The organism is Nocardia sp. BSTN01, from assembly GCF_015354405.1.
Classification (GTDB): domain Bacteria; phylum Actinomycetota; class Actinomycetes; order Mycobacteriales; family Mycobacteriaceae; genus Nocardia.
On record NZ_JADKYP010000055.1, the window covers coordinates 1 to 42,440 of the forward strand.

The window sequence follows — 42,440 nt, forward strand, 5'->3', positions numbered from 1 at the left end:
GCGATGTCGGTGGCCTTGGCACCACGGGCACGCATGGCGGTGAACGCCTCGTGACCCGGGGTGTCGATGAAGGTGATCAGGCGCTCTTCGTCGTTGACGTTGGTGAGGACCTGGTAGGCGCCGATGTGCTGGGTGATACCGCCGGCCTCGCCCTCGCGGACGTTGGTCTTGCGGATCGTGTCCAGCAGTCGGGTCTTACCGTGGTCGACGTGACCCATGACGGTCACGACCGGCGGGCGGACCTGCAGGTCCTCCTCGTCGCCCTCGTCCTCGCCGTAGCTGAGGTCGAAGCTCTCCAGCAGCTCGCGGTCCTCGTCCTCGGGCGAGACCACGTGCACGACGTAGTTCATCTCGCCGCCGAGCAGCTCGAAGATCTCGTCGTTGACCGACTGGGTCGCGGTGACCATCTCGCCGAGGTTGAACAGCACCTGCACCAGCGAGGCCGGGTTGGCGTTGATCTTCTCGGCGAAGTCCGACAGCGACGCGCCGCGGGCGAGACGGATGATCTCGCCGTTGCCGCGCGGCAGCCGCACACCACCGACCGACGGTGCCTGCATGTTCTCGTATTCGGCGCGTTTCGCCCGCTTCGACTTGCGGCCCTTGCGGGGGGCGCCACCGGGACGGCCGAAGGCACCCGCGGCACCGCCGCGACCGCCGCCACCACCCGGACGACCACCGCCGCCACCGGGACGACCGCGGAAACCGCCGGCCACGGGCGCACCCGCGCCACCGCCGCCGCCGGCACCACCGCCACCGCGGTAGTTACCGCCGCCGCCGCCACCACCGGGACGACCGCCGCCGCCACCCGGCGCACCGCCGGGACGACCCGGGCGACCCGCCGACGGGCCCGGACGGGCCGCACGAGCGGGCATCGCACCCGGGTTCGGGCGGGGCGGCATCGAGCCGGGAGACGGACGCGGGCCACCGGGACGGGGACCGCCCTGACCGGCCGGCGGACGCGGCGCGCCCTGACCCGGGCCCGGACGCGGACCACCCTGGCCGGGACGCGGACCGCCCTGACCCGGACGCGGCGCACCCTGACCGGGCCCCGGACGCGGGCCGGGAGCCGGACGCGGCGCCGGGCGCTCGGGGGCCGACGAGAAGGGGTTGTTGCCCACCCGCGGGGTCTTCGGACCGGGCTTGGGGCCGGGCGCCGCCGGACGCGGCGCGCCCTGCTGCCCACCCGGAGTGCGCGGCTGGCCGGGACGCGGCGCGCCCTGGGCCGGACGGGCACCGGGCTGCTGCGCCGGAGCCGACGGGGCGGACGCCGAGGGCGCCGGGCTCGCCGAGGCCGCCGGAGCGGCCGGCTTCGGACCCGGCCGGACGGCCGGTCCGGGCTTCACCGCATCGGGACGCGCTGCCGCCGCGGGGGTTTCGGCCGCGGGGGCCGAATCGGCCTGGGCCGCAGCCGGCGCCGGACGGGGACCGGGACGCGGACCCGGGGTCGCGCCGCCGGCCGGCTTGGCGGCCGGACGTGCCTGGGCGGGACCGGGTTTCGCGGAGGATTTCGCGGAGCCGTTGGACGGGGCGGACTTCGCCGCGAACGACTCCCGGAGCCGACGCGCGACGGGTGCCTCCACCGTCGACGACGCCGACTTCACGAACTCGCCCTGCTCCTTGAGCGTTGCGAGTAGTTCTTTGCTCGTGACACCGAGTTCTTTAGCCAACTCGTGCACGCGGGCCTTGCCTGCCACTGCTCTCCTCACTGAGAGGTCGAGCGCGACAGTCTCTTGCTCCCCGTTCAGGGGTCAGGACGCCCGCACGACCTCGGGTTATCTTCGATGGCCGTTCATCGTTGGTACTTCACGGTGTGCTCATGAGTGCTCGTGCCTGTTCTCGACGTAGTGCTCCAGGGCTGAGATATCCAGTTTTCCGGACACTCGTAGCGCTCTGCCGAACGCTCGGCGCCGCTCTGCCATGCTCAGACAAGCCGAAACGGGGTGCAACCAGGCACCCCTCCCGGGAAGTCTGCGCCGCGGATCGGGAACGATCGCGACGACGGCGTCCCTGTCGGGAGCGCTGCCGGGCGATTGCGCCACGACCCGCAACAGATCGGCGGCCAGCTCGCGTTTCCGGCATCCGACACAGGTCCGGACCGGGCCGGGAGTTCGGGTTCTCACCCGAGCACCGACCTGGGCGGAAAGTGCGGATACCGAAGACTCGCGCTGAGCCTGTGTCCACTGTACCGCTGCCATGTCCCGATCTCCGCATCCAGCCCCTGGTTGACTTCCGCACTCGCGCCGCCGTCCCGGCGCGGCCTACCCGTGCTGGGCGTGCGGTCGCGGCGATCCGGCCACGTCGGGGGCGGCGTCGGAGCGGATATCGATGCGCCAACCGGTCAATCGCGCGGCCAACCGGGCGTTCTGACCTTCCTTGCCGATCGCCAGCGACAGCTGGAAATCGGGGACCACGACCCGGGCGGCACGGGCCTCCGGATCGACGATCGTGACCGAGACAACCTTCGACGGACTCAGCGCATTCCCGACGAAGGCGGCCGGATCCTCGGCCCAGTCGATGATGTCGATCTTCTCGCCCGCCAGCTCGCTCATCACGTTGCGCACGCGCTGCCCCATCGGGCCGATACACGCGCCCTTGGCGTTCACGCCGGGCACGGTGGAGCGCACCGCGATCTTGGAGCGGTGGCCGGCCTCGCGGGCCACGGCGACGATCTCCACCGACCCGTCGGCGATCTCGGGCACCTCGAGCGCGAACAGCCGGCGTACCAGATTCGGGTGCGTGCGCGACAGCGTGATCTGCGGGCCGCGCGCGCCGCGGGAGACGCCGTAGACGTAGCACTTGATGCGGTCGCCGTGCTCGTAGGTCTCGCCGGGGACCTGCTCGGCCGGCGGGATCACTCCCTCGGCGCCGTTGGCCTCGCTGCCGATGCGCACCACGACGGTGCCGCGGGCGTTCATCCGGGCGTCGCGCTGGACGACGCCTCCGACGATATCGCCCTCGTGCGTCGAGAACTCACCGAAGGATTTCTCGTTCTCGGCGTCGCGCAGCCGCTGCAGCACCACTTGGCGCGCGGTGGTGGCGGCGATGCGGCCGAAGCCCTCGGGAGTGTCGTCCCATTCGGAGACGACGTTGCCGTCGGCGTCGGTCTCGGTGGCCATCACGCGCACCACGCCGGTCTTCTGATTGATGTCGATGCGTGCGTTGGGCTCGTGGCCCTCGGTGTGCCGATAGGCGGTCAGCAGAGCCGACTCGATCGCGGAGAGCACTGTCTCCATCGAGATTCCCTTATCGGCGACGATCGCACGCAGGGCTTCGATTTCGATGTTCATTCCACGATCCCTTCGGTCGGCGCAACTACTGAGTGTTCTTCCCCGGCGGCGGGTGCGGCCGGATCGACGGCCTGATCGGCGGCGCCCGGTTCCGGGCGGCCCGTGGCCACGCCCCCGGCGAGTTCCATCTCCGCCGGACCGGGCGGTGAGAACTCCACCTGGACGACCGCGGATTCGATATCGGCCAGCGGCACGCTCACCCGGTGGGGCGCGCGTTTACCGCCGAGCACCAGGGCCACCTCGGTGTCGGTGCTCGCGCCGACCCGGGCGTCGAAGCTGGAGGGACCGTCGGGGGTCTGCGCCCCCGGCCGCATCCGCACTCGCACTTTGCGGCCGCGAGCCCGTCGCCAGTGCCGCGGGGCCGTCAGCGGGCGCTCGACACCCGGGGTGGTGACTTCCAGCAGATAGGGGGTTTCACCGACATCGGCGGCCTCGTCGAGCGCTTCGGAGATCTCGGAACTCACTTCCGCGATCGTGTCCAGATCGACGGTCTCGTCGCCGTCGACGGTCACCGTCACCCGCGCCTGCGGCCCGCCCGCGGCCGTGATGTGCACGCCCTCGAGGTCGAGCCCTCGGCGTTCGACGAGCCCAGCAACGAGCTGGCTCACCCTTTCCTCGGTCGGCATCGGCATATGGGGCGGCTCCTGGTTCAGTTGTGACGCGGTATTGGTCCTGGTCCGGCATGGTCGGCGCGCATGTCCCGCGGATTGTTCCGCCGGAGGTCTAGCGTAACGCGCTGCAAGAGTGTAAAGGACCAGCCAACCCTGTCGAGTCAGCCCGGGTCGGGTTCCGCTGCGCGCCCGCGGTCGGCCGGACCGCCTCGGGCGCGCCGAACGGACCGGGCGACGGATCACACCCCTTCCGGACGGGAGGATTCCTCCGCGGGGCCGGCGGGCGAGGCCGGCCTCGCACCGACGGCGGCACCCGGGCTCAGCTGGGCGGACGGAAGGCGGCCCCGGCGCGAACGGCCGCGAGCGAGGCATGCCGGCGGGCTGGGCGCGGGGGCGAAGGGTGATCACTGGCACGATGTAGGCGTGCCCAGCCGTCTCGATGTGATTCCGGTGCCGCCGGATCGGACCGTTCCCCCGCGCCTCGACCGCCGCTCGCTGTTGCGCTCGGCCGGCGGCGGCGTGGTCGCACTCGTCGCCGTGAGCGCGGTCGCGGCCTGTGCGGACGACACGCCGTCCGCACCGGATGTGCTTGTGTCGCAGGAGGAATCGGCGCGCACCGACGCGGTGTGGGCGAAGGCGGCGATCGCCGCCGCGCCGGAACACACCGCCGCGCTGACCGTCGTCGCCGCACAGCGCGCCCAGCACGCCGATGCGCTGCGCACCGAAATCGACCGCGCGACAGGCGTGTACGGCGACGGCACGAGACCGAAGTCCGCGACCCCACCCGTCGCCGAACCGCCGGCTCCCACCCCGCCGCCGACGGTCGCCGCGCTGCGGGCCCGGCTCACCGACTCCCAGCACTCCGCGGCCGAGCTGGCCACGGCCCAGACCGGATACCGCGCCGGCCTGCTCGCCTCGATCAGCGCCTGCTGCGGCGCCCACGTGGCGGTGGTGCTCTCGTGAGTACCGATCAGCAGGCACTGCTCGACGCGCTGAACGCCGAATACACCGCGGTCTACGCCTACGGCCTCATCGCGGCCTACGCGTCCCCGGAGCGGGCGAAGATCGTCGCCGAATTCACCGCGACCCACCGGGCCCGCCGCGATGCCACCGCCGACGCGCTGAAGGCGGCCGGTGCGAGCGTCCCGGCCCCCGCCGCCGCCTACACCCCGCCGTCCCCGGTCGATGATCCCATCCCCGCGGCCAAACTCGCCGTCACCGTGGAAACCGACACCGCGGTCGCCTGGCGTGCGGTCGTGGAACACTCCACCACTCCGGATCGCCGCCGCACCGGCACCGAGGCTCTCACCGAATGCGCCATCCGCCTGGCCACCTGGCAGTCGATCCTCGGCGTGAATCCCGCGACCACACCGTTCCCGGGCCAGCCCTGAGCTCGGGTGGTCCCCTCGGCGGCGGCCGGGACGCACAGATCGCGCCCGGTATCCGCGCACCACTCGTGAACCCGGAACACCGGTAGCGTGCTCCGGTATGCGGCGGATGCCGCGCGGATACGTCGAAGGGAGAACGGGAATGGCCGTGGGGATGCGACGGATCGGCGCGGCGGCGGCCGCGGGGGCGCTCGGATCGCTGCTCGCCGTGAGCGTGGCGGGCGCCGATGTCACGGGCGTGCGTGTCGACGCCGGGGCGGACGGGCTGCGAACCGGATGTTCCGCCACGCTGACCGCGACGGTCGACACCCCCGTGCCGGACGGCGGCACGGTGACGTTCATCAACAGTGGCGGGTCGATCCCGGGTAACGGCGAACCCATCGCGGGCACTCCGGTCTACCACCCCGAGAACGGCACGGTGACCATGGCGTGGACGCCGAAATACACCGGGCGGCAGAACATCACGGCACAGCAGTTCACACCGGGGAGTTACACGTCGAGCAGCTATGTCACCGTCGACGTCGTGGGCAGCGGCCTGAACACCGGCAGCTCCTGCCTTCCGCTGCCGTAGCGCGCGTCGCCGGCACCGGGACGGCGGGTGCACCCGGTCCGGACGACCGGGTGCACGCGAGTGATCAGCCGCGAATCTTCGCGAGCACGGTGTCGACGGCCGCGGCCGCCGGAATGTCCTCGGATTCCCCGCTGAAACGGTTCCGCAGTTCCACCTTGCCGTCGGCCCAGCCCCGGCCGATGACGAGAACCCAAGGCATGCCCAGCAATTCGGCATCCTTGAACTTCACGCCGGGTGAGGCGGTGCGGTCGTCGAACAGCACCTCCAGGCCCTGGGCGTCCAGACCGGCGACGACCTCCTCGGCCCCGGCGCGGGCCGCCTCGTCCTTGTTGGCGATGACGACGTGCACATCGAAGGGGGCGACCTCGGCCGGCCAGCGCAGGCCCTTCTCGTCGTGCATCTGCTCCGCGATCACCGCGACCATCCGCGAGACGCCGACCCCGTAGGACCCCTGGACGAGCCGGACCGGTTTGCCGTTCTCGCCGAGCACGTCCACCTCGAAGGCATCGGTGTACTTGTAGCCGAGCTGGAAGATGTGGGCGATCTCGATACCGCGCGCCGAGTGCAGCACACCGCGGCCGTCGGGCGAGGGGTCGCCGTCGCGGACCTCGGCGGCCTCGATCGTGCCGTCGGGGGTGAAATCGCGGCCCGCGACGAGTCCGACGACATGCTTGCCGGAGGCGTCGGCGCCGGTGATCCACGACGTGCCGGTCACCACGCGCGGGTCGACCAGATAGCGAACGCCGTTGTCGAGCAGCGCCTTCGGGCCGATGTACCCCTTCACGAGGAACGGGTTGGCGGCGAAGTCCTCGTCGGTGAGCAACTCCACCTCGGCGGGCTCGAGGCTCGCGCCGAGCCGCTTGGCGTCGACCTCGCGATCACCGGGCACGCCGATGCCGACGATCTCGGCCTTGCCGTCGGGGTGGCGCAACTTCACCATGACGTTCTTCAACGTGTCGGCGGCGGTCACCGGGCGGCCGTACTGTTCGGCGATCCCGGCGTCGTTGGCCCAGTCGACCAGGGACGCGATGGTCGGAGTGCCCGGGGTGTCGTGCACGACGGCGGCCGGCTGCCCCTCGATCGGGATCTCCGGCGGCGCGGGCGTGACCACGGCCTCCACATTGGCCGCGTATCCCGATTCGCGGCAGGTCACGTAGGTGTCCTCGCCGATCGGGCTGCTGGCCAGGAATTCCTCGGAGGCGCTGCCGCCCATCGCGCCGGAGGTGGCCGCGACGATCACGTATTCGACCCCGAGCCGGGCGAAGATGCGCTGATATGCCTGGCGGTGGGCGGCATAGCTGGCCTTCAGGCCGTCCTCGTCGAGATCGAAGGAATAGGAGTCCTTCATGACGAATTCGCGGCCGCGCAGAATTCCGGCGCGCGGCCGTTCCTCGTCGCGGTACTTGGTCTGAATCTGGTAGAGCGTGACCGGCAGATCCTTGTAGGAGTTGTATTCACCCTTGACCGTCAGGGCGAACAATTCCTCGTGGGTGGGTCCGAGCAGCATGTCGGCGCCCTTACGGTCCTGCAGGCGGAAAAGGCTGTCGCCGTATTCGGTCCAGCGATTGGTGGTTTCGTACGGCTCACGCGGCAGCAGCGCGGGCAGCGAAATCTCCTGGCCACCGATCGCGTCCATCTCCTGGCGCACCACGTCCTCGACCTTGCGCAGCACCTTCAAACCCAGCGGCAACCACGAATAGACGCCCGGCGCGATCCGGCGCACATATCCGGCGCGGACCAGAAGTTTGTGGCTGGGCACCTCGGCGTCGGCGGGATCGTCGCGCAGGGTGCGCAGGAACAGGTGCGAGAGACGGGTGATCACGGATGCACAGACTAGCCGCTGCTGCGTGGATGCCTGCAGGGCATTACCGTATCGGCTCGTGCTGGTGATTCTGCCTCCTTCCGAAACCAAGTCCGACGGCGGAACTCTCGGTCCGCTCGATCTGGATTCCCTGTGGTTACCGCAGCTCACCGCCGTGCGGGACAAGCTGATCACCGAGCTGATCGAATTGTCCGCGGACCCCGAGGCGGCGCGGGTGGCATTGGGGCTGGGGAAGGCGACCGGCGCGGGCGCGGAGGGTTTGCAGACCGCGCTCACTCGCAACGCGTCACTGCGGACCGCCGCGACCACACCCGCGCTGCGGCGCTACACCGGAGTGCTCTACGACGCACTCGACGCCGGTTCGCTGACCAAGACACAGCGCGCTCGCGCCGAGGAGCGGCTGGCGATCGGTTCGGCGCTGTTCGGTGTGGTCCGCGCCGGAGACGCGATTCCGGGATATCGGCTCTCGGGCGGTTCGAAACTGCCAGGACTGCCGACGCTGGCTTCGCTGTGGAAACCGGGGCTCGCCCCGGCATTGCGGGAAGCGACGGCGGGTCGGCTGGTCGTCGACCTGCGTTCGGGGACCTATCAGCAATTGGGGCGGTTGCCCGGCGCGGTGACCGCGACCGTACTGACCGAACGCCCGGACGGCAGCCGCACGGTGGTGAGCCATTTCAACAAACATCACAAGGGGCTGCTGGCGCGGGCCCTGGTGTCCACCCGCGCCGAACCCGGAGATATCCGGTCGCTGGCCCGGATAGCCGAAAAGGCCGGGCTGCGTGTGGAAATCGCGTCGTCGAGCGAACTGCTGGTCCTCACGTGAGTGAATTCTCGGTGACCGCCGACGTAATTCGAGCCGAATGCGACCTGCCCAACCACGGGAACATTCACCGAAAAACGCCTCGCCACCAGCACATTTCATGGCACCCGGCCCGAAACATGGCCGCACGGAACGGGTATTCCGGCTCGCTATCGTAACTTCGGCGCGGCCGGCCGACCGCTGCCGTTGGGATGCGATTGGGCGAGGAGTTCGGCGTGGGTGACGCCACCGACCGTGAAGAAAAGGCACTGCGTCAGTTGACCGATCGACTGGTCGGCCATTACGGCAGCAGCCATTCCCCGGAATTGGTACAGGAATTGGTCGGCCAGGTGCGCCGGCGCTTCGACGGCCACACGGTGCGCGATTTCGTACCGATTCTGGTGGAACGCATCGTGCGCCGCGAATTGCAGCACACCCCACCGCAGCCCCAGGCAGAGGACCACTCGCACGAGCTCGAATACGCTGCCGCACCGGTTGTTCCGGAACGGGTCTCGGCGCCCTCGATCGAGGCGGACACCTCCGGCGCGACCACCTCGGAGCCCGCGCCGCCTGCCGACCGCGCCGCATCCGCCGACAGCCGCGACGCGGGCGCCGACCAGTCGGATACCGACCGTACCGAAAGCGCTACACCGCAGCCCGATTCGGCTTCCGCTCCAGCCCCCGAGGCTCCGGTCGAGACCACGACGGACGAGGGCGAACACCTCGAATCGCCGGCGGTCTCCGCGACATCCGCCGGCGCGATCGCATCCGGCCACTCCCCTGTCGAACCGACGACACCGGAGTCCGTTGCGGCGACAACGCCGGCGAATGACGCTCCGCCGGAACCGGATCGCGAGACCGCGCCGAGCCCGGCCGCCGCGACGACGCCCGCACCGAGCCTCGTGACCACGTTGCGACAACCTCGGATCCTGGCCGTCGCGGCCGCGGTGGTCGTCGTGGTCGTCGCGCTGGTGGTGGCCTTCGGCTTCCGCGGCGGCGACAGCGCCGCCCCCGCCCCGGCTCCCGCGCTGACCACCGCGCACGGCGTGGTCGGATCGGAGAAGATGGGGTTCTTCACCGACCCGCGCGTAGTGGATGCCCTGGCCCGCAAGGGAATTCGGCTGGAAGTCGATCCGGCCGGATCGCGGCAGATCGCCACGTCGGTGAAGCTGGACGGTGACGACTTCGCCTTCCCGTCGAGCAGCCTCGCGGCCGAACGGGTTCAGCGCGAACGCGGGATCACCGCGAAATACACGCCGTTCTCTTCGCCGATGGTGGTCGCCAGTTTCCGGCCGATCGTGGATCTGCTCGCCCGGGCGGGGATCGTCCGGCAGGGGCAGGTGCCCGCGTTCGATATGCGGCGGTATCTCGATCTCACGCAGCAGGGCACGCAGTGGGATCAGCTGGAGGGCAACACCGCATATCCGGTGCGCAAGAACGTGTTGATCTCGACCACCGACCCGCGGACCTCCAATTCGGCGGCGATGTATCTGGCGGTGGCCGCCTACGTCGCCAACGACGATGCGATCGTGCAGGGCCCGGCCGCCGAGAATTTCGTCCTCTCGAAGGTGTCGCGACTGTTCACCAAACAGGGATACACCGAGAACTCCAGCGCGGGACCTTTCGGCGAATATCTCGCCGCCGGAATGGGACCCACGCCCATGGTGTGGGGATACGAATCGCAGTTCGTGGAGGCCGCCGTCGCCGGCAAGCTGCCCGCCGACGCGGTGATGCTGTACCCGTCCCCGACGGTGCTGTCCCGGCACACGCTGGTCCCGCTCACCGCCACCGGCGACCGGGTCGGACAGCTGCTGAGCACCGATCCCGAATTGCAGCGACTGGCCGCCGAGCACGGCTTCCGCACCGCCGATCCGGCCCAGTTCATCGCGGTGACCGGCGAGCACCACATTCCGGTCGCCCCGGATGTGGTCGACGTGGTCGACCCGCCGACCTACGACACCCTGGAACACCTTCTGGACGGGGTCGCGCGCTCCTACAACTGATCGAGCGCAGATCGCCGGACAGGTCGCCGGTTGCCCGGCCCGTCGCCCCGCCGTGGTAGTAATGGCCCGTGGCTACCGACGGCGTGGATCCGGATCTGGTCGAACTGGCGACCAAGGTCTTCGAGCTGGCCCGCACGGGCGAGGCCGCGGCGCTCGCGGCGTATGTCGACGCGGGCGTCCCGGTGAATCTGACCAACGACAACGGCGACACCCTGCTGATGCTGGCCGCCTACCACGGCCATCGGGCGGCCGTGACCGCGCTGCTCGAACGCGGCGCCGACCCCGATAGAGCCAACGACCGCGGCCAGACACCGGCCGCGGGAGCGGTCTTCAAGGGTGAGGACGACATTCTGAAGGCCCTGCTGGCCGCCGGGGCCGATCCGGATGCCGGCACCCCGTCGGCTCGGGAATCGGCGACCGTCTTCGGCAGAACCGAGCTGCTGGAACTGTTCGATCGCCGCTGAGTCGATCGCCCGGAAGGCGCTACACCTGCTGCGCTTCCTCCTGCGCGTGCTGAGCCTGGGCGAGCTGCTGCGGGGTGTAGCGCAGGGTGAGCACCAGCAGCCCGATGATCACGGCGCCGATCGCGCAGATGAGCAGGACGAACGTGTAACCGCTGGACAGCGCCGCGACCTCGGTGGGTGTCAGATTCGACGTCCGGTCGGTCCGTCCGCCGAGCGAGAGCGTGCGCGAGGCCGCCAGCGGCGTCAGCAGGCCGACCGCGAAGGGGGTGCCGAGGGTGAGGATCATCTGGCCGATCGCCGACAGCGGGCCCACCTCGTTCACCGGTACGCCCACCAGCAGGCACAGCGGCCCGACCACGATCACGAAACCGATCGCCATACCGACCACCGCCAGCAGCACCAGCAGGGTCGGCAGATATTCGACGGAGCGGTCCAGGGTGGAGCCGAAGAACAGCGCCCCCGCCAGGACGGCCGCGGCACCCGCGAGCAGCCAGCGCGGCCGGATCATCAACGCGGCCTTGGACGCCACGCCGGTACCGATGCCGGCGCCGATCGTGAACGGGATCGAGGCCAGACCGGCGACGAGCGGACTGTAGCCGACGACGTTCTGCAGGAACTGTGCGACGAAGTAGGTCATCGCACCGAGGACGCCGGAGCCCAGCAGCAGCGCGATGAACGTGATCGAGCGGTCGCGATCGCGGAAGAGTGTGAGCGGCAGCAGCGGATTGACGGCGGACCGTTCCGCCAGCACGAACGCCACCAGCAGCAGCAGACCGGCGATCAGCGCGCCGATGACGTACGGGCTGGTCCAGCCGAGATCGGGGCCTTCGGTCGCGCCGAACACCACCCCGACGCAGCCGAGGGTGCCGAGGAAGGCACCGCGCACGTCCAGCGGCAGCCGGTGGTGGGCCGAATCGTGCAGCTGGAAGGCCGCGCCGAGGATGATCAGGAGCCCGATCGGGACGTTGATCAGGAAGATCAGCCGCCAGTTCCATTCGGCCAGAGCGCCACCGACGACGAGACCGCCGACCGAGCCCACGCCCATCATCGATCCGAAGATGGCGATCGCCTGGTTGCGCGGCGGTCCGGGTGCGAAGGTGCTGACCACCAGCGCCATCGCCACGGGTGCGGCGATGGCGGCGCCGGTGCCCTGCAGGGCCCGCGCGCCGATCAACATGGCCTCGTTCTGCGCCAGCCCGCACAGCAGTGAGGCGAGGGTGAAGAACGAAACACCCAGCAGCAGCATCTTCTTGCGCCCGAACGAATCGCCGAGGCGGCCACCCAGCAGCATCAGCCCGCCGTAGGTGAGACCGTAGGCGGTCACCGTCCACGCACTGCCCGAACTGGTGAGGCCCAGATGACGTTGCAGGGCGGGCAGCGCCAGGATCACGACCGTGCCGTCCAGCACGACCATCAACTGCAGGCCGGACAGGACCAGGATCGGCAACCCGAAGGCCCGCTTCGTCACCGGATATTGCATCGTCGCAGCGGGGTTATCGAGCACAGTGACTCACTGTAACGGATATCGGCACCGGCCAGCCCCCTGCGTACTCGCGCTGTCCACACATCGCTCGACCGGGCTGTGCCCTGGTCCCGGACACGCACCGCGGACCTAACCGGCCCGCTCGTCGGCATCCGGCGCGCCCGCGGTGAAACCGGCGGTCGGGCCGATGACGATGATCGCCGGGGGCCGGATGCCCTCGGCGCGCACACGTTCGGCGACCGTGGACAACTCCGCGCGCACGATCCGCTGGGTGCGCAGGCTGCCTTCCTGGACGACGGTGACGGGCGTGTCGGCGGCGCGGCCACCGTCGACGAGCGCGGCGGCGAACTTCTCGATGCGTTCCACCCCCATCAGCAGCACGAGGGTGCCGCGCAGCCGGGCCAGCGCGGGCCAGTCCACCAGCGAATCCGGGTGATCGGGCGGGATGTGTCCGCTCACCACGACGAATTCGTGGGTGACGCCGCGGTGGGTCACCGGAATGCCGGCGAGGGCTGGCACCGAGATCGCGGAGGTGACGCCCGGAACCACGGTCACCGGTACCCCGGCGTCCACGCACGCCTCGAGTTCCTCGTAGCCGCGGCCGAAGACGTACGGATCGCCGCCCTTGAGCCGGACCACGAATTTGCCGGCCTTGGCACCCTCGACGAGGGCGGTGTTGATCGCCTCCTGCGCCATCGCGCGGCCGTACGGGATCTTCGCCGCGTCGACGACCTCCACGTGCGGTCCGAGTTCGGCGAGCAGTTCCGGCGGCGCCAGCCGGTCGGCGACGACCAGATCGGCGCGGGCGAGCAGGCGGCGGCCCCGCACGGTGATCAGATCGGGGTCGCCCGGCCCGCCGCCGACCAGGGCGACACCGGGCGCCACGGGTTCGGCGTCGTCGATGACCACACCGGATTGCAGCGCCTCCAGCAGCGCGTTGCGCACCGCGGCCGATCGGCGGTGCCGCCCACTGGCCAGCACCGCGAGGGTCAGCCCGTCGTAGCGGGCGCTGGCGGGAGTGACGGCGGTGCCGAGGCGGGCATTGTCGGCGCGCACGCAGAAGATGCGGCGGCGGGTCGCCTCCTCGACCACGGCGGCATTGGTCTCGGGCTCGTCGGTGCAGGCGATCGCGTACCAGGCGCCGTCGAGATCACCGTCGGCATAGGCCCGCTGGGAGATGCGCAATTGGCCGGAGGTGGCCATACCCTCCACCGCGGGGGTGACCGTCCGGCTGATCACCTCGATATCGGCCCCGCTCGCGATGAGCAGTCCGAGTCGGCGCTGGGCTACCGAGCCGCCACCCACGACGACGACGCGGCGGCCGGCCAGATCGAGCCCGACGACATAGTTCGGGTCACCGGATTGCTGGTCGTCTGTCGTATTCGGCACAAGGTTTCAGCCTACGGCGTGGCCGGGCGAACTCCGCAATCACCCGTCACGACGCCGTAAGCAGGGATTATCAGGGCGTCCAGGTGATCCGGCCGCCCTGGAAATCCTGGGCCTTGCCGCCGTTGTAGTCGTATTCGTCGCTGGTCGGCAGGCCGTAGCGGCCGCCGTCGGCGTTGCTGCCTTCCCACATGCCGAGAATCGATCCCCACACCGGGTGTGCGCCGGTATTCGCCGACCACATGATGACGCCGCCGGGGAAGCGGGTGAAGCGGCCCTTGCCGTCCTTGCCGGCCTTGGCCTCGTCGGTGAGCGGGAAGCCCAGCGGGCTGTTCTCCCAGCCCATCGAACCCCACTTGTCACGGATCAGGCCGCAGATCGCATGGGCGTCGGTGCCGACGGACCAGTAGACCGAGCAGCCGCGGTCGAAGACCTGGAATTTGCCGCCGTTCGCGTCGGATTCCGGTCCGGTCGGGTTGCCGAGGACCGCGGTGCCGCCGGCGCGGTCGTATTCCTTCTCGATGGCCCCGCCCACGTCGAACGCGCCGACCGGACGGGCGGCGGCGAGACCGGCGCCCGTGCCGGTGAGCGCCGCCAGTGCGGCGGCAGCCGCGGCTGCCGTTCGCAGCCCGGCCCGGCGCGTGCTGCGTCTACTCTGTCTGCGACCTGACCAAGCCAAGTGAAACTCCCTCTACCTGCGAAGTTGATGCGACGGAAGCTGTCGCTCCCGCAATCCTGCAGGGGTTACACCGGCTCTGCAACGCTCGCCGTATCACAGTCGAGACTCATCTCACAGAATTACACGAAGTGAATTCGGTCGCATCGGACGTCGTCTCAGAGGCGGCCGTTGACCCGTTGCGGGGTCACCCGCACGGTCACTCGCTCGGCGTCGTCGACGGAGGCGGGATTGAATTCCACGTACGGCAGGCCGGTGTATTTCGCCGACAGCCGGTCGGGCAGCGTCTTGTCGGGGTCGGGCGTGACGGTGGCGGTGCCGCGAATCTCCGCGTAGACGTACGGATTGTCCGGCGGGTTGATCATGATGGTCACCCGCGGGTCGCGCACCACATTCTTGTACTGCTGGCGCGAGACGGTGGTGGAGTACACCAGGTCCTCGCCCTCGCGCAGAAGCCAGATGACGGTCAGATGCGGCTGCCCGTCGCGGCCGATCGTCGCCAGCGTGGCGAAAACCTTTGTGTCGTCGAGGATCTTCTTCAGGTCGTCGGAGAGTTCAGCACCCATGCCACGGCACAACCGGGTGCCGCGCACGGTCATTCCCGCCGGCCGTCTTTTTCGTCCCGGTGCGTTCGGCGCGGTTCTATGCTGCGAACATGCGACGAGCGGCGCTGCAGGTTCTGACCGTGCTGGTGACGGTCGCGGTCGCCGCCGCGGTGGCCGCCGCCGCGTATGCGGCCGACCCCTATCGCGCGAGCGGCCCGACCGAGGCCCGCTACTCGGAGCCGGGGCCGTGGCAGGTCACCGAGCACTATGGATTCGGCTGCTGCGACAGCACCGGCGCCGCCTACGACATCTGGTATCCGACCGATGTGGCCGCGCGCGGCCCTCGCCATCCGATCATCACCTGGGGTGACGGCACGGCCGCGCGACCTCGGCAGTACGCCTATCTGCTGCGGCATCTGGCGTCCTGGGGTTTCGTGGTGATCGCGACCGAGAATCGCAGTACCGGCTCCGGCGTCGACATCGCCGGGGCGGCACGGTATCTCATCGAGCGGTCCGCCGATCCGGCGAGTGTCTTCCACGATCGGCTCGACACCTCGGCGATCGGCGCCGTCGGACATTCCCAGGGCGCCACCGGGGCGCTCAACGCGATGATCGAGTCCGGGGGGCTGATTCGCACCGCCGTGCCGATCGAGTTGCCCGCCCAGTCGTTCTGCTCGAACCGGTTGAGCTGCACCGACACTCGCCGCCTGGCGGGCGGTTCGGTGTTCTTCGTCAACGGCTCCGACGACGCGCTGATCTCCCCCTCGCAGAAGCTGTGGGCGCTGCCGGGCCTGCAGTCCAACGAGGATTACTACGAGGCCACGCCGGCTTCGGTGACGAAGGCGTGGGGCACGCTGGTCGGCCCCAACCACAACGACGTCCAAGGTCAGCCCGATTGCGCCCGGGCCTCGTCGCCGTGCACCGAGGGCGTGTACGGCTACCTCGGCTATCCGACCGCGTGGCTGACGGCCCGGCTGTGGGGATGTGCCGGGGCGGCGGCCGCCTTCGCCCCCGGCACCGGGGAGTTCTATGCCCCGAATCCACACTGGGGCAACCAGATCGGCGCGACGGCCGGCTGACTCACCCCTCGGGCGCGTCCTGGATCCAGTGGAAACCGCGGCTGCGTTGCGGGAAGGCGTCCGGGTCCTGGCGCCGGAAGGTCACCGTGACCGGATGCCCGTCCAGGTCGCCGGTGAACCGCAGCCGGTCCGGTCCCTGCTGTTCGTAGGCGAAGCCGCCGGCGGTCACGGATCGCTGGTCGGCACCGGGCACGGCGTGCAGGTCCAGACGATGGGCGCCGGTGTCGACCTTCACCTGTACCGGCACGAACGTCCCGTCCATCCGCTGATACTGCATGACCCCGTCGAAGTCGAACACCGCGCGCTGCCACCGGTCCCGGTCCGTGAGCAACGGCGCCACCGGCTGCCCGTCGCGAGCGAATTCCTCGACCTGCCAGATCCCGTACAGCGGCGGTTTCGTCCGGCCCGGGCCCTCGTCCCACAACTGCAGGCTCACGTGGGTCAGAGCCACCGCCACCCAGATCCCGATTCCGATCTGCACCAGCGCCGCGAACCAGCGGGCCCGGCGGGTGCGGAACGGGTACGGCGCCGTCGAACGTCCGACCGGGCGATCGAGCACCAGCACGTCCAGCAGCCGCCTCGCCTGCGGGGCGAGCAGCACTATCGACATCAGCATCAGATGTCCGGACAGGATCTTGACCGGCACGTCGAAGGTCATGTTCAGCACGAAGACCTGCGCCATACTCACCAGCGTCAGCATCGCGCCCACCGTCGCCGTGCGCGGAACGAACATCAGGATCCCGGCCAGCAGTTCCGCGGCGCCGAGCAGGATTTCGTAGGCCGGGCTCATCCCGACCTGATTCCACAGCACCCCCATCGGCGTCAGATTGCCGTACGGCTCCAGCAGCGTCGACAGCATCGGTTCGGGCATCTGGGTGGGGACGACCTTGGCGAAACCGTAGTTGAGCATCTGACCGGCCACACACAGCCGGAGCAACAGCAGAAACCACCCGGCCGTCCGCCGGTAATCGGCGCGCCGGCGGTCCAGCAGCGTCCAGATCAGCGTGCCGGCGACGGCGACGACCAGGATGCAGAACACCAGCACCCATAGAATCGTCTGATCGCCGCTGCCGTTGGGACTCAGCACCGGATGCACGCCGAAGACCGTGCGCCCGACCCACTCCAGCACCGGGCGCAGCAATCGCGGTTGCCACAGCACCGCGTCGGCGTCGAGCCAGCGGCCGAACCAGCCGGTGAAGGCGAACACGATCTGCGGATAGATCAGACAGAACAACCCGAAATACAGGAACGTGAACCGGAAGGCCACGCGGGTCGGGAGCTTCCAGCCCACCGCCGTCTCGGATTCGGGTTCCAGCCGCGGCGTTTCGGCCTGCGCCACCATGACACTCACTACCCACTCCTCTCCCCGACGGACCCGGCGCACGGCTGCGTCGCCGAACGCCGTAGCGAACGGGGTGCCCGGATCGGTGCCCGACGTTACGAGGGCCCGCGGCGAAAGTCCTCAGGGCCGGACCCCGATTCCGCGCTACTCCGCGCGGCGTACGTGGCAGCACGAATCTCAGGGGTGGCCGCTGCCCCCGTTCGTGCGCACCGCGGGCAAACCGGATCCCGCTGAATGGAACGGCGGAAAATTCGCCGCCGATTCCGTGCCACCACACACTAGAACGCGTTACATTTCATCCACACGCCACCCGCGTCGGGCCGGATACCGCCGTGCCCGAGCGTAATGAGTTGGCGCACAGACGTTTTCATCCCGTCAGGAGGTCCGATATGTCGGGCGAATCCGATACCGACCCCGGGCAGCGGCGGCAACTGACCACCAGCGCTCGTGATCTCGACGAACTCGCCGAGCGACTCACCCGGTGGCTGGCCGGCAAGCTCACCGGCACCACCGAGCCGGTGATCACGGGGCTGTCGCGGCCACAGGCGGGCGGTATGTCCAGTTCCTCGGTCATGTTCGAGGCGAGCTGGGAGCGCGACGGCCACACGGAGGGCGGCTCGTATGTGGCACGCATGCCTCCCGAGGAGGGCTCGTTCCCGGTCTTCGAGAACTACGACCTCGACACCCAGTACGCGGTGATGGTCGGCGTCGGCGCGCACAGCGATGTGCCGGTGCCGCGACTGTGCTGGTTCGAGCCGGACGAATCCGTCCTCGGCACACCGTTTTTCGTGATGGAACGAATCCACGGGCGGATTCCGGAGGACAACCCGCCGTACGTCTTCGTCGGCTGGGTCTTCGACGCCACGCCGCAGCAGCGCATGCGGATCACCCGCGCCACGGTCGACGTCATCGCGAGAGTCCACGACATCGCCGACCCGGCGGCGAAATTCCCCGCCCTCGCCGGGGAGGGATCGTCGCTGCGCCGCCACTTCGACGCCCAGCGCCACTGGTACCGGTGGGCGCTCGCCGACGACGGTTATCGAATCCCGTTGCTGGAACGCGGTTTCGACTGGCTCGAACAGCACTGGCCCGCCGATCCGGGACCCGATGTCCTGAACTGGGGCGACGCCCGGCCCGGCAACATCATCTTCGACGAATTCGACCCGGTCGCGGTCCTGGACTGGGAGATGGCCACCCTCGGCCCGCGCGAACTCGACGTGGCCTGGCTGATCTTCATCCACCGCTTCTTCCAGGACATCGCCACCCGTTTCGACCAGCCCGGCCTGCCGGACTATCTGCGCCGCGACGACGTGGTCGCGCGCTACGAAGAGCTCACCGGCCATCGGCTACGGGATCTGGAGTGGTATCTCGTCTACGCCGCGCTGCGGCACGGCATCGTGATGGCGCGGATCAAGCGGCGGATGATCCACTTCGGCGAGGACACCGACACCGACGACCGCGACGACTACGTGATGCACCGAGCGGCCCTCGAGGCCCTGCTCGACGGCACCTACCAGTGGGATTGAGGAGATTGATGGCAGGCATCGACGGACGTCCGGCCCACCAGGCGCCGGTTCCGCTGGACGAATATCCGGTGCACCAGACGCCGCTGTCGCTGGCGCGCGCGGCCACCACCGACCGAAACTTCTACGACCGCAGCTACTTCAACGCGCACGACCGCAGCGGCGGCACGATGCTGGTCACCGGCTTCGGCGTCTATCCGAATCTCGGCGTGATCGACGCCTACGCCGCGGTCCGCCGCGGCGACAGCCAGCGCACGGTCCGATTCTCCGACGCGCTGCCACCGCGCGATCTGAACATGAGCGTCGGCGGCTATCGCATCGAGGTGATCGAACCGCTGCGGCGCGTCCGGGTGATCTGCGAGCACGACGATCTGTCGTTCGACCTCACCTGGGACGGGTCGTTCCCCGCCGTCCAGGAACAGCCGCATCTCATCCACACCGGCAGCCGGCCGATCATCGACGCCTCCCGGTTCGCCCAGGTCGGCTCCTGGTCGGGGACCCTGCACGTCGACGGTGACGACATCGCCGTCGATCCGGAGATCTGGATGGGGACCCGGGATCGGTCCTGGGGTATCCGGCCGGTCGGCGAGACCGAACCACCCGGCCGCGACGCGAGCGAACCGGCGGCCGGATTCTGGTGGCTCTACGTGCCGCTGCGGTTCGACGACTTCGCGATCGTGGTCATCGTGCAGGAGAATCCGGACGGCTTCCGCACCCTCAACGACGCCGTGCGAGTTTGGCCGGACGGGCGCGTCGAACAGTTGGGCTGGCCACGCATTCACCTCGAGTATCGTTCCGGCACGCGGATTCCCGTCTCCGCACGGCTGGACATGACCGCCGGTGACGGCTCGCCGCTGACCGTCGAGGTGCGCGCGCACACCTGCATTCCGCTGCATATCGGCTGCGGTTACGGCGGCGATCCGGATTGGCTGCACGGGCAGTGGAAGGGACGCGACTGGTCGTCGAGCAGCAGCTACGACCTGACGGATCCGGCGGTGGCCGGGCGAATTCCGTGGGGTGTGATCGACCATGTCGGACAGGCGCGGTGCGGCGACGCCGAGGGTTGGGGGCTGTTCGAACACGGCAGCCTCGGTCGGCACGACCCCACCGGCTTCGCCGATTGGACCTCGGTCGCACCGTAACCCGAGCCCGCTGGGCGAGCAGCTTTGTCGAGGCCGCTCCGCGAGCAGCTTTGTCGAGGCCGCTCCGCGAGCCATGCCCGATGTGAGCTGGATCTCAGGTAGCCTGCGACGGATCGACGCCGGGCCACCGGCCCGGGACGGCACAGCGAGAGGCAGGCACGATGAGCGGTTTCCGTGTTTCGCGTGGTACCTCCCAGGTTCTCCCCGGCCCGGCGCTGTCGTCCGGGCGGGCGTGGCGCGCCCGCACCCGGGCCGGGTTCGCCCTGGCGGCCGGGACGCTGGCGGGCGCACTGCTTCCGATCGTGGGGGCGGCCCCGGCCGAAGCGACGGTGGCGCCCACGATCGCGGTCTCGATGTCCGGCTCGGCACTGAGCCCGGTCAGCGGGGCGCTGGTCGGCTGCGCCCAGAACGCGGTGGCGACGGTGCGCAACCCCGACGGCAGCCCTGTCACGCACGGCACGGTCGACTTCTTCAGCCACCTCTCGGGAATCAGCGGCAATATCGTCGGCACCGCCCCGGTGGTGAACGGGGTCGCCAGCATCGGCTGGATGCCCGACCGGCCGGGCGAACACGTCGTCAGCGCGGTGTACTACGACGGACTCCCGGAACTCTCACCGGTCGCCGGATACACCATCGTGACGACGGCGAGCCTCGGCGGCGCCTGCGTATAACGCGTTGCGAGGCAGCGAGTTTCGCACCGGCGAGTACCGCGGGCGTCCCGCGTTCATTCCTCCTCCGCGACGGCGACCGTGATCGTGCCGAACGCCGTCTTCGGCACGATCAGCCGTCCGCGCCGTCCCCAGCGCAGCCAGGCGAGCAGCGCGGCCGCTTCGGCGACACTCGGTGTGCCGACCGCGACGGCCGCACGCTCGCCCGGATGAGGAACGTCGACCCGGGCCAGTTCGTCCGCGCCGAATCCGATCACCGGCACATCGAATACGGCCGCGGCCGCCACCACTCCCGGCTCCGGTGCCCGCCGATCGATCGTCGCCAGACACCGGATCGCGCCCTCCCCCACCACTTCCCGCACGGCCGCCACAATGGCTTCCGCCGCGGGATCCGGCCGCGCCCCCAGTCCCACGACCACCGCCCCGCTCATCGTGGTCTCCTCGTCCGGCCACCGGAGACGATCGCCGGCCCGTCGGGCACGCCGCGACGACCGGCTCTCATCGGGCGCGCACGTGATGAGACCGCGACACAGCCGACGTGGTCGTAGGCCCGTACGCATCGGCGGCCGGCGACGATCGGTTCGTGGACCGGACTCGCCGCCGCACGGTGACGGTGTCCGTCGATCGGCCTCGAAGACGACAGGTCCATCACCGTCACACGCCGGAGCACGCGGCGAATCGTCTGCCCGTCGTGACGAAACGCGATGCGGCCATGGGTTTTCCGGCCGGATGGGCGTGCAGGTAGGACGCATGCGCGGCCCGCACGCCCGCCCTGATCGCGGTCCGGTCGGCGGACGAGATCCACCGCGGGGTACAGCGGTCCGTCGGCGGCTCGTTCCGCCGGGAGCTCGGCCCTCACCGTCACACGCCGGCGTGCGCCGCCGCGAACTGTCGGCACATCGCGACGAAACGGACTGCGGCCGTAGGGTTTCCGGCGGGATGAGTGTGCAGATAGGACGCGTGCACGTGGTGGGCCACCGCACCTTCCCGGACCGCGGTCTCGTCGGTGCGCCAGCCCCAGGCGGGTGGGTGCGATCCCGTGGTGACCAAGCGGGTGCGGTGGAATTCGTGGCTGCGCACGCGTTCTCCCGTGCGCCACAACACCGAATCGGCCAGCGCCACCGCATCCCGGTAGCCGAGGGTCAGGCGCGGTCCGAATTCGGCGGTGGCATCGAGGACTCCGGCCATGCGGTGCCCGTCCAGCGAGCGGGTCAGATAGAGCAGGCCCGCGCACTCGGCATGGATCGGCATGCCCCGGGCGGCGGACTCGGCGACCGCGGTCAGCAGGGGCGTATTCGCGGCCAGATCGGCGGCATGTTCCTCCGGGAAGCCGCCGGGCAAAATCAAACCGGCTGTCCCCGGGGGCAATTGCTCGTGCAACGGATCGAAGACCGCCACCTGCGCCCCGGCCGCCACCAGCAGTTCCCGATGTTCGGCGTAACCGAAGGTGAACGCCGGACCGCCCGCCATCGCGATGATCGGCGTGGGCTCTCGCACTCCACTCGAGGCGGACGCGGGTGCGGGCGTCTCCGGCACACCGTTCTGTTGCTGCCCCGCCGGCTCCGCCGAGAGCCGCGACCTCCCGATCGTAGGCGCCGTGCTGTCGTGGGGCAGCGCCGCTGCGGCGGTGCCGGTGTCCTCGCCCGGCTCCGGGCCGTCGAGGGCGGTCCGGTTCACGCCGGGGCCCCGCCACCGCGAATGCGGGGCCGCCGCCGCGACCTCACCGGTCGGATCCCAGGCGGGCCCGTCCACATCGGCGGTGGCCAGACGCGCGACCGCACCCACATCGATGTGCGCGCCGACGAGTTCGGTCATGGCCTCGACCGCCGCATGCGCCGCGTTACCGTGTTCGACCGCCGGTACGAGGCCGAGATGCCGTGCGGGAACCGATAATTCGTCCATCCGCGGCAGCGCGCCGAGCACCGGCAGGCCGACCCGGGCGCAGGCGGCGCGCAGCACCTGTTCGTGGCGCGGGCTGCCGACGCGGTTGAGGATCACGCCACCGAGCCGGATCCCGCTGTCGAAGGTCGCGAAACCGTGCAGCAGGGCGGCCAGGCTCTGACTGTGGCCGCGCGCGTCGACGACCAGCAGCACCGGGGCGCCGAGCAGCGCGGCGACCTGTGCGGTCGACCCCTCGGCGATCGGAGCGGGATTCGAGGCGTCGATCCGGCCGTCGAACAGACCCATCACGCCCTCGACCACGGCCACATCGCAGCCCGCGCTGCCGTGCCGGTACAGCGGCACCACCCGCTCGGCACCGACCAGCACCGGATCCAGATTGCGTCCCGGCCGCCCGGCGGCCAGACCGTGATACCCGGGATCGATGTAGTCGGGCCCCACCTTGAACGGCGCGACCCGATGTCCGGCGCGGCGCAGCGCTCCGATCAAACCGGTTGCCAGCGTGGTCTTTCCGCTGCCCGAGGCGGGCGCGGCGATCACCACGGCCGGAGTGGTCATCGGCCGCCCGCCGTCACCACTCGATACCCCGCTGACCCTTGCGCCCGGCGTCCATCGGATGTTTCACCTTGCTCATCTCGGTGACCAGATCCGCCGCGTCGACCAGGGCCTGTGGGGCGTCGCGGCCGGTGATCACCACATGCTGGTTGCCGGGCCGGTTCCGCAGCGTCTCGACCACCTCGTCGACGTCCACCCAGCCCCATTTCAGCGGGTAGGTGAACTCGTCGAGGACGTAGAAGCGGTGCTGTTCGGCGGTCAGCCGGCGCGCGATCTCCCGCCATCCGGCCAGGGCCGCGGCGGCGTGGTCGTCCTCGCTGCCCTGTTTGCGGGTCCACGACCAGCCCTCGCCCATCTTGTGCCACTCCACCGGGCCCCCGGTGCCGGTCTCCTCGTGCAGCCGGCCCAGGGTGCGGAAGGCGGCTTCCTCGCCGACCTTCCATTTCGCGCTCTTCACGAACTGGAAGACCGCGATATCGAATCCCTGATTCCAGGCCCGCAAGGCCATCCCGAACGCCGCGGTGGACTTGCCCTTGCCGGGCCCGGTGTGCACCGCGAGCACCGGCTGATTCCGCCGCTGGCGAGTGGTCAGCCCGTCATCGGGAATCGTCTCCGGAACGCCCTTCGGCATCGCTGCATCCTCCTGGTCGAGCACCTACGCATCACATTCCCACATCCGTATATCCGGTCGGCCGCGCGGGTCCAGCCGTCGCACGGCCCGACCGGTCGCGCACCGTGTGGTGCGAACGCTCACGCCGCCAGATGATGCGGCAGCCCCGACTTGACCGCGGCGGCGACCGAATCGCCGGTGAGCTCGCCGAGGCGCAGATAGGTGGCGCGCAACTCCCGGGCGAATTCGGCGGCCAGTCCCAGCCGGACCATGCCGCGCTCACAGTCCACGACCACGCCGGCCACACCGTCGCGGGCGAGCAGGCGAGCGGCGGCGCGGGCACGCGGGATCGGGTCGACGCCGCCGGTGGCGCGGCCGTCGGTGAGCAGCACGACCATCGCGCGCCGCTGCGGATCGCGGACGTGTTCGCGGGCCACCACCTCGCGGGCCTTCAGCAATCCTTGTGCCAGTGGGGTTTTGCCGCCGGTGCGCAGATCGGCGAGGCGGCGCACCGCGATATCCACCGAGGAGGTCGGCGGCAGTACCAGTTCGGCCTCGCTGCCGCGCACGGTGATCACGGCGACCTTGTCGCGGCGCTGATAGGCGTCGCGCAGCAGGGCCACCACCGCTCCGGTGACCGCCGACAGACGATCGCGGGCGGCCATGGACCCGGAGGCGTCGACCACGAACACCACCAGATTGCCTTCGCGCCCTTCGCGATACGCGCCGCGCAGATCGGCCGCCTCCAGTGCCAGCGGGCCGTCGACGCGGCCGCGAGCATGCTGATGGGGTGCGGCGGCGAACAGGGTGCCCAGCAGATGCAGGCCGGTGGAGGTATCGGTGACCGACCGCACCACCCGGCCGTGCCGGGTGTGGGCGCGCGATCGGCGTCCGGGAGCACCCTCCCCTACCCCCGGGATCTCCCAGTGAGGCGGGCGGGCAACGGAATTCGCCGGGGCCGCCGCACTGCCCTCGCGGGTGCCGCCGCGCGGGCCGTCGCCCGGCGAGCCGGGACCGTCGTCGTCGGGGCCGTTGTCGTCGGGACCACCGTCGGAGCCGTTGTTCTCGGGAGCTCGCGCGTCCGTATCCGGCTGCCGCTCGTCATGATCGAACTCACGCTGCGGATCGGACTCCGATTCCGCTGCGTCGCTTCGCGTTTCGTCTTCCTCGGCGCGCTGCTCCGCGCGGGCCCGCTCGGCCTCCTGTTCGGCATCGCGCATCGCATCGTCGAGTTGTTCGTCGGTGATGCCCGGTTCGTCGAACGGATCGCGCCGACGACGGTGCGGCAGCGCCAGTTCCGCGGCGATACGCACATCGCCGGCGGTGACGCGTTCACTTCCGCGCCACGCCGCATGGGCCGTCGCGGTCCGCGCGACCACCAGATCCGCGCGCATGCCGTCGACGTCGAAGGACGCGCACAGCGCCGCGATCCGGCGCAGTTCGATATCGTCGAGCGCCACCTCGGCGAGGCGTTCGCGCGCGGCGAGAATGCGCTCGGCCACGTCGCGATCGGCCGCGGCGTAGGCGGCCGCGAAACCGGCGGGATCGGCCTCGTAGTCGAGGCGGCGGCGCACCACGGCCATGCGCACGTCCACATCGCGGGAGGCCGCGACGTCGACGGTGAGGCCGAAGCGGTCCAGCAGCTGCGGGCGGAGTTCACCCTCCTCCGGATTCATGGTGCCGACCAGGACGAACCGAGCCGGATGCGAATGCGACACCCCGTCGCGTTCGATGTGCACCCGCCCCATGGCCGCCGCGTCGAGCAGGACGTCGACGAGATGGTCGTGCAACAGATTCACTTCGTCGACGTACAGCACACCGTGATGGGCGGCCGCCAGCAGCCCCGGCCGGAACGCCTGTTCCCCGTCGCGCAGCACCCGCTCCAGATCCAGCGATCCCACGACCCGGTCCTCGGTCGCGCCGACCGGCAACTCCACCAGCCGGGCGGGCCGCTGCCCACTTTCGTCGGCCACCGGCGGCAACAACTGCGCAAGCGCCCGCACCACGGTCGATTTCGCGGTCCCCTTCTCCCCGCGCACCAGTACCCCGCCGATCCCCGGATGCACCGCACACAGAATCAGCGCCAGCTGCAGCTGCTCCTGCCCCACCACCGCCGAGAACGGAAACCCCGCCTCACCGTCGTGACGCGCGGACACAGCCGATGCTGATTCACCTCGGAAATCGGACACGCCCCCACTGTATGCGCGCCCTCTTCCGCCCCCGCACCGGGCTGCCCTGTCCGCTAGACCCGCTCCCCCGCAGCGATCCGCCGCACCACCAGTGGCAACACCACATGCTCGGCCTCGAGCACGCGAGCGGCCAAGGTTTCCACGGTGTCGTCCGCGCGCACCGGAACCTCGCGATGGGCGATCACCCGGCCGGTGTCGTACTCACCGTCGACCAGATGCACCGTGGGCCCGGTGACCGTGACACCGGACGCCAGCACCGCGTCGTGCACGCGACGGCCGAACATGCCGGCGCCGCCGAATCGCGGCAGGGGTGCCGGGTGGATGTTGAGGATTCGGGAGTCGAAGTGCCGGCGCGTTCGCGGTCCGAGTTTCTTCATATAGCCCGCCGTCACCACCCAGTCGGTCGCGTGCTCGGCCAGAGCGGCGCGGATCGCCTCGTCCAAGGCGTCGGGGTCCGGATGTGTCGCGCCCGAGAGATGCCGTGTCGGAATGCGATTCTCGCGGGCGTAGGCCAGACCCGCGGCATCGCTGTTGTTGCCGATGACGACCGCAATCTCGAAGCCTGCCCCCGGTTCCAGGGAGGACCGGTGGAGGGCGCGCAGATTCGAGCCGTGGTGTGAGACGAGCACGCCGATGCGGAGATTGCGCACACCTGGCAGTTTCCCACAGCTGTACGAGGAATTCGTCGCACTTGTCACCCGCCGAATACGCTGGGCGGGTGCGGGATGTGGTGCGGGGCTTCGGGTATCTGATGCGGGGGCAGCGGTGGGCCGCGGCGCATCGGCGCGAGCTCGGGCTGGGGTTGCTGCCGGGCCTGGTCTCGATGGTGCTGTATCTGGGGCTGCTCGTGGCGCTGGTGTGGTTCGCGGGGGATCTGGTGGCCTGGGCGACGCCGTTCGCGGCGCACTGGTCGTCGCCGTGGCCCGGCCTGCTGCGCGGCGGCCTGGCCGTGCTGCTGGTCCTGCTGGGGTTGTTCCTAGCGGTCATCACGTTCACCGCGGTGACGCTGGTGATCGGCCAGCCGTTCTACGAGGCCCTGTCGGAACGGGTGGATCGGTCGCTGTCGGCCGACGGGCGGGCCCCGGAATCGGGACTGCCGCTGTGGCGGGAGGTGTGGATCGGCGTCCGCGACGGGGTGCGCATTCTGATCCGGGCGGCGGTGTGGGGCGTGGTGCTGTTCTGCGCCGGATTCCTGCCGCTCGTCGGGCAGACCGTCGTCCCGGTGCTCGGGGTCTGCGTGGCCGGGTTCTTCCTGGCGCAGGAACTGACCGCCGTCGCGATGCTGCGCCGTGGGATCCAGTTGCGCGACCATCTGACGATGCTGCGTTCGCATCGAATGCTGGTGTGGGGCTTCGGCATTCCGCTGGCAGCCGCCTTCCTCGTGCCGTTCGTGGCGATCGTGCTGATGCCGGGCGCGGTCGCCGGCGCCACGATGCTCGCCCGCGAATTGTGCGGTGCGGACAGAGATCCGGCACCTGATCCGTTGCGGGACTGACAACCCGCGCCCCGGCACGAGAGGACCCCGCACCCGGAACGGGATACGGGGCCGGCATCTCGGTGGTGGACCCGCCACTCAGCCCCTGCGCATGGGGATGTGCGCGATCCCGTCTTCCTCGTACTCCTCGCCGTCGGGCTTGAACCCGTGCTTGGTGTAGAGGTCGACCAGATAGGTCTGGGCGTTCAAACGCACTGTCGCCGAACCGGCTTCGGCGATCGCCGCCTGCAGCACGCGGGTGGTGTAGCCGTGGCCACGCGCCTCGGGGGTGGTGCACAACCGGCCGATGCGGAACGACTTCACCCCGTTGTCGTGCTCCTCGAGCAGCCGCAGGGTGCAGATGATCTCACCCTCGTCGTCGAGCCAGAAATGGCGTGTCTCGGGGAGCAGATCGAGCCCGTCCAGTTCCGGATAAGCGCATTTCTGCTCCACGACGAACACTTCGACGCGCAGTTTCAACAGCTTGTACAGCGTCGCGGTATCGAGATCCGCGGCCCACGACCGTTTGAGCGCAACCGTTGACATCATCGCGTCTTGCTATCACAAGATTCAGCTGTGCGCGACCCCTGCGGCGATCGGCGTGTTGTCGGCGCGGCCGCTGCCGTTGAGATTGAGCGCCTTGGTCGACCAGTCCCACACCTCGTGGAACAGCGCCTGGTTCTCCGAGAGCTTCACACCGAGCGAGGGCACCATTTCCTTGAGTTTCGGTGTCCAGCCGGCGTATTCGTTCGGGAAGCAGCGCTGCAGCACGTCGATCATCGCGCTGACACAGGTGGAGGCGCCGGGCGAGGCACCGAGCAGTCCGGCGATGGAACCGTCACCGGCGGCGATCACCGCGGTGCCGAGTTCCAGGACGCCGCCGGCACCCTTGCGCCGGATGATCTGCACGCGCTGACCGGCGGTGATCAGCTCCCAGTCGTGGCCGTCGGCACGCGGGATGAACTCCTCCATGGTGTTCACCTTGCCCGCCGGCGACTTCAGCAGCTCGCTGACGAGGTACTTGACCAGGCCGAGTTCGGTGACGCCGACACCCAGCATGGGGGTGACGTTCCCGGCCCGCACGGACTTGAGCAGGTCGCTGAACTTGCCGTCCTTCAGGAACTTCGGGGTCCAGCCGGCGTAGGGGCCGAACAGCAGGCCCGGCTTACCGTTGATGACGCGAGTGTCCAAGTGCGGCACCGACATCGGCGGCGCGCCGACAGCGGCCTTGCCGTAGACCTTCGCGTCGTGCTTGGCGATCAGCTCGGGGTTGGTGCAGCGCAGGAACTGGCCGCTGACCGGGAATCCGGCGAAGCCCTGGATTTCCTTGATGCCGGCCTTCTGCAGCAGCGGCAGCGCGTAACCGCCCGCGCCGACGAAGACGAACTTGGCGTCGATCGTGCGCGAGGTGCGGGTGCGGGTGTTGCGGACCTTGACCGTCCAGCTGCCGTCGGACTTCTTGGACAGGTTGCGCACCTCGTTGCCGAACGCGATTTCCACGCCCGAGGAACCGAGGTAGGCCAGCAGCTGCTTGGTCAGCGCTCCGAAGTCGATATCGGTACCGGTCTGGGTCCAGTTCAGCGCGACCGGCTCGGAGAAGTCGCGGCCCCGGGCCATCAGCGGCAGGCGGCGGGTGAACTCGTCCGGGCTGTCGATGAACTCCATGCCCTCGAACAGCGGGTGCCGCGACAGCGCCGCGTGGCGCTTGCGCAGATAGTCCACACCGTCGGCGCCGTGGCAGAAGCTCACGTGCGGAATGGGATTGATGAAGCCCGACGGGTCGGCGAGCACGCCGTTCTCGGCGCCGTAGGCCCAGAACTGGCGCGACACCTGGAAGCGCTCGTTGATATCGATCGCCTTGGTGATGTCGACCGAACCGTCGGCGGCCTGCGGCGTGTAGTTCAGCTCGCACAGCGCCGAGTGGCCGGTGCCCGCGTTGTTCCACGGGTCGCTGCTCTCGGGCGCGGCCGCGTCCAGTCGCTCGAACATGGTGATCGACCAATCGGGCTGCAACTGGCGAAGCAGTGCGCCCAGGGTGGCACTCATGATGCCGGCACCGATGAGGACTACATCGGTCTTTTCAGTCATCGCAGCGTTCGGCACGGGGTGATCGACTTCCTTGTCCAGCGCGGGCACTTGGTGAGCGGGAATGAGGTTACCCGCCGTTCACTTCAACTTGATTCTGCCCCTCACCATGCCCGTTTCCGAAACCGTCACACACACACGTTCCGCACGGCTCGCCGTGCAGGCCGCTGAGCGGGTCGAATATCGTGAAGCTGTGACGAACGAGACGCCGCTGGCCCCGTCGACCACCCACGCCTGGCAGCCCGATGTCCTGGGCGAGGGATATCGACAGCTGACCATCCCACTCGGCCCCGATCCCGACGGCGAGGGCGTCGTCGAGGCCACCCTGGTCCGCCACGAGCCCGACCTCGCCGAGCCGGCCGCCGGCGCCGTGCTGTACGTGCACGGTTTCACCGACTACTTCTTCCAGAAGCACCTCGCCGAACACATGAGTGCGCGCGGCTACCGCTTCTACGCCCTCGACCTGCGTAAGTGCGGGCGCTCCCGGCGTCCCGGGCAGACCGCGCACTACGTCAGCGACCTACGGCTCTACGACGCGGAACTGGACCGCGCGGTCGAGATCGTGCGCGAGGAGACCGGGCTGCCGGTGCTGCTGATGGCGCACTCCACCGGCGGTCTGGTGCTGCCGCTGTGGCTGAACCGCCGCGACGCCGCCGCCCAGGACATCACCGGACTCGTGCTCAACAGCCCGTGGTTCGATCTGCAGGGTCCGGCCTACTACCGCCACATCGGCACCGCCGTGATCGGCGGCGTGGGCCGGTTGCGCGCGATGACGCGCCTGCCCGGCGGCGAGCTGAGCACCTACGGTGACAGCCTGCACACCAGCGTCTCCGGCGAATGGGACTACAACCTGGATTGGAAGCCGCTGGGTGGATTCCCGGTCCATCTGGGCTGGTTGCGCGCCATCCGCCGCGGCCATGCGGAACTGCATCACGGCCTCGACGTCGGCGTTCCGGCGCTGATCCTGCGCTCCAAGGTGACGAAGTTCATGCGCAAGTACGGCCCGGCGGCCGATGTGTCGGATGTGGTGCTCGACGTGCGCCAGATTCAGCGCTGGTCGGGATGCCTGGGCGGGCGCACCAACATCGTGCCGATCGAGGGCGCCCGCCACGACGTGTTCCTGTCGGCGCCGGAGGTGCGCGCCCACGCGTTCACCGAACTGGACGCCTGGCTGGGCTGGTTGCGCGACTTCCGCGACGCACACTGAATCACACTGCCGCGCAGGGTGTACGCCGACGCACACGGCGTCGGCGAACACCCTGCGCCGGGGCGCTATCGCGAGCCCGCGCTCACCACAGACCGGAGCGCAGGACGATCTCGGTGGCGAATTCGTGGTCGGCCTTGATCGGCACCTCGGCGGTGTCGACCTGCGTGACGCGGAACTCCCCGAAGACGTGGCGACCGCAGGAATCGGCGACCGCGCGCGGCAGGTCCTCGGTGGCGATGACGGTGGTCGGCAGCTCCACTGCCGGGCAGGTGGCATCGGGGGCGGTTCCGTCCACGGCCACGGCCGGATGCGGTCGCCCGGCTACCACCAGTCCGACGAATCGCCCGAAGCCGCGCGCGCCCAGCTGCCAGGCCAGTTCCGCACCCGCGCCGTAGCCGGCCAGATTGGCCCAGGCCACGCCGAGATCGTCGAGGATGGCGTAGACCGCCGCCTTGTCCAGGCCGTCGATCGACTCCACCGTGATCGTGCGCAGATCGGAATTGTGCAGTCGCTCGCACACCTGGTCGTAGACGTCGGCCGGAGCTCCGGCGTCGGGTAGCAGCAGCACCGTATGCCTGGACTCCGGCCCGCCGACTCGTACGGTCCAGGCGCGGTCACCGACCGCGATTCGCCGGGTCTCCATGCCGATCAACGCTACACGGCAGCGGACGCGGGCACGCCATGTCCTCGGCCACTTCATCGCCCGGTGATGACGCGGATCGCAGCGCTGTGAGATGGGCGGCGCGGCCCACGGAATCCCGGGTCGCGACACATCCGGCGGGCGATCGGAGGCCGCCCACACCTTCCGCGCTCAGCGGCCGACGGTCAGCGTGGGCAGGCCCGCGGGTGCCCCACCGCTGATCAGCCGCTCGAGGGCCGCGACGTCGAGATGTTTCTCGATGAGATCGGCGAGCAGGTCCAATTGCGCCGTGCGCACCGCCTCCACACTCGTATCGGGCGCGACGAGGAAGCCGGTGCGGCCGGCCTGCTCGGCGGCCTCGCGCAGCCAGGCGCGGCGGAACTCGTCGGATTCGAGCAGCCCGTGCAGATGGGTGCCCCGCACGGCGCCGCACACGCTGCCCTCGGAGCTGATTTCGGAGCTGATTTCGGAGACGCCGCGGCCGGCCTCCGGGGTGGCTCCGGAAATCTCGGTCCAGGCCGGATCGCCGCTGCGCCGGACGCGGCCGTGGTGAATCTCATAGCCCGACAAGGCGATTCCGGCGACCGCGCCGCCGCTCGAGGCGCCGCGGCCGGCGCTGCGGCGCAGGACCTTGGGATCGGCGAACTCGATCTCGAGGTCGAGAAGTCCGAGTCCCGCGACCTGCCCGGCCGCCGACTCGACCTCGTCGTCGATGCGGCGGCCCAGCATCTGGTAGCCGCCGCAGATCCCGAGCACCGGCTTGCCCGCCGCGGCGTGGGCACACACGGCGTCGGCGATTCCGGTGCGACGCAACCAGTGCAGGTCCGAGACCGTGGATTTGCTACCGGGAAGGACGATCACGTCGATTCCGTTCAGGCGTGACGGATCGCTCACCCAGCGCACCGAAACCCCCGGCTCACACGCCAGCGCCTCGATATCGGTGGAGTTGGAGATGCGCGGCAGCCGGATCGCGCCGACGCTCAGCCATTCGGTGCCCATCGGCGGTCGCGGCCGGCCGACGGGGGCGTCGGCGACGGTGCCGAGGGAATCCTCCGCGTCGATCCACAGCTCGTCGCTGTAGGGCAGGACCCCGAGCGTCGGGCGACCGGTGAGCGCGGTCAGCCGGTCCAGCCCCGGCCGCAGCAGATCCACGTCGCCGCGGAACTTGTTGACGATGTAGCCCGAGATCAGCTGCTGATCCTCGGGATCGAGAATCGCCACGGTGCCGAACAGATGCGCCAGCACCCCGCCTCGATCGATATCGCCCACCAGCAGGACCGGCAACTCCGCGGCCTGCGCGAGCCCCATATTCGCCAGATCGGTCGCGCGCAGGTTGATCTCGGCGGGCGAGCCGGCGCCCTCGCAGATCACCACGTCGAATTCGGCACGCAGGGCGGCGAGTTCATCGGCCACCACCGCGCGCAACCGCCGCCGGTGCCGGAAATAGTCGCGGGCGCCGACGGTGTCGACGGCGACGCCGCGCACCACCAGCTGGGAGCGGCGGTCGCTGCCGGGTTTGAGCAGTACCGGATTGAACCGCACGCTGGGTTCGAGGCCGCAGGCGCGTGCCTGCAACGCCTGTGCCCGGCCGATCTCGCCCCCGTCCAGGGTCACGACCGAATTGTTGGACATGTTCTGCGCCTTGAACGGCGCCACCCGCACACCGCGCCGCGCCAGCATCCGGCAGATGCCGGCCACCACCACGCTCTTACCGGCATCGGAGGTGGTGCCGGCGATCAACAGCGCGCCGTTCACCGCGCCGGCCGCAGCGGCGAACCTCATGGGAGCGTGAGGATTTCGGCGCCCTCCTCGGTCACGACCAGCGTGTGCTCGAATTGCGCGGTCCACTGGCGGTCCTTGGTGACCACGGTCCAGCCGTCGTCCCAGATCTCGTAATCGATACCGCCGAGGTTGATCATCGGCTCGATGGTGAAGGTCATGCCCGGCTCGATGACCGATTCGATGGCGGGCTGGTCGTAGTGCAGGATCACCAGGCCGCTGTGGAAGGTCGGGCCGACACCGTGGCCGGTGAAGTCGCGGACCACGCCGTAGCCGAAACGGTTCGCATACGACTCGATGACGCGTCCGATCACGTTCAGCGCCCGACCGGGCCGCACCGCCTTGATGGCCCGCATGGTGGCCTCGTGGGTGCGCTCCACCAGCAGCCGGGCCTCCTCGTCGACGTCACCGGCGAGGAAGGTGGCGTTGGTATCGCCGTGCACGCCGTTGATGTAGGCCGTGACGTCGATATTGACGATGTCACCGTCTTCGATCACCGTGGAGTCCGGAATGCCGTGGCAGATCACCTCGTTCAGCGAGGTGCAGCAGGATTTGGGGAAGCCCTTGTAACCCAGGGTCGAGGGGTAGGCCCCGTGATCGCACAGATAGTCGTGCACGACCGCGTCGAGGTGATCGGTGGTGACGCCCGGGGCGACGGCCTTACCGGCCTCCTGCAGCGCCTGGGCGGCCAGTTTGCTCGCCAGCCGCATCTTCTCGATGGTCTCGGGCGTCTGCACCCACGGTTCGCGGCCCTCGTTCACGGTCTTCTTCCACGCGTACTCCGGCCGCTCGATCGAGCGCGGCACCTCGCGCACGGGCGAGAGCGTTCCGGGGGCGAGCGGCTTGCGGGTGCGCACAGACATGTATTCAGACTATCCGCCCCGGGGCGAGGCCACGGCGGCGACGCCGCTGTGCGCTGCGGTTACCGGGCGGGCGGCGCGGTGACGCCGCTGACGAGGTCGGTGTAGCCGTCGACCAGTTCGGCGAGGTGGTACCAGTGCTTGTGGGTGGTGTCGCTGCGGGCGCCGTCACGGTCGATGGCGCGGTTGGCGGCGACCCAGCTGCCGGCCATGCGGTCCACCATCGGCCCGAGGACGTCGGTGCGCAGCGCGACGCCGGTGCGATACCCCGGCAGTTCGCGTTCGACCCATTCGTTGATGTCGTCGACGAGTTCACCGCGGCGGCAGTCGATTTCCGCGATGAGAATCGGGTCGGCGATCTGCGCGCGCCGGGTGTGCAGTTCGGCCAGCGCGCGGGCGGACCGCAACAGTTCACGGTCCTGGAATCGCCGACCTTGGAAGGCGCACAACAATTGCGGGGCTGCGGGTAACGCACTGGCAATCGAAGTCGTCATCGTCGCACCGTCATCACTGATCTCCGGATTTCGCTCGTCCGTCGTTCGGATCGAATGTGGCGAATTCAAGGGTAGATCGGATTCTGCTCTTGCATATGCAAGAACGCAAGATTGCGTCCGCATTGCTGGAATCACGGTGTGGTCACAGTGTTCCCGATATCGGGATATGCCCGCGACGTGCGATGATGCCTCGAGAACGACTGTGCTGGTAATCATTTCACGGGCCGTCCGTCGATGGCCGGAACCCGCGACGGCGCGTCGGCAGTGATCGTGCGACGCGCTCAGTGTGGCGACAAACCACGCAAAACGATCTCCATACCGCCGCGAGTGGACGGTCGACGAAGTGCTCACCTACGCAGAGAAAGCCGGCTGAGCCGGGCGGGCCGATCAGTTCGTGCTCGCGTGCATTTCCCAGATCAGCACCTCGCTCGGCGTCACGGCCGTGATGCGGTGCCCGCCGGTGCTCGTGGTACGGACCGCGTCACCGGCGGACAGGGTGGCCTGCCCGTCGGCCGTGCCCTCGAAGACGACGGATCCGCGGGCGAGGAAGATGTGGCCGAACGGCGCCTCCGGTACCAGGACCGCACGACCCGGGTCCAGGCGCGCGACATGGAAGGCCGCGTAGCGGTTGCCGAGGGTGATCGCCGTCTCGCCGCGATGCCGGGGGATTCCGGATGCGACGGTGACCAACTCGTTCGCGGATAATCCCGGGCGGGCACGATCGCGCCGGGACCTGTGCGGCGGGCGGTATGCTCGCCCGACCGTTCCCATATCCGTGGAACGTGCTCCAGCGTCCCGAATCTCACAAGGAGTACGCGCGCGATGGCAGGTAAACGCACGGTGCTGACGGTTCAGCTGCGGCGGCTCGCCGCACTGCTGTCGGAGATGCGTGAGCAGGCGGGGATCAGCAAGGAGGTGGTCAGCGCCCGCACCGGCATCAACGTCACCACGCTCTACCGGATCGAAACCGCGCAGGCGCGCCCGCAGCGACGCACCCTCACCGCGATGCTCGACCTGTACGGCATCGGCGAACCACAGCGCTCCGACGCGGTGCAGTTGCTGATGGAGGCGCAGAAGCCGGGCATGTCGCGTCCGTTCGAGGCGGCCGTCTCGGAGGTCTACGCCGCCTACATCAACTTCGAGACCGAGGCGCTGTCGGCACGACTGTTCCAGACCTCGTTCATCCCCGGCCTGCTGCAGACCGAGCGCTACGCGTGGGCCGTCCTGGACACCGCGATGCCGAAGGTAGAGACCTCGGTGATCGAACAGCGCCTGCGGGCACGGGTGGAGCGCTCCAAGGTGCTGAGCCGCGACGGGAATCCGCTGGAGTTGTGGGTGGTCCTCGACGAGGCCGCGATCCGCCGGGTGGTCGGCGGGCCGGAGGTGATGCGCGAACAGTTGCTGCGCCTCACCGAGGACACCGACAAGCGCAATGTCATCCTGCAGGTGCTGCCGTTCGGCGCGGGTGCGCATCCGGCGATGGTCGGCTCCTTCGTCGTCCTCGACTTCCCGGATCCGGCCGACCCCGAACTGGTCTACGTCGAAGGGATCGCCGGCGACGATATCGTCGAGGGCCACAACGAGATTCGGCGCTTCGGCGTGATGTTCGACCAACTGCGCGCGATGGCATTGAGTCCGCGCGATTCCGCGGAGATGATCAACGAGATCGCCGACGGCCTGCGCTGAGCGACGCCGCGCGGCACCGCTCACTGCCGGCTGGCACGCCGGAATCCGACCGCCGCCGGCACCGCGAACACGACCATCGCACCCACCGACCATCCCACCGTCGCCCACAGCGGCCCGCGCGCGGGCTCGCCGAGTGCCAGCGCACGCATCGAGTCGATCGCCGTGGACATCGGCTGATGAGCCACGATCGGCTGCGCCCAGCCGGGATAGGCGGCCAGCGGGACGAATCCGGTGCTGAAGAACATCAGCAGCGAGGATCCGAGCGAAATGGCCTCCACCACGAACGTTTTCGCCGAGAACACCGCCACCGCCGTCACCATGGTGGCGAATCCGATCCCGTAGAGCAGCGGCACCCCGAGCACCGCGAGCGCGGCGGCGGGACGGTGGAACCGGAAACCGAGCGCCATGCCCACCGCGAACAGCACCACCGTGCAGAGCACGATCCGGGCGACCTCGGCGAGCAGCCGCGACAGCAACCCCGAGGCGCGATGGACCGGCAGCGCCCAGAAGCGGCCCAGCAGGCCCGCATCGCGTTCGCGGCCCAGCGTCACCGCCCCGGCCAGCGATCCCGACATCACCGACACCACGGTCACCATCGGCACCGAACCGTAGAGCGCGTCGACCCCCGAGAACGACGAGATCTGCCGTCCGAGCACCGTATTCAGCATCACCAGCAGCAGCGCCGGGAACACCAGGATCTGTGCCGTCGTGAGCGGATCGCGGCGCCAGCGCCGCAACAACCGGCCGGTCTGCACCAGGGTCTGCGGCGGCAGATACCGCCAGCGCTCGGTATCCACGTGCACGGTCGCCAGTTCGCGCACCGCGGTGTCCGCCCCCGTCATCGCTGCCGCCGCACGGCCAGCACCACCGACCCGCCGCCGAAGACCAGCAGCCCGGCCACCGTCCACACCACCCCCGGCCCGATGGTCGACCGGTCCACCGCCGTCGCGAAACCCGGCTTGTCACCGGCGAGTGCCCGCATCGCGTCGACGAACTGCGACACCGGCTGATTCCGCGCGAAACCCTGAATCCACGGCGGGAATTGGGAGGCCGGCGCGAACCCGGTGGACACCATGCCGAGAATCAATTGCGGCAGCATCAGCACCTGGGTGGTCGCCTCCGGCGATTTCGACAGCGCACCCAGCAGATCACCGAACAGTCCCAGCATCACCCCGACCGACACCGAGAACAAGACGAAACCCACGGTCTCCCAGGGACTTCCGCCGAACCGGAAGCCGATCACGTGCGCGGCCAGCAGCGCCGCGGCCAATGCGATCACGATGCGGTATCCGGTGGCGGCGGTGCGGGCCATCAGCGGCGCGATCGGCGGAATCGGCATGGTCGCCAGCCGGGCATCGAGACCGTCGCGGGCATCGACCGCCGCGCGGAGCGCCGCCGCGGTCGCACAGAACGACACCGCCTGCATGACGATCATCGGCATCAGGAACTGGGCGTAGCTGCTCGCCCCGTGCCCGGCGAAACTCATCACCCGATTCAGCGGGACGTAGAACCCCAGGGTGAACACCGTCGGCGCCAGCACCGCCGTCAACACCTCGCCGTTGCGCAGCGACGGCCGGATCTGGCGCCGGGTGAGCACCCAGCACGGCAGCCACCAGCCCCGCAGCACGGCATGCGCGCCCCGCCGCGGCATCGCCTGGATTCGCACGGTCATCGCCTGCTCCGCTCGCACCCGGTCGGCATCCGTCCATCACACCAGACCAGGGCCCGCCGCGGCGCGATCTCCGCGCAAGCGAGGTCCGATTCGCGATGTATGTCGCGACCTACCGGCCCTCGTCCCGGACGAACCGGACGGGGCGGCGTGGTCCTCCCACCCTCGGCGGCGCGGGGAACTAAGCTGTGCGCCGTGCTCGAACCCCAGCCCGCCGTCGCGCCCCATCCGGATATCGCCCATCTGGCTCCGCTGCTGGGCACCTGGCGGGGCTCCGGCCACGGGGAGTACCCGACCATCGAGCCGTTCGACTATCACGAGGAAATCCGGTTCGGCCACGTCGGCCGGCCGTTCCTCACCTATCGGCAGCGCACCCGCCACGCCGGTGACGGCCGCTCGCTGCACGCCGAGACCGGCTATCTGCGCTCGATCGGCGCGGACCGGGTCGAGCTGATCCTCGCCCACCCCACCGGGATCACCGAGATCTGCGAAGGGCGGATCGCCGTCGCCGAGGACGGGCTGCGGCTCGAACTCGATTCCACGCATATCGGCACCTCCGGTACGGCGAAATCGGTCACCGCGCTGGGCCGCTCGATCCATCTGTCCGGGGACACGATCGACTACACGCTGCGGATGGCGGCCGTCGGGCAACCGAAGCAACACCATCTGTCGGCCAGCTTGCACCGCGCTGAACAGAATTAAAAATTGAAGGCGTAACCAGGCTTTTCATGGCCTTTTCCGCTGCGCGTTCCGGCACAGGGGGTTGTCGGCGCGCGGTTCGCCGGTTTACGGTTTTCCAGGTCGGCTAATAGTCGGCGAACCCGATGGTTCGATGCCAGTGGCTCTCACTCACCGACAAGGGAGAAGACCATGAAGCGTTCGACGCTCACGCTGATCACCGCGGGGATGATCCTCGCCGGGACCGGGGCCGTGGAGATTCTGGGAGACGGTTCGGCCGGGGCGTCACCCCCGACCGAGCACGCGACCTCGGCCACCGTCGGTGGAACGGAGGTGCAGGGACAATAAACGCCACCCGAACTACACAGCTTTCACCCCCGTGACCGGACGCGCCGAGCGTCCGGTCACGATTGTTTCAGGCACTCCCCGGCGGCAGAGCCGCCAGCATATCCCTGGTCACCGCGACCGCGTTGTCGGAACTTCCGCCCCGCACCAGCAGGGTGGCCCACGCCAGATCCCCGCGATAGCCGATGAACCACGAATGCGAGCCGCCGTCGACCTCCGCCTCACCGGTCTTGCCGAACACCTCGCCCTGGTCGGCGATCCGCTCGGCCGTACCGCCGGTGACCACCTTGCGCATCATCGCCTGCAACCCCTGCACCACCTGCGGCGACAGGCTCGGCCGATCGCCGTGCACGGCCGTCTCGTGCCCGGAGATCAGATACGGCGTCGGGGCCGATCCGTGCGCGACCGTCGCCGCCACCAGCGCCATGCCGAACGGGCTGACCACCACCTTGCCCTGGCCGATCCCGTCCTCGGTGCGGACCACCTCGTCGTCGGCACGCGGCACCGAACCGGACACGGTCGGCAACCCGGCCACGGTGTAGTCCGGACCCACCCCCATCCGCGCGGCCGCGTCGGTCAGTGCCGTCCCCGGCAGTTCGCTGGCCAATTTCGCGAAGGCGGTATTGCAGGAACGCTCGTACGCCGTCGACATCGGCACATCGCCGAGAGAGAACTCGTCGTAGTTCGGAATCGTGCGCTCCCCCACCACGATTCGGCTCGGGCACGGTACGACGGTATCCGGGTTCGCGATGTCGGCGGTCATCGCGGCGGCGGCGGTGACGGTCTTGAAGGTGGAGCCCGGCGGATACAACCCGATGGTCGCGACCGGACCGTCGGTGTCAGCGGCCTCGTTCTGCGCCACCGCGAGGATCGCTCCGGTGGAGGGCTGGATCACCACCATCATGGTCTGCTCGCGGCGCGGGTCGACGGCCCGCTGCGCGGCGTTCTGCACGGTGCGGTCGATACTCAGCGAGAACGACGGCGCCGGTTGCGGCGCAACCTCTTTCAGCACATCGGTGTCGACGCCGTCGGCATTCACGGTGACCACGCTCCAGCCGGCCTTGCCGTCGACCTCGTCGATGACGGTCTTGCGGATCTGGGTCATCAGATCGGGCGCGAAATGCCGGTCGGTCGGGATGAGGTCCCACTGCCGGTCGGTCGTCACCCCCGGCAGGCCCAGCAGCTGTCCGCTGACCTGATCGAATTCCCAGTCGCTCAGGCCCAGGACCAGGGCGGGACCGCGTTGTTTCCGGGCCGCGGCCAGGACCGCGTCGGTGGTCACGGTGTCGTCGAACTGCTTCAGCGCGGCCGACAGCGCACCGGCCACATAGCCCGGGTCCGGGGCGTCGGACACCGTGAACGAGATCCGGTGCACCACACCCGGAACCAGCACGTCGCTGCCGGATCGTTCGTTGACCCGGGCGCGCGGCGCCGGGGTGGTGCGCAGATGCAGACTCTGGGTGTCACCCAATTTCGGGTGGATGTCGGAAGCGCTCCAGCGCACCTTCCACTGCCCGCCGCTGCGGCCCATCTGCAACTGCCCGGAGTAGGACCAGACGCGGTCCTTCGGCAGCGTCCACTCGTAGGTGTAGTCGACGGTGGCGGTGTCGCCGGTGACGCGCGCGGATCCGGTGTGTGCGGTCAGGTGCTGTGCCTGCAGGTTCTGCCACGCCGAAGCCAGTGCCGCCGAGGCCTTCTCGGGCTGCGTGGTCAGATCGGCGGCGTCCGCCGGATCCTGCCGGGCGAAGGCGGCCAGAAAGGAGTCGGCGGCGGCGACCGGCCCCTGCGGTCCGGACGAACACGCGCCCGCCGTCATCACCACGGCGGCGGCCGCACTCAGCACCAGCGCGCGGGGCGCCCACGCGCGCGGCGCACATCTCGACTTCGACATCGCCACCGATGGTAGCCAGCCGGTCGCTGGTAACCGTTGCGACACACTGGTTTTGCCCCGTGCGCGATCGAACGGGGAGTTCAGTCCACGAGGATCGTCGCGAATGTCGCGACCTGATGGAAGCCGACCTTGGCGTAGGCGCGGCGGGCGACCTCGTTGTAGGAGTTCACGTACAGGCTCGCGGTCCGCCCCGCCGCGACCACCGCATCGGCGACCGCGGCCGTCCCGGCGGTGCCCAGGCCGCGCCCGCGCCACTGCGGATGTACCCAGACGCCCTGGATCTGGCCGGTCCGCCGCGACATCGCCCCGACCTCGGCCTTGTAGACGACCTCACCGTCCTCGAAGCGCGCCCAGGCACGGCCGGCTTCGATGAGGCTCGCGACGCGCCGCCGGTATCCGCGACCACCGTCACCGGCCCGCGGATCGACGCCGATCTCCTCGGTGAACATGGCGACCGCGGCGACCAGATACCGTTCCAGCTCGTCACCGCGTACGCGGCGCACCCTCGGATCGGGAACGGCCCGCGCGCGGCCGTCGAGGGCCAGCAGCGGCTGATCGGCGCGGATCTCGCGCGGCGGACCCCACCGCTGCTCCAGCGTCTCCCACAGCGGCAACGCCAATTCCTGGCGGCCCACCACCGAGGAGCACACCCGCGGCCAGCGGGCCGCGCGGTCGGCGAAGGCCCGCATATCGTCGGTCGTCCCGCGCAGCGGCACCAGATTGGCGCCGGAGAAACACAGCGAATCCGCCGGGGTGCCCCGCGTCCACAGTTCCCCACCGCCGCGATTGTCCAGACCGTATTCCTGCAGGCGCGCGGCGACCATGCACCCGGCCACCGGATCGGTGTCCAGCACTTCCAGCACCTGCGCCAGATCGCGATCCGCGAGCTGACGAGCACCGGAAATCCGTGACCGGCGCGACGGTTCCAGCACACTCCGCACGCTCCCAGCCTGCCATGAACGCCGCCTGCGTGCGGGGGCTTTGCTCGGCTCCAAGGACAGAATGCGGCCGGCGCGCGACACGCCCACTCCCCTATCCGCGTCCGGCGATCAACCGACGGTGACGACGGGCTCGCCGGTTTCGGCGTCGGTACCCATCTCGTCGGCGATGCGCATGGCCTCTTCGATCAGCGTCTCCACGATCTGATGTTCGGGCACGGTCTTGACGACCTCGCCCTTCACGAAGATCTGGCCCTTGCCGTTGCCGGAGGCGACACCGAGATCGGCCTCGCGCGCCTCACCCGGACCATTGACCACACAACCCATCACCGCCACCCGCAGCGGCACCTCGAGACCTTCCAGACCCGCGGTGACCTCGTCGGCGAGGGTGTAGACATCGACCTGCGCACGTCCGCAGGAGGGGCAGGACACGATCTCGAGTTTGCGCGGCCGCAGATTCAGCGACTGCAGGATCTGCCCACCGACCTTGACCTCCTCGGCGGGCGGCGCGGACAACGAGACCCGGATGGTGTCGCCGATGCCCTCGCTGAGCAGGGCGCCGAAGGCCACCGCCGATTTGATCGTGCCCTGGAAGGCCGGTCCGGCCTCGGTGACGCCCAGGTGCAGCGGGTAGTCGCACTGCGCGGCCAGC

Annotated in this window: 42 protein-coding genes; 15 read left to right on the top strand and 27 right to left on the bottom strand. The window is 69.6% G+C overall.

What is annotated here, in order from left to right; translation table 11 throughout:
- The 4 genes from IRT45_RS29540 to rimP all read right to left on the bottom strand — a co-directional run.
- Positions 1 to 1,694: translation initiation factor IF-2 N-terminal domain-containing protein (locus tag IRT45_RS29540; RefSeq protein WP_194809105.1), on the bottom strand; the 1,694-nt coding region annotated here is incomplete at its 3' end.
- Positions 1,695 to 1,814: 120 nt separating this feature from the next.
- The gene (locus IRT45_RS29545; RefSeq protein WP_081879203.1) at positions 1,815 to 2,195 is read right to left on the bottom strand and encodes a YlxR family protein; all 381 of its coding nucleotides are present in this window, start codon (positions 2,193 to 2,195) and stop codon (positions 1,815 to 1,817) included.
- Between the two features lie 63 nt (positions 2,196 to 2,258).
- The gene (gene nusA, locus IRT45_RS29550; RefSeq protein WP_036503481.1) at positions 2,259 to 3,287 is read right to left on the bottom strand and encodes a transcription termination factor NusA; all 1,029 of its coding nucleotides are present in this window, start codon (positions 3,285 to 3,287) and stop codon (positions 2,259 to 2,261) included.
- The gene (gene rimP / locus IRT45_RS29555) at positions 3,284 to 3,919 is read right to left on the bottom strand and encodes a ribosome maturation factor RimP (RefSeq protein ID WP_194809106.1); all 636 of its coding nucleotides are present in this window, start codon (positions 3,917 to 3,919) and stop codon (positions 3,284 to 3,286) included. Before rimP ends, nusA begins: the two co-directional genes overlap by 4 nt.
- 402 nt (positions 3,920 to 4,321) lie before the next feature.
- On the opposite strand from rimP, the gene IRT45_RS29560 reads away from it, so the two are divergent.
- The 3 genes from IRT45_RS29560 (at position 4,322) to IRT45_RS29570 (ending at position 5,857) form a co-directional block, all read left to right on the top strand.
- Complete coding sequence (locus IRT45_RS29560) at positions 4,322 to 4,861, top strand: hypothetical protein (RefSeq protein WP_309241209.1); 540 nt, start codon at positions 4,322 to 4,324, stop codon at positions 4,859 to 4,861.
- Positions 4,858 to 5,289 (top strand): ferritin-like domain-containing protein, encoded by a 432-nt coding sequence (locus tag IRT45_RS29565; protein ID WP_309241210.1) that lies wholly within the window; start codon positions 4,858 to 4,860, stop codon positions 5,287 to 5,289. Before IRT45_RS29560 ends, IRT45_RS29565 begins: the two co-directional genes overlap by 4 nt.
- Before the next feature lie 139 nt (positions 5,290 to 5,428).
- Entirely contained in the window at positions 5,429 to 5,857 is a 429-nt protein-coding gene (locus IRT45_RS29570) for a hypothetical protein (RefSeq protein WP_194809107.1), read from the top strand.
- Between the two features lie 64 nt (positions 5,858 to 5,921).
- Here IRT45_RS29570 and IRT45_RS29575 read toward each other — a convergent pair whose 3' ends face one another.
- Entirely contained in the window at positions 5,922 to 7,679 is a 1,758-nt protein-coding gene (locus IRT45_RS29575) for a proline--tRNA ligase (RefSeq protein WP_194809108.1), read from the bottom strand.
- Positions 7,680 to 7,737: 58 nt separating this feature from the next.
- Here IRT45_RS29575 and yaaA point away from each other — a divergent pair, with 58 nt between their 5' ends.
- The 3 genes from yaaA to IRT45_RS29590 all read left to right on the top strand — a co-directional run bounded on the left by yaaA (position 7,738) and on the right by IRT45_RS29590 (position 10,945).
- Positions 7,738 to 8,502 carry a peroxide stress protein YaaA gene (gene yaaA, locus IRT45_RS29580; RefSeq protein WP_194809109.1) on the top strand — a complete coding sequence of 255 codons (765 nt, stop codon included), beginning with the start codon at positions 7,738 to 7,740 and terminating at the stop codon, positions 8,500 to 8,502.
- 212 nt (positions 8,503 to 8,714) lie between these two features.
- Complete coding sequence (locus IRT45_RS29585) at positions 8,715 to 10,481, top strand: three-helix bundle dimerization domain-containing protein (RefSeq protein ID WP_309241211.1); 1,767 nt, start codon at positions 8,715 to 8,717, stop codon at positions 10,479 to 10,481.
- Between the two features lie 68 nt (positions 10,482 to 10,549).
- Complete coding sequence (locus IRT45_RS29590) at positions 10,550 to 10,945, top strand: ankyrin repeat domain-containing protein (RefSeq protein ID WP_309241212.1); 396 nt, start codon at positions 10,550 to 10,552, stop codon at positions 10,943 to 10,945.
- 19 nt (positions 10,946 to 10,964) lie between these two features.
- On the opposite strand, the gene IRT45_RS29595 is transcribed toward IRT45_RS29590, so the two are convergent.
- The 4 genes from IRT45_RS29595 to IRT45_RS29610 form a co-directional block, all read right to left on the bottom strand.
- The gene (locus tag IRT45_RS29595; protein WP_194809136.1) at positions 10,965 to 12,425 is read right to left on the bottom strand and encodes an MFS transporter; all 1,461 of its coding nucleotides are present in this window, start codon (positions 12,423 to 12,425) and stop codon (positions 10,965 to 10,967) included.
- A 132-nt stretch (positions 12,426 to 12,557) separates the two neighbouring features.
- Entirely contained in the window at positions 12,558 to 13,817 is a 1,260-nt protein-coding gene (cobA, locus tag IRT45_RS29600) for a uroporphyrinogen-III C-methyltransferase (RefSeq protein WP_194809110.1), read from the bottom strand.
- Positions 13,818 to 13,887: 70 nt separating this feature from the next.
- Positions 13,888 to 14,493, bottom strand: a complete 606-nt coding sequence (locus IRT45_RS29605) for an LGFP repeat-containing protein (RefSeq protein ID WP_228535463.1) — start codon at positions 14,491 to 14,493, stop codon at positions 13,888 to 13,890.
- A gap of 155 nt (positions 14,494 to 14,648) precedes the next feature.
- Positions 14,649 to 15,056, bottom strand: a complete 408-nt coding sequence (locus IRT45_RS29610) for a PPOX class F420-dependent oxidoreductase (protein ID WP_194809111.1) — start codon at positions 15,054 to 15,056, stop codon at positions 14,649 to 14,651.
- An 89-nt stretch (positions 15,057 to 15,145) separates the two neighbouring features.
- Between IRT45_RS29610 and IRT45_RS29615 the strand changes: the two genes are divergently transcribed.
- The gene (locus tag IRT45_RS29615) at positions 15,146 to 16,114 is read left to right on the top strand and encodes an alpha/beta hydrolase (protein ID WP_194809112.1); all 969 of its coding nucleotides are present in this window, start codon (positions 15,146 to 15,148) and stop codon (positions 16,112 to 16,114) included.
- A 1-nt stretch (position 16,115) separates the two neighbouring features.
- Here IRT45_RS29615 and IRT45_RS29620 read toward each other — a convergent pair whose 3' ends face one another.
- Positions 16,116 to 17,456 carry a DoxX family protein gene (locus IRT45_RS29620; protein WP_228535482.1) on the bottom strand — a complete coding sequence of 447 codons (1,341 nt, stop codon included), beginning with the start codon at positions 17,454 to 17,456 and terminating at the stop codon, positions 16,116 to 16,118.
- A 389-nt stretch (positions 17,457 to 17,845) separates the two neighbouring features.
- Between IRT45_RS29620 and IRT45_RS29625 the strand changes: the two genes are divergently transcribed.
- The 3 genes from IRT45_RS29625 (at position 17,846) to IRT45_RS29635 (ending at position 20,792) form a co-directional block, all read left to right on the top strand.
- Positions 17,846 to 18,982 carry a phosphotransferase family protein gene (locus tag IRT45_RS29625; protein WP_194809113.1) on the top strand — a complete coding sequence of 379 codons (1,137 nt, stop codon included), beginning with the start codon at positions 17,846 to 17,848 and terminating at the stop codon, positions 18,980 to 18,982.
- An 8-nt stretch (positions 18,983 to 18,990) separates the two neighbouring features.
- Complete coding sequence (locus IRT45_RS29630; RefSeq protein ID WP_194809114.1) at positions 18,991 to 20,121, top strand: hypothetical protein; 1,131 nt, start codon at positions 18,991 to 18,993, stop codon at positions 20,119 to 20,121.
- A gap of 161 nt (positions 20,122 to 20,282) precedes the next feature.
- Positions 20,283 to 20,792: a hypothetical protein gene (locus IRT45_RS29635; protein WP_194809115.1), complete on the top strand. Its 510-nt coding sequence runs from the start codon at positions 20,283 to 20,285 to the stop codon at positions 20,790 to 20,792.
- A gap of 53 nt (positions 20,793 to 20,845) precedes the next feature.
- Here IRT45_RS29635 and IRT45_RS29640 read toward each other — a convergent pair whose 3' ends face one another.
- From IRT45_RS29640 to purN, 5 genes are all read right to left on the bottom strand, one after another.
- Positions 20,846 to 21,220: a cobalamin biosynthesis protein gene (locus IRT45_RS29640; protein ID WP_194809116.1), complete on the bottom strand. Its 375-nt coding sequence runs from the start codon at positions 21,218 to 21,220 to the stop codon at positions 20,846 to 20,848.
- 430 nt (positions 21,221 to 21,650) lie between these two features.
- On the bottom strand, positions 21,651 to 23,246 hold the full coding sequence (locus IRT45_RS29645; protein ID WP_194809117.1) for a cobyrinate a,c-diamide synthase: 1,596 nt from the start codon (positions 23,244 to 23,246) through the stop codon (positions 21,651 to 21,653).
- 13 nt (positions 23,247 to 23,259) lie between these two features.
- Positions 23,260 to 23,874, bottom strand: coding sequence for a cob(I)yrinic acid a,c-diamide adenosyltransferase (gene cobO / locus IRT45_RS29650; RefSeq protein ID WP_036503569.1), 615 nt, complete (start codon positions 23,872 to 23,874; stop codon positions 23,260 to 23,262).
- Positions 23,875 to 23,993: 119 nt separating this feature from the next.
- Complete coding sequence (locus IRT45_RS29655) at positions 23,994 to 26,009, bottom strand: magnesium chelatase subunit D family protein (RefSeq protein ID WP_194809118.1); 2,016 nt, start codon at positions 26,007 to 26,009, stop codon at positions 23,994 to 23,996.
- A gap of 86 nt (positions 26,010 to 26,095) precedes the next feature.
- A complete protein-coding gene (gene purN / locus IRT45_RS29660; protein WP_194809119.1) occupies positions 26,096 to 26,692 on the bottom strand; it encodes a phosphoribosylglycinamide formyltransferase in 597 nt (198 codons plus the stop codon).
- Positions 26,693 to 26,760: 68 nt separating this feature from the next.
- On the opposite strand from purN, the gene IRT45_RS29665 reads away from it, so the two are divergent.
- The gene (locus tag IRT45_RS29665) at positions 26,761 to 27,537 is read left to right on the top strand and encodes an EI24 domain-containing protein (protein ID WP_194809120.1); all 777 of its coding nucleotides are present in this window, start codon (positions 26,761 to 26,763) and stop codon (positions 27,535 to 27,537) included.
- A gap of 78 nt (positions 27,538 to 27,615) precedes the next feature.
- Here IRT45_RS29665 and IRT45_RS29670 read toward each other — a convergent pair whose 3' ends face one another.
- Both IRT45_RS29670 and mqo read right to left on the bottom strand, forming a co-directional pair.
- Entirely contained in the window at positions 27,616 to 28,065 is a 450-nt protein-coding gene (locus tag IRT45_RS29670) for a GNAT family N-acetyltransferase (protein WP_063011696.1), read from the bottom strand.
- Positions 28,066 to 28,086: 21 nt separating this feature from the next.
- Entirely contained in the window at positions 28,087 to 29,604 is a 1,518-nt protein-coding gene (gene mqo, locus IRT45_RS29675) for a malate dehydrogenase (quinone) (RefSeq protein ID WP_194809121.1), read from the bottom strand.
- A 190-nt stretch (positions 29,605 to 29,794) separates the two neighbouring features.
- Between mqo and IRT45_RS29680 the strand changes: the two genes are divergently transcribed.
- Complete coding sequence (locus IRT45_RS29680) at positions 29,795 to 30,808, top strand: alpha/beta hydrolase (RefSeq protein WP_309241213.1); 1,014 nt, start codon at positions 29,795 to 29,797, stop codon at positions 30,806 to 30,808.
- An 82-nt stretch (positions 30,809 to 30,890) separates the two neighbouring features.
- Here the strand turns inward: IRT45_RS29680 and IRT45_RS29685 are convergent, their stop codons facing one another.
- The 5 genes from IRT45_RS29685 to IRT45_RS29705 all read right to left on the bottom strand — a co-directional run bounded on the left by IRT45_RS29685 (position 30,891) and on the right by IRT45_RS29705 (position 35,271).
- A complete protein-coding gene (locus tag IRT45_RS29685; RefSeq protein ID WP_194809123.1) occupies positions 30,891 to 31,451 on the bottom strand; it encodes an alpha/beta hydrolase in 561 nt (186 codons plus the stop codon).
- A gap of 168 nt (positions 31,452 to 31,619) precedes the next feature.
- Positions 31,620 to 33,230, bottom strand: coding sequence for a cobyric acid synthase (locus IRT45_RS29690; protein WP_194809124.1), 1,611 nt, complete (start codon positions 33,228 to 33,230; stop codon positions 31,620 to 31,622).
- Complete coding sequence (map, locus tag IRT45_RS29695) at positions 33,227 to 34,090, bottom strand: type I methionyl aminopeptidase (RefSeq protein WP_106955550.1); 864 nt, start codon at positions 34,088 to 34,090, stop codon at positions 33,227 to 33,229. Before map ends, IRT45_RS29690 begins: the two co-directional genes overlap by 4 nt.
- A 59-nt stretch (positions 34,091 to 34,149) precedes the next feature.
- Positions 34,150 to 34,581 carry a hypothetical protein gene (locus IRT45_RS29700; protein ID WP_228535465.1) on the bottom strand — a complete coding sequence of 144 codons (432 nt, stop codon included), beginning with the start codon at positions 34,579 to 34,581 and terminating at the stop codon, positions 34,150 to 34,152.
- A gap of 387 nt (positions 34,582 to 34,968) precedes the next feature.
- Positions 34,969 to 35,271, bottom strand: coding sequence for a hypothetical protein (locus IRT45_RS29705; RefSeq protein ID WP_194809125.1), 303 nt, complete (start codon positions 35,269 to 35,271; stop codon positions 34,969 to 34,971).
- A gap of 132 nt (positions 35,272 to 35,403) precedes the next feature.
- Between IRT45_RS29705 and IRT45_RS29710 the strand changes: the two genes are divergently transcribed.
- Positions 35,404 to 36,267 carry a helix-turn-helix transcriptional regulator gene (locus tag IRT45_RS29710; RefSeq protein ID WP_194809126.1) on the top strand — a complete coding sequence of 288 codons (864 nt, stop codon included), beginning with the start codon at positions 35,404 to 35,406 and terminating at the stop codon, positions 36,265 to 36,267.
- 20 nt (positions 36,268 to 36,287) lie between these two features.
- On the opposite strand, the gene IRT45_RS29715 is transcribed toward IRT45_RS29710, so the two are convergent.
- Both IRT45_RS29715 and IRT45_RS29720 read right to left on the bottom strand, forming a co-directional pair.
- The gene (locus tag IRT45_RS29715; RefSeq protein ID WP_194809127.1) at positions 36,288 to 37,109 is read right to left on the bottom strand and encodes an ABC transporter permease; all 822 of its coding nucleotides are present in this window, start codon (positions 37,107 to 37,109) and stop codon (positions 36,288 to 36,290) included.
- Positions 37,106 to 37,939, bottom strand: a complete 834-nt coding sequence (locus IRT45_RS29720) for an ABC transporter permease (protein ID WP_084461400.1) — start codon at positions 37,937 to 37,939, stop codon at positions 37,106 to 37,108. Before IRT45_RS29720 ends, IRT45_RS29715 begins: the two co-directional genes overlap by 4 nt.
- A 183-nt stretch (positions 37,940 to 38,122) precedes the next feature.
- Here IRT45_RS29720 and IRT45_RS29725 point away from each other — a divergent pair, with 183 nt between their 5' ends.
- Both IRT45_RS29725 and IRT45_RS29730 read left to right on the top strand, forming a co-directional pair.
- On the top strand, positions 38,123 to 38,638 hold the full coding sequence (locus IRT45_RS29725; RefSeq protein WP_228535491.1) for a peroxynitrite isomerase: 516 nt from the start codon (positions 38,123 to 38,125) through the stop codon (positions 38,636 to 38,638).
- 168 nt (positions 38,639 to 38,806) lie between these two features.
- Complete coding sequence (locus IRT45_RS29730) at positions 38,807 to 38,962, top strand: hypothetical protein (protein ID WP_156055460.1); 156 nt, start codon at positions 38,807 to 38,809, stop codon at positions 38,960 to 38,962.
- A 67-nt stretch (positions 38,963 to 39,029) separates the two neighbouring features.
- Here the strand turns inward: IRT45_RS29730 and IRT45_RS29735 are convergent, their stop codons facing one another.
- From IRT45_RS29735 to IRT45_RS29745, 3 genes are all read right to left on the bottom strand, one after another.
- A complete protein-coding gene (locus IRT45_RS29735) occupies positions 39,030 to 40,850 on the bottom strand; it encodes a penicillin-binding transpeptidase domain-containing protein (protein WP_194809129.1) in 1,821 nt (606 codons plus the stop codon).
- Positions 40,851 to 40,930: 80 nt separating this feature from the next.
- Positions 40,931 to 41,791, bottom strand: coding sequence for a GNAT family N-acetyltransferase (locus IRT45_RS29740; protein WP_194809130.1), 861 nt, complete (start codon positions 41,789 to 41,791; stop codon positions 40,931 to 40,933).
- A 108-nt stretch (positions 41,792 to 41,899) separates the two neighbouring features.
- The coding region (locus IRT45_RS29745; RefSeq protein ID WP_194809131.1) for a flavodoxin-dependent (E)-4-hydroxy-3-methylbut-2-enyl-diphosphate synthase at positions 41,900 to 42,440 on the bottom strand (541 nt) is incomplete at its 5' end.

Coding starts and splice junctions, on each gene's coding strand:
- IRT45_RS29645 (WP_194809117.1), bottom strand. CDS start 23,246: ATGACCACTCCGGCCGTGGTGATCGCCGCGCCCGCCTCGGGCAGCGGA.
- IRT45_RS29610 (WP_194809111.1), bottom strand. CDS start 15,056: ATGGGTGCTGAACTCTCCGACGACCTGAAGAAGATCCTCGACGACACA.
- IRT45_RS29545 (WP_081879203.1), bottom strand. CDS start 2,195: ATGGCAGCGGTACAGTGGACACAGGCTCAGCGCGAGTCTTCGGTATCC.
- IRT45_RS29700 (WP_228535465.1), bottom strand. CDS start 34,581: ATGACGACTTCGATTGCCAGTGCGTTACCCGCAGCCCCGCAATTGTTG.
- nusA (WP_036503481.1), bottom strand. CDS start 3,287: ATGAACATCGAAATCGAAGCCCTGCGTGCGATCGTCGCCGATAAGGGA.
- IRT45_RS29670 (WP_063011696.1), bottom strand. CDS start 28,065: ATGATGTCAACGGTTGCGCTCAAACGGTCGTGGGCCGCGGATCTCGAT.
- IRT45_RS29630 (WP_194809114.1), top strand. CDS start 18,991: ATGGCAGGCATCGACGGACGTCCGGCCCACCAGGCGCCGGTTCCGCTG.
- IRT45_RS29625 (WP_194809113.1), top strand. CDS start 17,846: ATGTCGGGCGAATCCGATACCGACCCCGGGCAGCGGCGGCAACTGACC.
- rimP (WP_194809106.1), bottom strand. CDS start 3,919: ATGCCGATGCCGACCGAGGAAAGGGTGAGCCAGCTCGTTGCTGGGCTC.
- IRT45_RS29730 (WP_156055460.1), top strand. CDS start 38,807: ATGAAGCGTTCGACGCTCACGCTGATCACCGCGGGGATGATCCTCGCC.
- IRT45_RS29720 (WP_084461400.1), bottom strand. CDS start 37,939: ATGACCGTGCGAATCCAGGCGATGCCGCGGCGGGGCGCGCATGCCGTG.
- mqo (WP_194809121.1), bottom strand. CDS start 29,604: ATGACTGAAAAGACCGATGTAGTCCTCATCGGTGCCGGCATCATGAGT.
- IRT45_RS29635 (WP_194809115.1), top strand. CDS start 20,283: ATGAGCGGTTTCCGTGTTTCGCGTGGTACCTCCCAGGTTCTCCCCGGC.
- IRT45_RS29570 (WP_194809107.1), top strand. CDS start 5,429: ATGGCCGTGGGGATGCGACGGATCGGCGCGGCGGCGGCCGCGGGGGCG.
- IRT45_RS29620 (WP_228535482.1), bottom strand. CDS start 17,456: ATGGTGGCGCAGGCCGAAACGCCGCGGCTGGAACCCGAATCCGAGACG.
- IRT45_RS29715 (WP_194809127.1), bottom strand. CDS start 37,109: ATGACGGGGGCGGACACCGCGGTGCGCGAACTGGCGACCGTGCACGTG.
- IRT45_RS29685 (WP_194809123.1), bottom strand. CDS start 31,451: ATGGAGACCCGGCGAATCGCGGTCGGTGACCGCGCCTGGACCGTACGA.
- IRT45_RS29640 (WP_194809116.1), bottom strand. CDS start 21,220: ATGAGCGGGGCGGTGGTCGTGGGACTGGGGGCGCGGCCGGATCCCGCG.
- IRT45_RS29615 (WP_194809112.1), top strand. CDS start 15,146: ATGCGACGAGCGGCGCTGCAGGTTCTGACCGTGCTGGTGACGGTCGCG.
- IRT45_RS29690 (WP_194809124.1), bottom strand. CDS start 33,230: ATGAGGTTCGCCGCTGCGGCCGGCGCGGTGAACGGCGCGCTGTTGATC.
- IRT45_RS29595 (WP_194809136.1), bottom strand. CDS start 12,425: ATGCAATATCCGGTGACGAAGCGGGCCTTCGGGTTGCCGATCCTGGTC.
- IRT45_RS29710 (WP_194809126.1), top strand. CDS start 35,404: ATGGCAGGTAAACGCACGGTGCTGACGGTTCAGCTGCGGCGGCTCGCC.
- IRT45_RS29735 (WP_194809129.1), bottom strand. CDS start 40,850: ATGTCGAAGTCGAGATGTGCGCCGCGCGCGTGGGCGCCCCGCGCGCTG.
- map (WP_106955550.1), bottom strand. CDS start 34,090: ATGTCTGTGCGCACCCGCAAGCCGCTCGCCCCCGGAACGCTCTCGCCC.
- cobO (WP_036503569.1), bottom strand. CDS start 23,874: ATGCCGAAGGGCGTTCCGGAGACGATTCCCGATGACGGGCTGACCACT.